At 50.2% G+C, this 57,671-nt stretch carries 40 protein-coding genes (2 of these 40 cut by a window edge); 16 read left to right on the forward strand and 24 right to left on the reverse strand.

What is annotated here, in order from left to right; all coding sequences use genetic code 11:
• Both DESTI_RS05830 and DESTI_RS05835 read left to right on the forward strand, forming a co-directional pair.
• On the forward strand, positions 1-1,694 hold the 3' portion of the coding sequence (locus tag DESTI_RS05830) for a hypothetical protein (protein WP_014809034.1). 34 nt of this gene lie to the left of the window's left edge; the window shows 1,694 of its 1,728 coding nt (coding positions 35-1,728); its start codon lies off the left edge, out of view; the stop codon is at positions 1,692-1,694.
• Between the two features lie 193 nt (positions 1,695-1,887).
• On the forward strand, positions 1,888-2,445 hold the full coding sequence (locus DESTI_RS05835) for a flavodoxin family protein (protein ID WP_014809035.1): 558 nt from the start codon (positions 1,888-1,890) through the stop codon (positions 2,443-2,445).
• A 250-nt stretch (positions 2,446-2,695) separates the two neighbouring features.
• Here DESTI_RS05835 and DESTI_RS05840 read toward each other — a convergent pair whose 3' ends face one another.
• The 7 genes from DESTI_RS05840 to recA all read right to left on the reverse strand — a co-directional run bounded on the left by DESTI_RS05840 (position 2,696) and on the right by recA (position 12,395).
• Positions 2,696-4,222, reverse strand: a complete 1,527-nt coding sequence (locus DESTI_RS05840) for a YifB family Mg chelatase-like AAA ATPase (RefSeq protein ID WP_014809036.1) — start codon at positions 4,220-4,222, stop codon at positions 2,696-2,698.
• Between the two features lie 198 nt (positions 4,223-4,420).
• Complete coding sequence (locus DESTI_RS05845) at positions 4,421-7,099, reverse strand: PEP/pyruvate-binding domain-containing protein (protein WP_237671466.1); 2,679 nt, start codon at positions 7,097-7,099, stop codon at positions 4,421-4,423.
• Between the two features lie 332 nt (positions 7,100-7,431).
• A complete protein-coding gene (locus DESTI_RS05850) occupies positions 7,432-8,136 on the reverse strand; it encodes a hypothetical protein (RefSeq protein ID WP_014809038.1) in 705 nt (234 codons plus the stop codon).
• Between the two features lie 3 nt (positions 8,137-8,139).
• Entirely contained in the window at positions 8,140-9,417 is a 1,278-nt protein-coding gene (locus tag DESTI_RS05855; RefSeq protein ID WP_014809039.1) for a sulfite exporter TauE/SafE family protein, read from the reverse strand.
• 254 nt (positions 9,418-9,671) lie between these two features.
• Positions 9,672-10,091 (reverse strand): sigma-54-dependent transcriptional regulator, encoded by a 420-nt coding sequence (locus tag DESTI_RS05860; RefSeq protein ID WP_014809040.1) that lies wholly within the window; start codon positions 10,089-10,091, stop codon positions 9,672-9,674.
• 107 nt (positions 10,092-10,198) lie between these two features.
• On the reverse strand, positions 10,199-11,302 hold the full coding sequence (locus tag DESTI_RS05865) for a type IV pilus twitching motility protein PilT (protein WP_014809041.1): 1,104 nt from the start codon (positions 11,300-11,302) through the stop codon (positions 10,199-10,201).
• Complete coding sequence (gene recA, locus DESTI_RS05870) at positions 11,292-12,395, reverse strand: recombinase RecA (RefSeq protein ID WP_014809042.1); 1,104 nt, start codon at positions 12,393-12,395, stop codon at positions 11,292-11,294. Before recA ends, DESTI_RS05865 begins: the two co-directional genes overlap by 11 nt.
• Positions 12,396-12,761: 366 nt before the next feature.
• Here recA and DESTI_RS05875 point away from each other — a divergent pair, with 366 nt between their 5' ends.
• Both DESTI_RS05875 and DESTI_RS05880 read left to right on the forward strand, forming a co-directional pair.
• Complete coding sequence (locus DESTI_RS05875; protein WP_014809043.1) at positions 12,762-13,700, forward strand: DUF1848 domain-containing protein; 939 nt, start codon at positions 12,762-12,764, stop codon at positions 13,698-13,700.
• A gap of 2 nt (positions 13,701-13,702) precedes the next feature.
• Positions 13,703-14,842 (forward strand): energy transducer TonB, encoded by a 1,140-nt coding sequence (locus tag DESTI_RS05880; RefSeq protein ID WP_041285996.1) that lies wholly within the window; start codon positions 13,703-13,705, stop codon positions 14,840-14,842.
• 390 nt (positions 14,843-15,232) lie between these two features.
• Here the strand turns inward: DESTI_RS05880 and gcvH are convergent, their stop codons facing one another.
• Complete coding sequence (gene gcvH / locus DESTI_RS05885) at positions 15,233-15,625, reverse strand: glycine cleavage system protein GcvH (protein WP_014809045.1); 393 nt, start codon at positions 15,623-15,625, stop codon at positions 15,233-15,235.
• A gap of 249 nt (positions 15,626-15,874) precedes the next feature.
• On the opposite strand from gcvH, the gene DESTI_RS05890 reads away from it, so the two are divergent.
• Entirely contained in the window at positions 15,875-16,141 is a 267-nt protein-coding gene (locus DESTI_RS05890) for a hypothetical protein (RefSeq protein ID WP_014809046.1), read from the forward strand.
• Between the two features lie 202 nt (positions 16,142-16,343).
• On the opposite strand, the gene DESTI_RS05895 is transcribed toward DESTI_RS05890, so the two are convergent.
• The gene (locus DESTI_RS05895; protein ID WP_014809048.1) at positions 16,344-17,333 is read right to left on the reverse strand and encodes a tetratricopeptide repeat protein; all 990 of its coding nucleotides are present in this window, start codon (positions 17,331-17,333) and stop codon (positions 16,344-16,346) included.
• A gap of 397 nt (positions 17,334-17,730) precedes the next feature.
• Between DESTI_RS05895 and DESTI_RS05900 the strand changes: the two genes are divergently transcribed.
• On the forward strand, positions 17,731-18,357 hold the full coding sequence (locus DESTI_RS05900) for an HAD family hydrolase (RefSeq protein ID WP_014809049.1): 627 nt from the start codon (positions 17,731-17,733) through the stop codon (positions 18,355-18,357).
• A 186-nt stretch (positions 18,358-18,543) separates the two neighbouring features.
• Positions 18,544-19,983 (forward strand): IS1182 family transposase, encoded by a 1,440-nt coding sequence (locus DESTI_RS05905; RefSeq protein WP_014808019.1) that lies wholly within the window; start codon positions 18,544-18,546, stop codon positions 19,981-19,983.
• Positions 19,984-20,623: 640 nt separating this feature from the next.
• Here the strand turns inward: DESTI_RS05905 and bioB are convergent.
• Complete coding sequence (bioB, locus tag DESTI_RS05910) at positions 20,624-21,619, reverse strand: biotin synthase BioB (RefSeq protein WP_014809050.1); 996 nt, start codon at positions 21,617-21,619, stop codon at positions 20,624-20,626.
• 378 nt (positions 21,620-21,997) lie between these two features.
• Here bioB and DESTI_RS05915 point away from each other — a divergent pair, with 378 nt between their 5' ends.
• Positions 21,998-22,390 carry an Hsp20/alpha crystallin family protein gene (locus DESTI_RS05915; RefSeq protein WP_014809051.1) on the forward strand — a complete coding sequence of 131 codons (393 nt, stop codon included), beginning with the start codon at positions 21,998-22,000 and terminating at the stop codon, positions 22,388-22,390.
• A gap of 17 nt (positions 22,391-22,407) precedes the next feature.
• Here the strand turns inward: DESTI_RS05915 and DESTI_RS05920 are convergent, their stop codons facing one another.
• Positions 22,408-22,767, reverse strand: a complete 360-nt coding sequence (locus DESTI_RS05920) for a hypothetical protein (protein WP_014809052.1) — start codon at positions 22,765-22,767, stop codon at positions 22,408-22,410.
• A 208-nt stretch (positions 22,768-22,975) separates the two neighbouring features.
• Positions 22,976-23,767: an enoyl-CoA hydratase/isomerase family protein gene (locus tag DESTI_RS05925; protein ID WP_014809053.1), complete on the reverse strand. Its 792-nt coding sequence runs from the start codon at positions 23,765-23,767 to the stop codon at positions 22,976-22,978.
• A 544-nt stretch (positions 23,768-24,311) separates the two neighbouring features.
• On the opposite strand from DESTI_RS05925, the gene dnaE reads away from it, so the two are divergent.
• Positions 24,312-27,770: a DNA polymerase III subunit alpha gene (gene dnaE / locus DESTI_RS05930; RefSeq protein ID WP_014809054.1), complete on the forward strand. Its 3,459-nt coding sequence runs from the start codon at positions 24,312-24,314 to the stop codon at positions 27,768-27,770.
• 367 nt (positions 27,771-28,137) lie between these two features.
• Here dnaE and glgP read toward each other — a convergent pair whose 3' ends face one another.
• Entirely contained in the window at positions 28,138-30,687 is a 2,550-nt protein-coding gene (glgP, locus tag DESTI_RS05935) for an alpha-glucan family phosphorylase (protein WP_157212101.1), read from the reverse strand.
• 463 nt (positions 30,688-31,150) lie between these two features.
• On the reverse strand, positions 31,151-32,665 hold the full coding sequence (locus DESTI_RS05940) for a radical SAM protein (RefSeq protein WP_014809056.1): 1,515 nt from the start codon (positions 32,663-32,665) through the stop codon (positions 31,151-31,153).
• 285 nt (positions 32,666-32,950) lie between these two features.
• On the opposite strand from DESTI_RS05940, the gene lpxB reads away from it, so the two are divergent.
• Both lpxB and DESTI_RS05950 read left to right on the forward strand, forming a co-directional pair.
• Positions 32,951-34,186, forward strand: coding sequence for a lipid-A-disaccharide synthase (lpxB, locus tag DESTI_RS05945; protein WP_014809057.1), 1,236 nt, complete (start codon positions 32,951-32,953; stop codon positions 34,184-34,186).
• Between the two features lie 232 nt (positions 34,187-34,418).
• Positions 34,419-35,573 (forward strand): Fic family protein, encoded by a 1,155-nt coding sequence (locus DESTI_RS05950; protein WP_014809058.1) that lies wholly within the window; start codon positions 34,419-34,421, stop codon positions 35,571-35,573.
• A 21-nt stretch (positions 35,574-35,594) separates the two neighbouring features.
• Here the strand turns inward: DESTI_RS05950 and DESTI_RS05955 are convergent, their stop codons facing one another.
• The 8 genes from DESTI_RS05955 to DESTI_RS06000 all read right to left on the reverse strand — a co-directional run bounded on the left by DESTI_RS05955 (position 35,595) and on the right by DESTI_RS06000 (position 47,431).
• Positions 35,595-36,152 carry a plasmid pRiA4b ORF-3 family protein gene (locus tag DESTI_RS05955; protein WP_157212102.1) on the reverse strand — a complete coding sequence of 186 codons (558 nt, stop codon included), beginning with the start codon at positions 36,150-36,152 and terminating at the stop codon, positions 35,595-35,597.
• A gap of 574 nt (positions 36,153-36,726) precedes the next feature.
• Positions 36,727-37,437, reverse strand: a complete 711-nt coding sequence (gene btsR, locus DESTI_RS05960; protein ID WP_014809060.1) for a two-component system response regulator BtsR — start codon at positions 37,435-37,437, stop codon at positions 36,727-36,729.
• Entirely contained in the window at positions 37,434-39,110 is a 1,677-nt protein-coding gene (locus tag DESTI_RS05965) for a sensor histidine kinase (RefSeq protein WP_014809061.1), read from the reverse strand. The genes btsR and DESTI_RS05965 overlap by 4 nt, the downstream gene beginning before the upstream one ends.
• Positions 39,111-39,400: 290 nt before the next feature.
• Positions 39,401-41,215, reverse strand: coding sequence for a carbon starvation CstA family protein (locus DESTI_RS05975; protein WP_014809062.1), 1,815 nt, complete (start codon positions 41,213-41,215; stop codon positions 39,401-39,403).
• 1,082 nt (positions 41,216-42,297) lie between these two features.
• Positions 42,298-43,611, reverse strand: coding sequence for an HAD-IB family phosphatase (locus DESTI_RS05985; RefSeq protein ID WP_014809063.1), 1,314 nt, complete (start codon positions 43,609-43,611; stop codon positions 42,298-42,300).
• Between the two features lie 15 nt (positions 43,612-43,626).
• Positions 43,627-44,100, reverse strand: a complete 474-nt coding sequence (gene greA, locus DESTI_RS05990) for a transcription elongation factor GreA (RefSeq protein WP_014809064.1) — start codon at positions 44,098-44,100, stop codon at positions 43,627-43,629.
• Positions 44,101-44,253: 153 nt separating this feature from the next.
• On the reverse strand, positions 44,254-46,176 hold the full coding sequence (locus DESTI_RS05995) for a molybdopterin biosynthesis protein (protein ID WP_014809065.1): 1,923 nt from the start codon (positions 46,174-46,176) through the stop codon (positions 44,254-44,256).
• Positions 46,082-47,431 carry a molybdopterin molybdotransferase MoeA gene (locus DESTI_RS06000; RefSeq protein WP_014809066.1) on the reverse strand — a complete coding sequence of 450 codons (1,350 nt, stop codon included), beginning with the start codon at positions 47,429-47,431 and terminating at the stop codon, positions 46,082-46,084. The genes DESTI_RS05995 and DESTI_RS06000 overlap by 95 nt, the downstream gene beginning before the upstream one ends.
• A 592-nt stretch (positions 47,432-48,023) precedes the next feature.
• On the opposite strand from DESTI_RS06000, the gene DESTI_RS06005 reads away from it, so the two are divergent.
• The 5 genes from DESTI_RS06005 to DESTI_RS06040 all read left to right on the forward strand — a co-directional run bounded on the left by DESTI_RS06005 (position 48,024) and on the right by DESTI_RS06040 (position 55,081).
• Positions 48,024-49,334 carry an MFS transporter gene (locus DESTI_RS06005; protein ID WP_041286000.1) on the forward strand — a complete coding sequence of 437 codons (1,311 nt, stop codon included), beginning with the start codon at positions 48,024-48,026 and terminating at the stop codon, positions 49,332-49,334.
• 134 nt (positions 49,335-49,468) lie between these two features.
• A complete protein-coding gene (locus DESTI_RS28495; RefSeq protein WP_014809068.1) occupies positions 49,469-50,410 on the forward strand; it encodes a glycosyltransferase family 9 protein in 942 nt (313 codons plus the stop codon).
• Positions 50,411-50,685: 275 nt separating this feature from the next.
• Positions 50,686-51,675: a hypothetical protein gene (locus DESTI_RS06030; RefSeq protein ID WP_014809069.1), complete on the forward strand. Its 990-nt coding sequence runs from the start codon at positions 50,686-50,688 to the stop codon at positions 51,673-51,675.
• A gap of 240 nt (positions 51,676-51,915) precedes the next feature.
• Positions 51,916-52,704, forward strand: coding sequence for a J domain-containing protein (locus DESTI_RS31195; protein WP_041286005.1), 789 nt, complete (start codon positions 51,916-51,918; stop codon positions 52,702-52,704).
• A gap of 865 nt (positions 52,705-53,569) precedes the next feature.
• Positions 53,570-55,081, forward strand: coding sequence for a 2-isopropylmalate synthase (locus DESTI_RS06040; protein WP_014809071.1), 1,512 nt, complete (start codon positions 53,570-53,572; stop codon positions 55,079-55,081).
• An 86-nt stretch (positions 55,082-55,167) separates the two neighbouring features.
• Here DESTI_RS06040 and DESTI_RS06045 read toward each other — a convergent pair whose 3' ends face one another.
• Together DESTI_RS06045 and DESTI_RS06050 are read right to left on the reverse strand one after the other, a co-directional pair.
• The gene (locus tag DESTI_RS06045) at positions 55,168-55,746 is read right to left on the reverse strand and encodes a hypothetical protein (RefSeq protein ID WP_014809072.1); all 579 of its coding nucleotides are present in this window, start codon (positions 55,744-55,746) and stop codon (positions 55,168-55,170) included.
• A 607-nt stretch (positions 55,747-56,353) separates the two neighbouring features.
• Positions 56,354-57,671 carry the 3' portion of an ABC transporter substrate-binding protein gene (locus tag DESTI_RS06050; protein WP_041286006.1) on the reverse strand. 53 nt of this gene lie beyond the right edge of the window, so 1,318 of the gene's 1,371 nt are visible here — the last part of the coding sequence; its start codon lies beyond the right edge, outside the window; the stop codon is at positions 56,354-56,356.

Here is a 57,671-nt window from a genome sequence, read left to right on the forward strand (position 1 = left end):
CCACTCTCGTTGAAATGAGTGCAGAGCGTTCGGCACGGACACGCATTTTTCCGTATATTGCAGCGGCGCTCCTGTGTTGTTGCGTCAGCCTTGCCCTTCTTATAGGAAACATCGGATTTCAGGGGGATGACTGGTGGCAGTTTGCATTCCCTTATTGGAATTCGTTTCCCTGCTCGGTGTGGGAATATGCAATAGCGTCAAGACGCCCGGTAGAAGGTCTTTACACGGTTATAGCTTTCGAACTCTTCGGCTTGAATCGTATCTTGTACACGCTTTCCGCTTTGTTTCTCCTGGCGGGAGCCTGCCTGCTCATGGGAAAATGCCTGCACAATGCTTTTCCGGGAAGGAATGCTTTTGTAGTTCTCAGCACTTTTTTTGCATTTCTGCTGCCCTCTGTTTCCAATCTGATTTATATGTTTCATACGGATAACTCTCGGATTTCTTCTCTATTCTTCTGGACTTCTGCCCTGGCGTTTCAGAAATGGGCAACCGGAAAAAAAACATGGATTGGGCTCATTGTACCGTTACTACTCTATTTTGTCGCAGCATTCACTTATGAAAACACGACTTTTCTGATTTTTGCCATTCCGCTGCTCGTGTGGCCGGTGTATCTTCTCAATCAGGGAGACCTTTCCACACGTACCTTCCTTGTTCGCATCGGTTCGGTCGTTTTCGGAGGATTTCTCTTCTTTGTGATTATACGATTTGCCGTGCTATCAGGCGGTGCGGTAGGGCACAGATCGTTATTGCCCTCTCTCGATCTGATCTGGTCGTATGCCGCAAATCTGGTGCGATACAGTGCAGCTCCACTGCAATTTCCTCCTGGAGACCCTCTATCTTGGGCATGGGGAATTATGGTGGCAATCATTGCAGGGCTTCTCCTGATTTATGCCGATCGGGCCGTGCCAACATCAAAAGAAGAGCCCGGCAATTGTGCCTACATAGCGCTGGTGGGAACTTCCGTTCTCATATTAGGTATTCTCCCTTACGCTCTTGCGGGATACCGGTCTGAGGTAGATTTCACGAGTCAAAGCAGGATCTATTCGTCGGCGTCATTCGGATTGGCCGTCCTGGGTGGTCTATTCTTCTCGGTATCGGCAAATCATCGGATAAAACTAGCGAAGAAAGCAGCCGCGATAGTTCTGATCGCGGTCATGGCGGCATTTCTTGCCGGGCTTCGGGTCAACTGGCAGTCTGCGGAAGAAAAGAGATCGGCCATATATTCCAGTCTGCGCCGGGCTGTTCCTGATGTGACTCCGGGCACAACCTTCTTATTTCTTGATCTTCAATCGTACATCTCTGAGTCCAAAGCGGGAAGTGCCGTTGTCTTTCAGGGAGTGGACGGCCTCGATGAATTCATCAAAATGTTTTATAACGACCGTGATGTTTATGCTTACTTTCTCTATTCTCCAAAATCTGCAGAAAACAACGAAGAGAACCGTGCACTTATAGCTTCTGCTGACGGGGTCGTCGCTCGGGGAAGCGCTTTGCGGCCTCCCATTCCCCTGGATTCGCTTCTCATCCTGAAAAGAGATAACGGTAAGATGATCCTGCTGGATTCGGTGGACTCAACGCAGGATGTTGCTATCGTCTGGCAGGGAATTTCGGAAATACGTTCCAACAAAGACCGAATTCTGCAAAACCCCAAAGATGGCATAATTCCGCAATTTGATGTTCGTGAAACAACAAAATAACCGCAGGACGACAAGAAAGATCAGAAAGCGTCTCGGCAAGAGATTTTTTCCATCAGGTGTGACGGAATGATACCAAGGCTTGTCACATTCAAGCTGTGCTCGTATAACGGAACAAGGAATTTTCGACTGATTCGCTATTTAGATAGATCGTCAAAACTTCACAGAAATTTTACTGAAGAAAGAGGAAAGTAACATGAAAATCATTGCTATTCTCGGAAGTCCCAGAGCCAAAAGCAACAGCACCGCTCTCGCGAAGACCATTCTTTCAGCCACAGCCGAGAAGGGTGCAGAGATTCAGGAATTTCAACTGAACAAGCTCAACTACAAAGGATGTCAGGCATGCGAGACCTGCAAGACCAAACTTGACAGGTGTGTGCTCAAAGACGATTTGACAGTGGTATTGGACGCGATACGAGAAGCTGATGCGGTGATATTCGCCTCACCCAATTATTTCGGCGAGGTTTCCGGCCAGTTCAAGACGTTTTTCGATAGAACCTATTCGTTTCTCGATCCGGATTTTTCCTCCCGGTTGCAGCCAGGGAAGACCTCCGTCTTTATTTTCTCCCAGGGGCAGCCAAGTCTGGAAATATACGCAGACGTGTATCCTCGATATGAAATGTGGCTCTCTCGTTACGGATTCTCGAAAAAACACCTGTTGCGCATGAACGGGCCACGTCCGGCGGATTCTGCTGCCTCCAGATCTGATTTGATAGATCAGGCCCGAAAGATAGCTGAGAGCCTCATGGCCTGAAAGTGAACCGATGCACTTATCTTGATTTGCATTCAAAGAGATAAAATCTGGGAAACCCTTCTTGTAAGAAGTGTTTCCCAGTCCCTTCCCAAGAACTTTTAATATTCGCCCAAGTCCATAGTTTTTCGATAGAAAAACTATGGACTTGGGCGAGTGCTAAAAGTTTTTTGGAGGGTTCGGGAACCTTTTTTACAAAAAAAGTTCCCGGATACTACTGCTTTGAATGCAAATTGGTGTAAGTCCGCTCGCGTCATAACCGACGATCCAGGGTTCGATACTGAATGGCTTCTGCAACGTGTGATGATCGTATGTTTTCGCTGGATTCCAAATCGGCGATGGTTCGCGCTATCTTCAGAATCCGGTGATAAGCGCGGGCGGAAAGTCCGAGTCTATCCACCGCTTTCTCCAGGAACTTTATCGACTCAGTTTCCAGCTTGCAGTGTTTTTTGAGCAACGCGGAAGTCATCTGCGCATTCGAGAAAACACCGCCTCGGGTGAATCGAGCAAGCTGGATTTTCCGGGCAGCATCAACCCGGTTTCTGATAACCTCAGACGGTTCGCCATCCGACACTCCCGTAAGCTCTTTCCACTCGACAGCCGGAACTTCTATGTGGATGTCGATTCTGTCCAGAAGCGGTCCGGAAATTTTGCTCCAATAGCGTTGAATGAGCTGTTTCGAGCAACCGCATTGATGTTTCGGGTCTCCGCGATATCCGCAGGGACAAGGATTCATAGCCGCGACCAACATGAATCTGGCGGGGAAGGTGACCGAAATCTGGGCCCTTGAGATGGTGACTTTTCCGTCTTCCAGCGGTTGCCTGAGCACCTCGAGCACGTTCTTCCTGAATTCCGGCAGCTCATCCAGGAACAGCACTCCATTGTGAGAAAGAGACACCTCACCAGGTCGGGGAATCATGCCTCCGCCAATGAGACCTGCATCGGATACAGTGTGGTGAGGGGATCGGAAGGGTCTTGATTGAACGATGGATTGATTGCGATCCAGCAGTCCCGCTGCCGAATAGACTTTTGTCGTCTCGAGGGCTTCTTCGAACACGGGTTCCGGCATGATGGTCGGAATTCGTTGCGAGATCATTGTCTTGCCGGAGCCTGGGGGGCCGATCATGAGCACATTGTGCCCACCCGCTGCAGCTACCTCGACGGCTCTCTTTGCGTACTGCTGGCCTTTTATGTCTCTGAAATCGATATCATAGGACCCGAAAGCGGCATTCGTTCTGTTCACGGAAGCTTTGGCCGGAGACAGCGGCACGCGATCCATGAGAAAACCGGTTGTTGTCAGCAGACTCGAAACGCCGAGGACTTCGATACCCTCCACGATCGCTGCTTCGAATGTGTTCGCTTCGGGTAATATCAACCCTTTGAAGCCCTTGTCACGGGCCGCAAGTGCTATGGACAAAGCCCCTTTCACCGGTTTTACCCGTCCATCCAGCGCCAACTCGCCCACTACCATGTAATTCTGCAATTTGTCCGGTGTCAGCAGGTCCAGGGCGGCAAGAATCCCCAGTGCTATGGGAAGATCGAAGCCCGAACCCTCTTTCTTCAAGGCCGCGGGAGCCAAATTTATCGTTATTCTTCGGGAAGGAAACGGATAGCCGCTGTTGATTATTGCAGATTTGACGCGAGCAGTGCTCTCTTTCACCGCATTGTCAGGAAGCCCAACCACAGCAATGGCAGGAAGTCCCGGATAGACATCTACCTCAACTTCTACCGGGTAGGCATCTATACCGACCAGCGATCCGGAATGCACCTGGGCAAGCACTCAAGGCTCCCAACCGACAAATTGATGATACGAAACGGCTTCGTTCGCGAACGCGTGAAACAAAACTTAAAATAATCTCCAGGAATGCGCCAAAAGCCGAAAATTCAGAGCAACTTTATCAGTATATGAGGTACTTTTCAAGTATGGGATTTCAGCCGTTTTTCGAATTGATGGAGTGATGAGGCATCGTTGTTGTCGTTAAGGGGAATTTTCCGTAGAAACATTCGGATCCTTGCAGTCGATCTCGTTTCCTCTGCCGTCAGCCAGCACGACCGATTCAATGTCTTTGATGATTTTCGTCCTGTACTTGGCTATGGAAGCGTCATTGTTCATCACCATATCAAGCTGGCGAGTATGAATGATCAGATAACCCAAAATCTTCAGGCTGTCTTCCATATAAGACTGGTCCATGCCTTCCACGCGAGCAAAAGAGCTGTCTTTTTTGACTTCCGTGCGAAAGCCGAATCGCTCGAGGATGTTCGCAACAAACATAGCGCGTCGCACCCGGCGCGGCATATCTGCTGCTCCTCCTTTGAAGCTGAAGCTTATATAATTCTCTGCGGCACGATCGCTCACGAGCGCTTCCACAGTGGAAAAATGAAAGCCGAACCGGGAGGACAAGCTCAGGAAATTCTTCGAAATCATGAAATAATTCCGAGCAGCGTATGGTGAACTCATGGCAGGATCCAGGGCTGGATTGGTGGTCGCCTGTAACATAACCGACATGAGCCCGCCAGCATCCACCGGGGGAGGTCCTTCCCATGGAACCGAGATAACCCCTTTCCACAGGGCTATCATGGGAATCGAAATAATGTTGTCGAGATGAACGAACTTGCCCTCAACATCCTCTTTGAATCCATCATCAAGATTGATGATCCACCACTGCATAGGAACATGGCATACGAGTTGTTTACTGGAGCGTTCGGAAAAATGGTGCTCTTTTCCGAAATTGAACATCTCGTGAACGGATTTTTCATGGCAGAAACGAGTAATATCGTGCAGCGTTTCGCATTTCCGCGGGTGGAAATCTGTCGAGTCCGGGTCCAGTAAATTCAGAGGGGTTATGTGAGCAGTTACAGCCTGGAGAGTCTCATAAACAGGACTCCCCTCCATGAGATTCTTCTTTGGGATTTTTCGGTCAAGCAGCGAATTGACGCATCCTGCGTAAACGGTCCTCCCATCGGAGTCCACAGTAATCACGTCGCCATTTTTCAGCAAATTTGTTACATCCGGAATACCGAACAATGCAGGAACCGAAAACTCTCGGGCAACATTTGCAAGATGCCCTGCAACTCCACCGAGTTCCGTCACGACCGCCGCTGCTTGGCTAAGGAGGGGAGCCCATCTTGGCAAAGATTGAGCTGTAACGAGCACCGATCCGGAAGGAAACTTCAGTTTATCCACATCATTTCGCACGATGAAGACGGGTCCGGTTCCCACACCGGAAGACGCGGTTATTCCCCCTCGTGCGAGCACGGTTTCGTTCTCTAGCTCAATGCCCGGAACCTGCTCTTTTCCGGGGACGTCCATCTGCTGAAGCGGTCTGCACTGTAGAATATAGATAGAATTGTTCGCTGTGACGGCCCATTCAATGTCCTGAGGCGATCCGTAATAGTCCTCAAGTATTATTGCCATGGAAGCCAGCATCTTGGCTTGTTCGTCAGTCAGGCAGGGTAGGCCGGCCTTTTCTCCGGCAATTTCCATTCTGCACACACCTTCGTCCGGCAGGCACTTGAACTCCAGTTCTTTTTGTTTGATTTCTTTCCGGATCACCTCGAGCGCATCCCGGGAAATCACGTACTCGTCCGGAGCGACATTTCCGTCTACAACAGCTTTAGGTAGACCCCACACCGCATCTATGAAGATAGAACGGTCGCGTATGTTCAATGGATTACTGGAATACATGACTCCGCCGGCTTGCGCATCCACCATTTCCATGCTGCCCACACACATGGCAACATCTTCGTCCGGTATTCCTCGTGCCAATCGATAACTTACTGCCGGTAATCCGTATTTGCTTGCGACAACCTCCTTGTATGCGTCAATCAGGTGTTCGGCCCCTACATTCAGCACTGTACGAAATTGACCGGCAAACGTTGTTCCTGCAGCATCTTCGCCCAGGGCACTGCTGCGAAGAGACACCTTGACGTCGGGGTAGGTCGCTGCTTCCACTTGACGGTAAGCTTCAAGAATCTCGTTTTCCAGGTCAGGCGGAACTGTGGAACGCATGATCAACTGCTGAATATCTGAAGTGAGCGTGTAGAGATCGTTGATTTTTTCGGTATCTGCGGCTTGTATCCGGCGATCTATTTCTGTCTGTAAATCGTTATATTGCACGAATCTGTCGTACGCCAGGGCGGAAATCACGAAACCGCTGGGAACCGGAATATGAATCTTGTTCTTTATTTCCGCAACATTGGCCATCTTGCTGCCGACCTGATCGACCATATCGGCAGTAATCGATTCCAGTGGTATCACCGGGGAATCCCCCAAAGCGTGCTTCTTGTAAGCCAATACCGCGTTGATCTGCTCCTGAATCTGCTTAAAGCTATTGTAAAGCTCGGAATATTTTCCCGGGGCGAGTTCATCCAAATTCTTTATCATGCGAAAGACGTTGACGAGAACCGCTGTGCAGTTTGACCGTATAAAGGACATGCCGAAGGTCTGGTTGCCTTCGAGCGCTTTTTCGAGGTCCGACATTATCTCAAGTGCTTTGTTGTTGGCGGTCAGAAGAAGTTTGAAATTATGATAGCGACTCGTGAATGCAACCCTAAGCTCATGTATGTTAAGAGATTCACGTTCTTTCTTTCTCCGGGAAAAAACGTTTCTGATACGCTCAACCACTCCGGCCATGTTGTTCTTACGGTCCCTTTTCAATTCATACAGTTCTTATAATAGAATATTCATGCAGGTCCGGCAATTTTGCGTAATCCCAATGCGCGTCCCAAAAAGTGACATTGGATGAAGCCGGCCCTTGCAGGTCTCCGAAGCGAAGTCAGGCTGCGCCATTCGTAGCGGAAGAGATTTGCCGGGGTCGGCAATAAACAAGCTTTTCGAAATTACTTGCATGAAGCCGCATTGGTATAAGATATTTCAAACATATCCAAGAAAGAACGGTATTCCGAGTAACTGCCGGTTGACGTCCGGATTGAAGCGAATGATAAGAGCGAAGGGAGTCTTTGACGAACTCCCTTCGGAAATCGAACGGTTTACATTTCTTTCTTGGCTCCGGCTTTCATCTCCAGGCCGAAACCGTCGAACAAATACATAACGGCAATGCCCCACCAGAGCGTGTAGACCACATAAAATATCAGAGAGAATACGAGAATTCCCATTCTGGAAGCCGCGGTTTGGGGAGCAATCTGGAAGAAATTGTACGCCACCTCGACGCCCCTCTTGATGACGGTATCAACGAAAGCAGCCTCTTTGAACTTGTTCTTCCTCTTCAGGTCTTTATCCATCTCTTTCAGGACGTTCCACCAGACCAGTAGAGCCTGTTTTCCAGGGATTCCGTATTTTTTCTCGAGGTCTGCATCTTTGTTGTGAAACATTGCCTGGGAGTCGTTCAAAATTGACCCTAATATCTTTCCAAGATCTCCGGATAAAGCCACCTGAGTGGCCTCCTGGGTCGCTTTCGCGTCTGCGGATGCAAGCAATTTTTGAGCGTTCTGAGCCATTGCAGCGTCTTTTAACTTGAGATTCAAATCGACCTGATTGCCCATAAATGCTTGGTTTTTCTTGACAAGATCTGGAATGTAGTCAGTGGAGCCTTTTGAAATCGAGTTGAAAAGATTGTCAGCCGCCTCAAGCGCATTTTTGCCGTCGAATAGAGGCATAAACATGACTGCGAGTACAATGAAGAACGTGACGGCAAGGAGAAGTCCTTTTATGAAAGCTCCTTTATGTTTAATCATAGCTTAGACCTCCCCTCTCAGGGTTTTCAAATTGCCCAGGAATTTACCGATTACCCAAATCGCGAATATGCCTATGACCACAAAGAAAATGATGAGTCCGGCAAAACTGAGCCCTTTGACCAGAGCTTCGGACACGTTGATGATTTCCATCTGGTTGAGTTTTTCGGGAAGAGCAAAGAATCGGTTTACAAATCCCGCCAGAATGGAAATTGCATAAAACCCGCGAATATATATTCCCTTCACTACTTTTGTCGCCAGTGCGCCTACCTGAATTCCTAGAAGCGAACCCAGCAACATGCCCATTGCAAGCGTGTAAAAAATGAACCCGTAGACTGCATACTGAGCAATGGACGCCAATCCGGCAGTGAAGATGATTTGCAGGATGTCCGTACCGACTGTCGTGAATGAAGAGACACCCAAAATGTACACGAACATGGGAAACGTAAGAAAACCGCCGCCGACTCCCATGATTGCTGCGGCAAAGCCCACTACCGCTCCACAAAGGGCAACAAAGAGAGCCGGGATTTTCTTTCCGCCAGGAACCAGATCTTCATCAAAGGTGATGAGAGGCGGAATATTTGAGGATTGCAGCTTTGCAGGAAGACCTACTTTGCCTGAAGAGGCCTCTTCTCCGTGCGCACTTTCTCCATGGTGTGCTCCAACATCGCCGGGAGCCTTCCGGAGTTTCAAGAAATCGAACAATGCGTAAAAGCCCAGGAAGCCGAGAAGAACGACGTACACGATGCTGATGAAGAGATCGCTCAAAATGGGGTTCTTCTCATAAAGCGCCCTATTTATGAATCCGCCGCCCGTTACGCCTATTCCGGACCCGACCAGAAACGCAATCGCAAGGGAAACAGAGACATTGCCCAGTTTCTTGTGGACCGCTGTTCCCATAATAGCTTTCGCAAAAATGTGGAACAAGTCCGTGCCGACAGCGAGAATCCCCTTGACCCCGGCGCTCATAAGAGCAGGAGTGATGATGAATCCTCCACCAGCCCCTATACAACCGGTAATCAAGCCGGCTCCCAAACCGACGAGTATGGACACGATAAAAATGACCGGATCGTAATTGGCAGGTTGATATGCTTTGTACCCGCCCAGATATCCGTCTCCCGCAGCCATTGCCACGCCGATCGCCAGAGCCGGGATCGTCATAATCACTAAAAGGAGAAGCTTCTTCCTGTCCCGTAGAATGCTCATGGATGTCTCGTAGTCCCACCTTGCATGAGCCTGAGATGCAGCCATAAACATACGGTACAGCTCTTTTGCCACCTTCATGCTACGCCCTCCGTTGCTGTAATGCGCAGAACCGCCCACTTCGAACTCACGATTTTTTCAGAGAATCCGAGAGGGAATTCGCAACAATGTAAAATGGGGAACGCTAGATGAGGAACCCGCGCGTTCCGTGCAAGATCATGAATTCAAGAGTAACAGAAAAGTACACTAACTGAAAAGAAATAAATTGTCCCAGTTCTCAATTTCCGTAAAACGGCTGCAAAAACAGGCCCAAAATGCTCTTATAACATGCGGGTTCAGACGATCTTGAGAGAGTTAGGTACCTCGCACACATCATCACCGCGGCACCATTTTCTTTTATAGGCGTCCTGGAGCTTGAAGAGCAACTCGTCAATATCCATTGGTTTCATCAGATAGTCGAACGCTCCCAATTCCATTCCTTGAATTGCTACTTCCACGCTCGCGTGTCCGGTAAGCATGATGACTTCGATTGAAGGTTTTAATCTTTTGATTTCTTTTAAGGTTTCAAGACCGTCCATATCCGGCATTCTGACATCCAGCACGACCACATCTATGGGATCGCTCTGAATTATCTCCAAGGCCTTTCTCCCGCTGTCCGCAGATGTTACGTCCAGTTTTCTTTTCTTGAGTCGTTTAACGAGTGTTTCAAGGAATTCCGTCTCGTCATCTACCAGCAGGACACGAAAATCCGTCACTTGATGCCTCCTGTTATTCCATTCCCGGAGTATATGATAGCTCTCTGTGAGCACGCCAAGTCAACATACGATCCGAATCCTCCGGGACAACCGATATGAGAGCAATCTTAAGCGCTCATATCCCATTTGCCTTCTGACGTGCCGCTGATACCTCTTACGAATAGGGCAAAATCGTCCGGGTTACTGGCTGCGCCGAGAGCCGTCTCGTACGTGACCAGATTCTTCTTGTACAATTGCATGAGCGATTGATCGAAGGTTTGCATTCCGTAACTGATGTGACCTTCGGCAATTGCATCTCGAATTTCTCTGATTCTGCGCTCGTCTCCGATGCACTCCCGAATGCGGGCTGTAGATACCAGGACTTCAACGGCAGGTACACGGCCTTTTCCATCCGCCTTTGAGAGAAGGCGCTGGGATATAACCCCTTTGAGAATGCCTGCTAACTGAAGCCGGATCGAACCCTGGTGCTCGATAGGGAATGCAGAGATGATTCGGTTGATGGTTTCGGTCGCATCCAGAGTATGCAGGGTGCTGAAGACAAGATGCCCGGTCTCTGCCGCCAACATGGCTATTTCGATTGTCTCGAGATCCCGCATTTCGCCCACGAGGATGACGTCGGGATCTTCACGCAATGCAGCCCTCAATGCGCTCTGGAACGAAAGCGTATCCTGACCGACCTCGCGTTGATTGATAATGCTTTTGCGGTCTCTGTGAAGGAATTCTATCGGATCTTCGATCGTTATAAGATGACAGTTCCTGAATGAGTTGATGTGGTTGATCATTGCAGCGAGGGTTGTCGATTTTCCTGAACCGGTTGTTCCGGTGACGAGGACTAAGCCCCTGTGTTCCATTGCAATTTTCTCGATGACCGGCGGAAGACTGAGATCTTTCAGCATGGGAGGTTCAGAGGGAATCGTCCTGAACACCATGGCAATGGAATCCCGCTGGGAGAACACGTTTACCCTGAACCTGGCCAGTTTTGAAACACTGTAAGCCATGTCCAACTCTTTCGTCTTGGTGAAGATTTCGCGTTGGCGCTCGTTCATAATGGACAGAGCGATTCGACGAACTTCATCAGGACTGAGCCTGTCCTCACCTCTCATGGGTGCGAGTACGCCGTTGATCCGGGTTACCGGCGGAAGAGGAACTTTCAAGTGGATATCGGAAGCTCCGCTTTCAATTGCTTTTCTCAGACATTCATCAAGATCCATCGTAGTCACCGGCCTCATGCAGGAGATTTTCGTTTGAGTCGTCGGACTTGCCTTGCATTGCAATCCCTTTATGTTCCAGAATCCTGGACTTAATCGTCTCCATTGTTTCCGGATTATCTCGCATGAATTGCTTTGCGTTTTCTCTGCCTTGCCCTATACGCTCATCACCGTACGAATACCATGCACCGGACTTGTCGACAATTCCCAGGTCCACTCCCATATCGATTACTTCACCGGCTATGGAAATGCCCTCATTGTACATGATATCGAATTCCACCTGATTGAAGGGAGGGCTCAACTTGTTCTTTACCACCTTCACTCTGGTCCGGGACCCAATGACGTTTTCGCCCTCTTTGATTCCCGCCACTCTGCGGATATCCAGTCGCAAGGATGCGAAAAATTTGAGTGCATTACCGCCGGTGGTGGTCTCCGGATTACCGAACATGATTCCAATCTTCTGCCTGATCTGGTTGGTGAATATCACGGCTGTGTGAGATCGGGCTATCGCAGCGGTCAATTTTCTCAGGGCCTGAGACATGAGTCTCGCCTGCAGCCCCATATGGGAATCACCCATATCGCCTTCGATCTCAGCTCGGGGTACGAGAGCAGCTACGGAATCTATGACCACAACGTCCATTGCACCCGATCTTACCAGGATTTCTGTGATATCGAGAGCTTGTTCGCCCGTATCAGGCTGCGAGACCAGTAATTCATCGGTATTGACGCCGAGTTTTTTCGCGTACCCGATATCGAGTGCATGTTCGGCGTCCACGAATGCGGCGAAACCGCCCAACCTCTGGGCTTCAGCAATCACATGAAGGCATAAGGTAGTTTTTCCGGAAGATTCCGGCCCGAAAATTTCCGTGACCCTCCCTTTTGGGATGCCACCAATCCCGATGGCCACGTCCAGTCCGAGAGAGCCTGTAGAAATCGCCTGGACATTGGGGATGACACCACCGCTCCCCAGTTTCATAATAGCGCCTCTGCCGAATTGCCTTTCAATCTGCGAGACCGCAACTTCGACAGCCCGCGCTTTTTCGTTCTCGGGCAGATTACCTTCGATTAAGTCTTTGCCTTTCTTAGGCTTCGCCATCGGGCTTCCTTTCAATATTCAACGACAGTTTTGGTTCAATTTCTGCAAGAACACCGCCCCACAGCGGATCGGATGCTCAACGGGAAATACTCTGTTCGGCCATTATAGCACGGATCGGCTCATTCAAGACCAGGAACTCACGAAAAAACTGAGCCACATCTCAGCCGCTGCCGGCAGTCATCAACTTGACAATGAACAGCGCTCGTATGAGAGTAACGAAGATGCGTTGCGCGTTACTACCCGAGGACGATACCCATTTCGGCATCGACCGTGATTTCGTTCGAGGATAGATTCTGCTCCAGTTATTGAAACAGTTCAACTATTTTCGCGTAATAGCCGACCGCCGGTCAAAAGGACACATTTTTCATGCATGTGGTTTCCGCATCCAGACGCACCGACATTCCTGCATTTCATTCTCGATGGTTTATGGAACGTGTTCGAGAAGGGAACGCAGTGGTCCGTGCCCCTTTCGGTGGAAAGCTGTTCAACGTCTCACTTGTTCCTGCAGATGTAATTGCTATTGTTTTCTGGACCAAGAATGCCGATCCGTTGTTGCAATGTTTAGACGAACTGATAGAGCGGGGATACTGCTTTACTTTTTTGTATACTATAAACAATTATCCGGCTTTCCTGGAACCAAACGTACCCTCTCTGACTCATACAATGAGAGTAGTTGAAAATCTCGCTAAAATACGAACTACTTCAATCGTGAGATGGCGATACGATACTATAGTCATGAGTGATCAACTAAGTCGTGCATGGCATCTTGACAATTTTCGAGAACTCTGTCGACTTCTTGCGCCTCATTCCAGGGAGTGTATTTTCAGTTTCTGTGATTATTACAAGAAGACCATCAGAAATATGGATCGATCTGTTCCCGGATATCGCAATCCGCATACCGAGGAATGTATCGAACTGAGTACGGACTTAGCTGAAATTGCACGAGAATGGGGCATAGAGATGAAATCGTGCGCTCACGATTTCCTGGTCAGCGGCAATATTACGAAAGCGAAATGTATCGATCCCGCACATCTCGCGAGCATCATCGAATCGGATACGAAACTGTCGGCGCTGCAGAACCTGAAGAAGACGCCCACGAGAGAGGATTGCGGGTGCATCGCTTCCAAAGATATCGGTGCATACGATACGTGCGGTCATGGATGTGCATACTGTTACGCGAATGCAAATCCGGAGCGTGCTTTGTATAACCTTAATCGCATCAGGCATGATTATCCCTGCCTCGATCCGAATATCTCCGAACGATTGGGACCTGCAGCAATCACCTCGGCTTCGATTCGTGCTTGATAATGAAGAAAAGCAGACCGGGATGTGCTATAAGAAAAATCGATTCGCCTGAAGATTGGTGCGATGAGACTTTGAACAGTCGCAATAGTTCGGAAAGCAGCGGAATTTCTGGTGCAGGTGGTGACAAGTTGATGGAACCCGTTCGCAGCGAATCGATCGATCCTTTCGCTTCGGATTCGGAGGACGTCGACGATACGTACGATATCCCCCAAATCTCAAGAGATAATCTTGAGCGAGTGGACTCCTTCGGTGCAGACCGGATCCTGAAATACTGCGTTATTGTGTCACTGCTGCTCCACGTAGGAGTGTTTGCGGGAGTCCCCAGATTAATGGAGATGAACCGCTCCAAACCGCTTCTCAATCCCGGGGAAAAGGTTACCCGGGTGCGTCTCGTGGAACCGCAAGAAGAGAAGAAGCCCGAACCGCCCCCGGAGAATGCTTCTGCAATTTCCGATCGGGATCACACTGCCGTCAAAGAACGCTTGCCCAAAGCGCCGCCTTCCCAGGAACAGCCCATCGGCAGAATCGAGCAGCAGCAAAAAAAAATGGCGTCTTTAATGCCGCCCCAGGCACCTGAGGACTTTAATCGCCAACCCGAAGAAAAGCGCCAGCCTGAAGAAAAGAAAGAACCCAAGCAAAAAACGGGAGCTCGAAAACCACCCGAGCAACATGATATTCGGCCCAGAAAGAAAGAAAACTCTCAGAAATCTCCAATAGATCTAAGGCCCACTCCTCAGGATATAGCCAAAGGATTTTCCGCAGCCGGTTCCCGCGAATTTTTTCCCGACGGAGACGTTGAGGAAGCCATTGTAGATATTAATACGAGAGAAGACCGATTCTTCTCGTACCTGATGCACTTAAAAAGAAAGATCCAGGGAGTCTGGACTTATCCACCTGCTGCAGCCAAGTCGGGAATCGGCGGAACGCTGACTGTGGAGTTTTCCATCGCCAAGACCGGTGAATTGCTGGAAGTAAATTTGCTCGATTCGTCCGGGCACACGATTCTCGACGAAAATGCCATGAGAGCCATCAAAGCCGCAGCACCGTACTTTCCTTTTCCCGAACGGATGAAAGCCCAACGTCTCCGTGTTCGTGCCAATTTCGTGTACGTAACCAGTAATTTTTTCAAGAATATCATGTAGCAGGGAGTGTGTGGCGGGATTTGAGGAGATACCGATTTCGCAATCAAAGAAGGAATGCGGAAACGCTTTACGGGTGGTTGAGAGCGATTGCCGAAAATTTTGACGTTTATAGCTGTTATCGAAAGTCTTGACGGAATCCAATGCCTGCAATGGGAAGAATCAGTAGCGCCGGCGTCCCTGCCGGCGATAACTTATTGCTTTGTTTGGTGAATTGTTCGCCGGCACGGAGGCCGGCGCTACCAATTGCTGGGAACTGCTCTTCACAATCCGTGATTACTTTCGAGAATCGGTATATTCCTATGCTCGAATACAAGATATTAGTGGGGACCGGCGTCCCTGCCGGTCCATTCTACCGATATCATTGATCGTTTTGAAGATGTGCCGACACGATTATTCGTCTGCTTCACCTGCCACCAATTTGGCATAATCGGCGGCTTTCATCAGCTCATCCAGTTCCTCGGGATTGGATGGTTCCAGAATAATAAGCCATCCGTCCCCATAGGGATCGTCCGATAATATTTCCGGTGACTCCAGAAGCGCAACATTCTTCTCCACCACGATTCCCGATAGAGGCGCAATAATATCCGTGACAGCCTTGCTTGTCTCGAATATGCCTATAGGTTTGTCCTTGAGCACAGTTTCATCGGGCTCGGGGAGTTCGATGTAATCGACGTCTCCCAACTCTTCTTTGGCGTAGTCCGTGATGCCTATGAAAGCTTGGTCTTTCTCCATCTTCACCCACAGGTGATATTCCGAATACAAACGATCCGAGGGAAAATTCATATCAATACCTCCTTAACCGGAACAAAGGCACTATTGCCTCAAACCGTTGTGCATGTCAATGAGCGGAATGATCAATTCAGGAGCTTCCCGCAAAGGTCTATCACATCAAAATCCTTTGCAGAAGCTCTCTTTTGAAAACTCACCTCTTGAACGTCCGGGCTCTCTCGGGTAAAATGAAGTCGGTAGGTATCCGCAAGGATATTTTTTACCGGTTCTTTTTCATACATTTTCAATGAGTTGGAGGGTCATATGTGGGATCGCGCTTTAGGGATCCTGATGGTACTAATCCTTGTCGCACTCGCGCAGACGTCCAAAGCGGAAGAGTTTTTGGGCAAGCTGGAACGGGTGGACTGGGAGACAGTGACCGTTGTGGATTGCGAAAATAAGAAGTTCATCTTGCGGGTCGATGGAAATCACCGTAAGGAAGCGGCCGTTTTTCTGGGTAAACGAGTACTGGTGGATTTCAAACCGGATGACGGACATCTCAGGGCGGTTCGTTTCAGAGCGTCTCAGTAATCGATCCGGTGAATCACTTCAGGTTCCGCATGTAACGGATGCGCTTAGGTGAGATTCCGAAAACGGCAGGCACGAAGAATTGAGATAAAAAATGCCGGGAGTTATTGCAATTCCCGGCTTTTTTTTTCTCGTGGTTCTTGCGGCAGACGAAGATGGAAACAGCGGTATGAAAATGTATTCTGCCGCTGTATGCTGAAAGTATCTAGAGACTGCTGTTCAACGGCAATATTTCGTACCCGGTTCTGATTTCCTGTCTTCCTGCGAGTTCATACTTCTGCAATCTCTGTTGCATATCCTTCACACATGAGCCGTCAGGACAATTCTGCGATCCAAGCTCTATAGCTTTTTTCTGGTGCTCGACTGCTTTCAAAGCATCGCCTTGACGGAAATACGCCTCGGCCAATGTCTCCTGGGCGGCGCTGTTCATCCCGCCGCTCATGTCAACGGCTTTCTTTGCAAGTTCCATTGCTTTGGCGGAGTCCTGGAGTTTCTCGTCGGGACAGGTGAGCAGGAACCAAGCGGTATCCTGAATAGCTGCAGGATCATCCGGTTTCATCTTCTGAACGGCGATAAAATCAGCAGAAGCTTCCTTGCACTTACCCATACGGGTCAGAATCGATCCTCTCAGTCTATATGCTTCTACGAAGTCCTTTTTGGCCGACACGGCTCTATTCGCATCATCGAGAGCTTTTTCATAATTCTTCTGCTTATTGAAGAGGTCTGCTCTCTGCGCCAAGGCCCAAGCGTATCTACTGTCTTTTTTGATGGCTTCGTTGAAATCCTTGAGAGCTTGATCCGTCTTATCCTGGATCTTGTAAATGACACCCCGCTGCCCGTACGCCTCGGCGCCGGCATTCTTCTCTATGGCGGCAGTTGCGTCCTGAAGTGCTTTATCGATATTGCCGAGTGCCATGTCTGCCTTTGCCTTACCCAGGAAAGCCGCTCCGTTGGGATTCGCCTGGATTGATTTATCAAAGTAAGCGATTGCTTCATTGTACTGCTTTTGCTTCAGGGCATCCATTCCGGAAAGATAGTTTGCATCTTTAGGGCTTTCACCACCTATCTGGTTCCAGGGGAAGACAAAGATTACTGCAATAATGCAGACAGCGACAATCGCAAATCCGAGAAAGGAGTACGCTGCGGAACCTCTCTCGTTTCTGAGGCCATGCAAAACAGAATTGTCCGACTTCATTGATTCACCCCTTCAATGTCCTTCAAAATAGTTACAATTCCGGGAATGTCTCTCAGGACTTCCCTTTCGAAATTGAGACGCTCCCTCGGGGGGCCGACAATCGGCGATCGGGGAAGCGTTATTTTTCCATCCTCCTGTTATGCCACATGAAAAAATCCAGTTTGAAAACCCTCTCACCCCCGTCATATCGACAGGTAGGCATTCGCGCGTAGAACTTCTAATTTTACCTTTTCTTCTGTAGAAATCAACGAATATTCTCAAATGCATCGTTTCAGCTTTGGGACGACCTCATGAAACAATCTGCAAAGAATGATATAAGGCATGTCCATTGTTGGTTGACTGCTGTTCCGCGGTCCTTGGATGACGCGCAATACCGATTTGAGATGAGGAAAGATTCATGAAGAAACAGAATTTATATGAGATAGCATATGTTGTGTTGGATTTCGGAGGAGTTATCGCCGAAGAAGGCTTCAAAGATGGATTGTATGCAATTGCGAAACAGGCCGGGCTTCCGCCCGAAGACTTTTTCGGGCTGGCTGCCCGCCTCATCTATGATTGCGGTTACGTGAAAGGAAAATTCGCCGAGCACGACTACTGGGCGTTGCTCCGAGAGAAAACAGGTATACAGGGAACAGACGAAGCGCTGCGTCGTGAAATACTCGAGAGGTTCATCTTGAGGTCCTGGGTGTTGGACGCAGTCAGGAAATTAAGGAAATCGGGATTGACAGTTGCCGTGCTAAGCGATCAAACACAATGGCTGGACGAATTGGATGCGCAGCATCGTTTTTTCCGGGAATTCGACGTAGTCTTCAACTCTTACCATCTGGGCATGACGAAAAAAGATCCTGCGATTTTCGACTTTGTCGCGTCACATTTCTCGGCAGAGCCTTCCAAGTTTCTGTTTGTGGACGACAACCCGGGTAACGTGCAGATGGCTATTTCCCGAGGATTCAACGCATTCGTTTTCACGGATAAGAAAGGGTTCATCAATAGTCTCGGCGAGTTCGGTTTGACGCTGGATTGATCGGTCTCAGTGCTTCAAAGTGATTTTTCGGATTCAGCTACGCATGGGGGAGGTTTCTTCAGCCCCGAAGGGGCTACCCAACAGTAACCGTGGGTGCAAGAAACTGTCTCAAAACTCCATTTTGGGCTCGCGATTTGCCAAGAGATGTACTAGAAAGGAGAGGAATTCAACAACCACGAGGCTGTCATGGGCAAACAGATCCGGGCCGATTACGAACAGATCTTGATGTTTCCGCCGTCAGTGGAAGACTGGGTGGCTAAGGATCACCCGGCGCGCTTTATCCGAGATTTCGTGGATTCCTTGGATCTGTCCGAGTTGGGAATCGAGGTTCCCGACAGCGATACAGGACGTCCTCCGTATGCGCCAGATCTTCTGTTGAAGGTGTGGCTTTTCGGATACTTCAATCGGATCAGGAGTACCCGTAAGCTTGAGAAGGGTTGCCTTGAGAATATGGGGCTGATTTGGCTGACGGGGATGAATGCTCCGGATCATAATTCCTTATGGCGATTCTTCAAGGCGAACAAGAAATCATTGAGGCATCTGTTCAGACAGTCGATTCGTGTTGCTCTGAAGGCCGATCTGATCGGTCTAGCTCTTCATGCCGTGGACGGGACCAAGATCCAAGCCGTCTCATCCAACGACAAGGCTCGGGGTCGTGAGCACCTGGAGAGGTTTCTGGAAAGTGTTTCGGAGAGATTGGACCGCACGATTGCCGATGCGATGACTGAGATAGAGAGAGCCGAGCGGGAAGAGACCGGTGAGTATCGCCTTCCGCAGTCCATGCAAGACGGATTGAAACGGAAACAGCGGATACAAGAGGCTCTGAAGGAGTTGGATGAATCGGACAAGAAGTCAGTTCACCCTTCGGAACCGGAAGCTCGCTTTATGAAGAATCGCCGGACCAAAGACTTGTCGTACAACGCTCAGGCGGTTGCCGACCAAAAGAGCGGCCTTATCGTGGCCGCAGATGTGGTCACGGATGGGGCCGACAACGGGCAATTGGTCCCCATGCTCGACAAGGTGAAAGAGAATCTGGGCGCTGTGGCAGAGGAAAATGTGGCGGACGGGGGATATTTTTCCTCAGGGCAGATAGGTCTGGCCCATGAGCGAGAATACGGCATTCTTATCGGGAAATCGTCAGGGGAAATTGTTTCCGAGAGAGGTGCGGATGAGGATCTCTATCACCGATCCCGGTTCGTCTTTGATCAGGAGCGTGATTGCTTCATATGCCCTGAAGGGCGCTTGTTGCCTTTTCATCAGCGGAAAATTAACGGCAAGAACCACAATGAGGTTCGCAGGTATCACTGCAAGGATTTTCTAACGTGTCCCAATCGCTGGAAATGCTCCAAGAGCAAGAACGGACGCCTCATAGACCTCAGCGTTTACGAGGCGGCCCTAGAACGACACCGCAGCAAGAGGGAAAAACCAGAGAACAAAGAGCGCCTGAAGACTCGAAAGAAGATTATCGAGCCACCGTTTGCCTGGATCAAGAGCGCATTAAGCTTTCGGCGATGGACCGTGGCCGGAATCGACAACGTAAAGGCCCAGTGGGACCTTATTTGCACGACCATAAATCTCAGGAAGCTCTACCACCATTGGGTATCCGGCGAGGTGGCATTCACGTAAGCAGCCGGAGGGAGACCATGACCTTATAACGGACAGTACACTCGGATCGAACCTCGCCTGATCTTCACTTGACGGGACTGCTTTTTTCCCAGAAGCAGGTCCTCCCGTCCGGCTTGCGTGATTCGCCGCAGTGCGCAGGTTTTGAGACGCTTTCGCAAACCCACGGTTACGATACGGCAAATCCTTTGTCTTCAGGACCCTGAAAGGGTCCACCAATGACATTCGGGAATCATTGCCTGTTGGTCGACCCTTTCAGGGTCGTTGAACCATGTTTATGGACATGGCGCTGTCCACGGGTTACACCCGTGGCTAGTATTGGGCCGCCCTTCCAGGGCGCAGAATCCCTAGTGCCCGCTCGTAACTGAACGGTTACTTTATAAATCTACAGCAAATCGTGCCACGAATCGACATCTTTGTAGGGGCAGACCTATGTGTCTGCCCTTGTTTTGGGCGGACGCTCTGGTCCGCCCCTACAATCAGGTTAGGCGGATGATGAGATATTCGTGCCACGATCTGGGATAAATTTCGATTTTTGAGACGGTTCTTCGTGCCGGCACATCTTCCGTATGATCGACAATATCCATAGAATGGACCGACAGGGACGTCAGTCATTACCGGGTACCGTAAGGATGCCGGATTCTCAATCCATGGTATAGCCCGCTTTGCGGATCATAGCGACATCGTCCTCCAGACTTCTGCCTCCGGTGGTCAAATACCCCCCGACGATCATCCCGTTTGCCCCGGACCTGAGCGCCATTGCCTGAAAATCGGTCAAGTTGCGCTCTCTGCCACCGGCCACTTTTATGGTGGCTTTGGGGAGAATCAGCCGGAAAATGGCGATGGTCTTCAGGATCTCCAGCGGTTCGGGCTGTGCCACCTCGTACAGAGGAGTACCTTTTCTGGGATTGAGTATATTGATAGGCACACAGTCGACTCCGAGATCTGCGAGCGTAAAAGCAAGATCCAGTCTTTGGTCGGGAGTTTCCCCCATACCAATGATTCCTCCACTGCACGCAGAAAAACCATGGTGCATCACGGTACGAACCGTGTCCACCCGCTGGTCGAAATGGTGGGTTGTAACGATTTGCCCATAATAATCGCGGGAGGTCTCCAGATTATGGTTGTACCGTGTCACTCCTGCTGCTGCCAATCTTTCCGCTCTGACATTATCCAGGAAGCCCAATGATGCGTCCAAATGGATGTCGACTTCTGCGCGTACGCGTTCCAAGGATTGGATAAGAGTATCGAATTCCTTAGCTGACAAAGCCCCGCCGCTGGTAACCGTGCAGAAACGAGATGCACCGGCTTCTCGAGCTTTTTGTGCGGCCAGGAGAATTTCCTCTCCGCTCTTGAGACCGTATACATCGCATTCACCATGATGATGCCCGGATTGTGCGCAGAATGCGCAGTCTTCGCTACATCGACCCGATTTCGCATTGATAAGCGAACAGGAATCGAACTTGGAGCCTTTGAACGCGATCCTGATGCGATCCGCGGCTGCCAAGAGATGCATGAGAAACTCGTCGGGAATCTGAAGGAGCTTTCGTGCTTCCGTCTGCTCTATGCTTTTTGCGTCAAGGATCTTCTCTTCAATGGAATTTATAAGCCTATAAAAAGATATCTCTTGAGTAATCATGTAAAGAACCTCCACAATAAATTCTATATACTCCCATCACATCCAGAAATCCAGACTGGCAACCAAATCGAACCATCTGCATCTAAATTGACGGAACCTGAAACTCGGCCACTTAAGCGCACATGCTTGTGTCGGCCATATCAGAGGTGAAGATCTTTTCACAGGAATTGCCAAAATTAACGTGCGATTGAGGATAGAAGTATTGGTGGGTGCCGGCCTCCGTGCCGGCGCATCTCCAACACGATCAATGATATCGATAGAATGGACAGGAAGAGACGCCGGTCCCCACTAATATCATGTATTCGAGCGCATGATAAACGTCAGTATTTCTGCAATCGCTCTAAAACGTACGGTCCTCCGTACCGTGAGGGGACTATCATGGTAGGAATACAGAAAAGAGCGGCGCGGGAACCCGCAACTCACTTCGGATTCTTTGCGGATGCGGCGTTCGCGACTCCAGCCGCGGATATATTCGAGACAGCGGATCATCTGACGATCTTCATCGATATTCCCGGGGTGAGTCCTGAAAATGTCGATTTGGATTTCCAGGATGACATTCTCTCCATTTGGGCACGCAAAGACAAAATTGAGGATTCCGGGGAATTCTTGCTGCACGAGTATGATTCGGGCGACTACTTCAGGAATTTCTGCATTGGCTTTGAAATCGATACCGAGAGGGCCAGGGCATCGTTAGGTGACGGAGTGCTCATGATCGTGCTGCCGAAATTTACGGAAGGTTCGAGAAAAGTCATACCTGTGGGAGACGAATAATCGGCCCGACGACTCCGCTAAATGTCCAGATGAGGGAGGAGGAAGAAAGATCCGAAAAATCCCAGACCGAAACAAAAGAGTGACACCAGAAGGGCGAGAATCAAGAAAGAACTCTTCTGAAGGAACGCGTCCAGCGCAGAAAAGACCCACACTCCGACGGCTATGAGCAAGGCAGGTGTTTTAACGTCATATTCCATAGTCTGAGGCATGAAGAGCGGTACTACATACAGAATCACGTTCAGCAGAAACATGAGACCGGCAAAAATCCTGCCGCGCACCACCTGACCGAGTCCCGGAACGACCAGAGACAGCACTGCCGAGAAGATTCTTGATTTGCTTTTGCTTTGAGTAGAATCTCGCTCTTTTCCGCCGTCCATACGTCCTCCTTCAGAGTAGGATAAGCCTATAAATCAATGAGCCTGGTAAGTCAACGTAAAGGATGTACACGAGTGCACATTCTGTAGCAAGGAGCAAAGTGAGAGGAGGACGAGGTGTCCACGGGTAACCATCTTTTTCGGCTTTTCACGAGTAATCTTTCTCACCACATCCTCTGCTGCTTCGCTCCTCACTTCTTCCAGCTGATAACTACTGGGCTTCTCGATTGAACATCGGTTTTCTCTTCTCGATGAATGCAGATATCCCTTCTTTGCCGTCGGGATGAGCTGCGCAGGATCGAAGTCCGGTTCGCTCCTGTTCAAGGTGCTCCTCAAGAGAGTTACGGAATGAATCCGTCAGCAGCTTTTTTGACCATGCAAATGAGTGCAATGGTTTTCGGCTGAGCTCTTCTGCAAACGTGATTGCTTCTTCCAGTGCTTTACCGTCGTCAACCACGCGGGTGACAAGGCCCCAGTTCAGTGCCTGTTCCGCAGAAATAGGTTCATCCATCGCTGCAATTTCGAGAGCCCTGGCCAAACCGACGAGTCTGGGCAACACAAATGTCCCTCCACCGTCTATGGAGAGACCGTTACTCGTATATGACTGTTTCAGTACGGCCGATCTGGCCATGATTCTGAAATCGCACGCTAATGCTAATGAAAAACCGCCGCCTGCCGCTATCCCGTTAATTGCGGCGATTACCGGTTTTGACATGCGCCGAATCTCGAGTATGCACTGGTGGTACCTGGCTGCAAGATTATGAAAAGCTGAGGCATAATCCTGAGGCCAACTTGCCACCCATTTGAGATCGCCGCCGCAACTGAAAGAGTTTCCTTCTCCGGATATAACGATTCCGCGGACTGTATCGTCCGCAGCGAGATTGATAAGGTGATCCATCATAATTGTTATGGTGTCCAGATCGAACGCGTTGAACGCCTTGGGTCTGTTGAACACCACGGTGGCTATATCGCCGCAAATTGTTGCTCTGACAGTATCGAACATGATACCTCCGTATCAATGAACCGATTTGGCACATTCTACAACAAATCCTGACAGATTCCGATTCGTGAATAGGCTGGAACGAAAAATTCTCCTGATACCATTTCGCAGTATGCACATAAGATAGCGAAGGCTGGAGTGTCCTGAGCGGAGTGATTATACGAATGTGCGTTCAAAGAAGTAAACATCTGACAATCCGGTCCCGGCATGTCTCCGAAGCGAAGTCAGCCACGCCAAGACGTGGCGTTCGTAGCGAAGGAGATTTGCCGGGACCGGCAAATAACAGGTTTCTCAATATTCCCTTTGTGAAAGCACATTGGTAATAGACGGCTTTGCGTCGTCCGGAGCGAAAGATAGCTCCAGCCACCCAGATTACGAAAAGAAAAGCGAATTAGTGTGAGTTCCCACGAAGAAACCATAGGAAAATTTCCTTGCACCGGGTGTAGATCCCGAATCCACATGCCATCTCTTGCGCCTCATGTTTAACAATGATATGTTTGAGAACCTAAAGAAAAAGATAAATAATAACAATAATTAAGGAGTTCTGATGCCCACCTCGGATTTCGTCCATCTGCACCTTCACACCCAATACTCTTTGCTGGACGGGGCAATTCGCATTCCGGATCTGATAGCGGCGGCAAAGGAATACAAAATGCCCGCGCTTGCGGTGACGGATCATGGAAACCTCTTCGGTGCAATGGAGTTTTACTCTCAGGTGAAATCCAATGGTATCAAGCCGATCATTGGTTGCGAGCTGTACATTGCTCCGGAGTCCCGCTTCGATCACAACGCGAAAGCGGGGCAGGTAGCCTACTATCATCTGATTCTGCTTTGCGAAAACGAGAAGGGGTACAGGAATCTCTGCAAGCTCGTGACGAAAGCCTATCAGGAAGGCTTCTATTACAAGCCCAGAATTGACAAAGAATTGCTGCAACAGCATAGCGAAGGGCTTATCTGCCTGAGTTCCTGTTTGTCCGGTGAAGTGCCGTCCCTGTTGCTTGCGGGAGACGAAAACGACGCCCTGAAATCAGCGGAGTGGTTCCGTGAACTCTTCGGAAAGGAACGCTACTATCTGGAACTTCAGGAAAACGGGATGGATGAGCAACGCAAAGTCAACAAGGGGCTCATAGAACTTGCTGCAAAATTGGACGTTGACCTCGTTGCAACCAATGACTGCCATTATCTCCATAGAGAGGATCACAGAGCACACGAGATTCTTCTCTGCATTCAGACCGGCAAGAAGATGGAAGATACGGACCGAATGAGCTTTAGTTCGGACCAGTTCTTCTTCAAATCTCCGGAACAGATGTATCACCATTTTCGCCATATTCCTGAGGCAATCAAGAATACTCGAGTCATTGCAGATAAATGCAACCTTGTCCTGGAATTCGGCAAAATACACATGCCGCGATTCGACCCGGGAGAAGGTAAATCACTCAGAGACCTCTTCGCGGAACAAGCCCAGGCGGGATTCAAAGAAAAAACGGCTCGTTTGATCGAACAGGGTGCAATGGATGATGCGCTTTACAAACGGTATCACGACCAGATCGAGTATGAAATCCGCATGATCCAGGATATGGGTTTCTCAGGCTATTTTCTCATCGTGGCAGATTTTATCGGTTTCGCAAAGAAGAACAGAATTCCCGTAGGACCCGGTCGCGGCTCGGCTGCGGGATCTCTTGCCGCGTACTGTCTCGGCATTACCGATATTGACCCCATTCGCTACAATCTCCTGTTCGAGCGCTTTCTCAATCCGGAACGCAAGAGCATGCCTGATATCGACGTGGATTTCTGCATGGAAGGTCGCGACCGTGTCATCGAGTATGTTTCCACACGATACGGCAAGGACAATGTTGCTCAGATCATCACTTTCGGGAGAATGCAGGCGAAAGCCGTGGTGAGAGATGTGGCCAGGGTTCTAGGATTTCCGTACGCTGTGGCGGATCAGATTTCCAAATTGATACCTGAAGCCCTGAAGATGACACTGGACAAGGCTTTGAAAGAAGAGCCTCGTCTCAAAGAAATGATGAAGCGTCCTGAAGTGGCAGATCTCATCAACACGGCCCGATCCCTGGAAGGATTGACTCGCCATGCGTCAACACATGCCGCAGGGATCGTGATCTCGGACAAGCCGCTGGTGGAGCACCTGCCGCTGTACATTGGAAACAACGGTGAGACGATCACTCAGTTCGACATGACGTGGGTGGAAAAGATAGGATTGGTGAAATTTGATTTTCTCGGGCTCAAAACGCTTACCGTAATCGATCAGGCACTGAAACTCATTGAATCCGGCCGGGAAACGATTCTCGATCTTACAGCCATTCAGCTTGACGACCCGGAGACGTTTAGCATGCTCGCAAAGGGCGATACCCTGGGAATTTTCCAGCTTGAATCGTCCGGAATGCGGGACGTGCTGACAAAATTCAAACCATCGGTGTTCGAGGATCTCATCGCCATTCTCGCGCTCTACAGACCGGGACCGCTGGAATCGGGAATGGTGGACGACTTCATCAATCGTAAGCACGGTCGAACCTCCATTGAATACCCGCTGCCCGAGCTGGAACCGATTCTCAAAGAGACGTACGGCGTTATCGTGTACCAGGAACAGGTCATGAACATATCGAAAGTTCTGGCTGATTATTCCCTCGGTGAGGCCGACCTGCTCAGACGTGCCATGGGAAAAAAGAAACCCGAGGAAATGGCCGAGCAGAAGATCCGATTTGAGAAGGGCGCCGCGAAAAACAAAATCGATCCGGAACGTGCGGCATTCATATTCGAGCTTATGGAGAAGTTCGCAGGCTATGGATTCAATAAATCGCATTCCGCTGCATATGCGATGGTCACCTATCAGACGGCTTACCTGAAGGCCCATTTTCCGGCTGAATTCATGGCTGCTCAACTGAGTTGCGAGACCGGCAATACCGACAAGATCACGATGTACATCTCCGAGTGTGCAAACATGGGGATTGAAGTATTGCCTCCTCATGTGAACGAATCGCTTCAGACGTTTAGCGTGTCAGGCGGAAAAATACGATTTGGGCTCAGTGCGGTAAAGAATGTAGGGGAATCGGCGGTGGTGTCCATTCTGGAATCTCGGTCCGAAGACGGGCCCTTCTGCTCGTTGTACGACTTCTGCCGCAGAGTGGATCTCCGACGCACAAACAAGAAGGTGATCGAGAGCCTGATCAAATGCGGCGCAATGGACGGTCTGGGGCATTCACGAAGGTCCATGGCCGAACAACTTGATACTGTGATCGAGGAAGCCTCCAGTTTTCAGAAAGAGAAGACCAACGGACAATTCAATCTATTTGCGGGTGAATGCGAGGTTGCTGCACCTGCCGCGAGTTCGTCCGTGCAAGATATGGAAGAATGGGACGATTTGTATAAACTCCAGTTGGAAAAAGAGTTGATGGGGTTTTATGTCACAGGCCATCCATTAATGAATTTCATGGATATTATCGAAAAGTACTGTAACGCCTCGTCCCAGACGCTCGCTGCCACTGAACCGCAATCTCTCGTCCGAATGGCTGGCATGGTTAAAAAGATCAAAGAAATCCAGACGAAAAAAGGCGACCGCATGGCGTTCGTATCTCTGGAAGATCTCACGGGTATTACCGAGGTAACCGTCTTTGCGGATTTGTACAAGCTAACCAGAGATTTGCTGCAATCGAGCGAGCCGCTCATGGTGTCGGGTGTAAGAGAAGGCGACAAGGAATCACCCAAAATGCTGGCTCACGAAATCTACCCCCTGGATGAGGCTCCTCGTCGCATGAGCAAAGGTATACGGATACGGATAACTGCATTAGGAGCCGATCCGCGTCACGTTCCCCAATTAAAGAAGATTTTCTCGAAGCACAGAGGACGGGTTCCCGTAAAAGTCTCCGTATCCATACCCAACAGATCTGAAATACTTATTTCACTCCCAGCCGTGGAATGCGATCCATCGGAAGAATTCATAACGGAAATCAAAGATGTCCTGGGCTATCCGGCGGTTACTTTGGAGTAAGGTTCATACGCACAGGGCTGAGATGGATTTCCGGAAATGGTCGTGACGTCCCTGTCCCTGAATCGAGCCCGAAACAGATTGGTAGGGACACTCCTCGTGGGCATATGCGCTAACTTTAGGGTCGAAGTTGCTTAAATGGACACCTTCTGGTGTCAAGAAGGCCGTCAATGTCCCCCTTTTGTAAAGGGGGATTCAGGGGGATTTCAGGGGTTTAGTTCAGAATCCCCCCTGGCCCCCCTTTATAAAAGGGGGGGAACATTCTGATAAGTTAACGTCTGTGTCCCTCGTTGGTGCCCGAAATAACTGAGTAAACGATTCCAAATGCCATTTGTGAAGTCAGTCGCTTTGAAAAAGCATTCGCAACAGATCAACTCCAGACAACCAGGTTCATGGAAAGCGGATTAAACAGGTACGGATGGAAGGGAAGGATTCTCACGGTGTACCCGTAAATTCCGGTTTCACGACAAGGGACCGTACCTTTGAACACCCATGTTCCGTCCGATGCTTTTTCAGAGCTCATCATGGTGGTAATGTTGCGATTGAGCATGAGATCCGAACCGTCTTCTACTTGTCCATGGCAAAGGTCCACCACAACCTCTTGTGTTCCGACGTCTCCCAGCCGAATGGTCGCGGACACTTCCAGGTCGTCTCCAAGAGCCACTCTGTCGCCGCTTGGAAGATTGATGTCCAGCACCTGGATGCTTTGCCATAAGCCCCGAATCCTCTGTTTCCAATCGCGCAATTCGCGCGCCCGCGCCATCCTGTTTTCCCCGAGTATTTGATGGGCCCAACCAGCGGGAACATAATAATCGCGCAGGTATTCTTCCACCATACGATGGGAATTGAACTTGCCGCACACTGTAGCCATGCTGTTCTTCATCATTTCGATCCAACCGTGCGGATGTCCGTCAGGACCGCGATCGAAAAAGAGCGGGACTACTTCGCGTTCCAGCAGCTCGTAAATTTCGTTTGCCTCCACGTCATCGCGATATTCGGCATCTTCATATTCTTTTCCCGCGCCAATTGCCCAACCGTTTGTGCCGTCATATGCCTCAGGCCACCAGCCGTCGAGAATACTCATATTCAAAGCACCGTTTGCCGCAGCTTTCATACCTGATGTACCGCATGCTTCCATGGGACGTATGGGCGTATTGAGCCAGACATCAACCCCCTGTACAAGATAGCGGGCTATATTGATGTCGTAGTCTTCGAGGAAAACGAGTTTCTTCCTGAAACCTTCCAATCTCGATTGATGCACCACTTTCTTGATTATTTCCTTGCCCAACAGGTCCTGGGGATGGGCTTTTCCTGCAAAAATGAACTGCACCGGCCTGCGCTTGTCCGATATTATCTTGAGGAGTCTATCAGGATCTGAAAACAACAGACCGGCTCGCTTATACGGGGCGAATCGTCGAGCGAAACCGATGGTAAGAGCCTCCGGACTGAGAACTTCCCGGGCTCGCCGCACTGCCAAAGAAGTGCCGCCCAGGTTCAGCATCTGTCGGTAAACCTTTCTTCTGCAGAAAGCGACCAGCCGGTCCCTTCGCGTCTCATGGATGTTCCACAGCTCTTCATGCGGAATTCCGTAGACTCCGGACCAGATCTTCTCATTATCCGGTTCTTCTATCCAGCCTTCTCCGAGATACCTCTCAAAGAGATCTGCCATTTCTTTGGAAAGATATGACGGAATATGCACGCCATTCGTTACGTACCCTATGGGAACGTCTTGTTCGTCAACCTCTTTCCACAGGCCTCGCCACATTTTCCTCGAGACGCGGCTATGCAACCTGCTGACTGCGTTCACGCCGCGGGACATGCGCAAAGCCAATACAGCCATAGAGAGAGGTGAATGCTTATCCTCGGGATTCTGCTGTCCCAATTCCAGGAGATCCTTTACGGACATTCCGAGAGATTCCATGTACCTCCTGAAATATCGCTCCACAAGCTCTGGAGGAAAGAGATCGATACCTGCCGGAACGGGCGTGTGCGTTGTAAAAACGGTCGATCCCGCAACGGCTTCCAGTGCAACATCAAAGGGTATCTTGTACGTGGTCATGGACTGGCGAATGCGTTCTAATGCAGCGAATGCTGCGTGCCCTTCATTCAAATGGTACACGAACGGCCATAAACCGAGCATATGGAAAGCTCTGGCGCCGCCTATTCCGAGGACAATTTCCTGCTGGATACGCATTTCAATGTCACCACCGTACAATTCCGCTGTGATCCTCCGGCTGGCAGCGGAATTGGCAGGATGATTCGTATCCAACAGATACAGAGGAATGCGTCCTACCTGCATCTTCCATATGAGCACCCGAACTTGCCTGGAATCCAGGTCCAATTCGAAGCTCGCCTGATTTCCTGTCTCGTCAAGCACCGGTGAAACCGGCATATTGTAGAAATCGTTATCGGGATACAGCTCCTGCTGCCAACCGTCTACATTGAGGTATTGTTGAAAATACCCTTTCTGATAGAGCAACCCCATACCCATGAGCGGTAAGCGCAAGTTCGAAGTGCTCTTCAAGTGATCCCCGGAAAGCACACCGAGGCCGCCCGAATATATGGGAATGCATTCGCTCAGGCCATATTCCATACTGAAGTATGCAATGCGGAAATCAATGGGTTTGTCGATGTTAAATGAGTAAATTCCTACGTTGCTTATGTAATCTTCGAACGCCTGCTCCGTCTGGAGTACCCGTTCCATAAGCAGTGCGTCCTGCGTTATTTCCGCCTTGCGCTCGGGTGAGAGATTGGCCAACAGCAGTATAGGATTGTGCTTGCATCGTTCCCAGAGTTCCGGGTCCAGTTCCTGGAACAAGCGGTTTGCTGCAGGATTCCAGGTGAACCAAAGATTTCTCCCGATATTCATCAAAGCCTGCAATTCGTCAGGCAGATCAGGTTTGACGATGATATGTCTCATGTGACGCCCCATGCCGAACGTAGTGAGGATCGCAAGAATTTCTAACAGTGTAACAAGCGGACGTCAAGTTTGACGAATGTGAGCAGGAAAAGACGTTCCGAGGAATCTGTTTTGGCACCAGGGGTTGCCTGGGCTGCTCCCAAAAAACTCTCATCATTACGGGTGAATGTTAGTTATCGCAACTCCCAAAATTAACGTCTGACTGAATGTAATACCGATTCGCTTTTGTTTTTATAATCTGGCAGGCTTGAGGTATCCTTCGCTCCGGACGACGCAAGGCCGTCTAATCACTCCGCTCAGGACACCTCAGCCTTCGCCATCTCATATGCATAATTACGATAAGGTATAAGAACATCGGTGGGTGCCGGCCTCCGTGCCGGCACAATCTTCCATATGATCAATGATATCGATAGAATGGACCGGCAGGGACGCTCATTTCCTGGAGAAGTGACGCGCGGCGATATCAGCCCGCTTTTTCGCTTGCCGACTTTCGCTTTTCGGGAACACTATCGGCGTACTTGGCCTGAATCTTTCTGCACACGTCATCCTTCACAGTCTGCCAGGAGCAGAATGCTGTTGTTCTGATGCGGCCCGAATCCACATCTTCGTATGCGAACACGGCAGGACAATCTTTGAGGCGAGCATCCTCGAGACCTCCCTTGTCCTCGTATGGGATGGTGAGAAGGGTCAGTACATGCTTGAAGCTTGTTCGGTTTTTGAGTATCTCGTCGATCTTTCGGCCTCGAGCCAGGTCTGTGAGTGCTCCAATTATGTTTGTAAACGCCGAGCCACCGAATATACGTCTTATGTTGAGGTTTTTTCCCAGTGTTTTCGTCAGCGCCCAAAATGATGCAATGTCGACGAACGTCTTTCTCAAGCCGTTCGTTTTCTTACGTGCAGGTTTGGCCGCCAACTTCGAATCGATCTTGCGCAACGCAACGAGCAGTTCCGAAAGAGATACTTTCAGGTAATCGGAAAGAGGAGAATATTTCTCGCCGTCTGAAACCAGCACAGTGGCACTCTCGCAATTGGGATGCGAACCGCCGAGAGTCTGTTTCCCGAAAAACCGGGAGAGAACCTCGAACTTCATCATTCCCGTGGAGACAAACTCCACTCCATGGATCATTTCCTCAAAAACCTGTTCCACGCATTCGGTTGTCGTAGGTTCCAGGTTCACGTTATCCCCTTCCCAGCAGGGAGTGAGCGGAACAAAAGCCCAAACCGAAACGTGCTCGCGGTGCTGGTGGATGAACTCCAGCATGTCACGCATGTTTCCGTCGTTGACGCCTACCGCTAACGTGGTGGTAATCACCAGTTTGTTCACTCCGCACTCGATGACGTTCTCCAAGCCCTTCTTCTTGGCTGCCAGAGAATTGTCCCCGCGAAGAGTCTTGTAGATTGTCGGACGAGTGCCGTCGAATCCGAAGTTCACCTGGATTCCCAGGGAACATAATTCCTTGCAATAAGCCTTATCGGCAAGCTTAATGCCATTCGTAAATAGCTGTACCTGAAAGCCGTACGATTTCGCCAGCTTGACTATGGTGAGGAAATCTTCGTGAACAGTGGGTTCCCCACCGAAAAAGCAGATATTCGGCCGAGGATCGTTATCCCGGAAGTGCTTAAAAACTTTATCAAAGTATTCAACCGGCGGATGATACGCGTACCCCATGGCATCGACGTACGCAAGGCAAATCGGGCAATGCTGATTGCACAGGTTTGTAACGTCCACGGAAACGGTAGTCGGAGGAGTGTGCGCCTGATGATCGCATTCTTTGCAGTTCAGGGAACACGCTGGATGAGCCGGTTCCTTGTACCCGACCACTTCTCTTTTCCAGCGCCATTTCCGCGCATTCTTGGTAACGAGCGTGGAAGAGCGGCCGCATTCTCGGCAGAATTTGACCAGGTACACTTTGTTGTTTCTGATTTCGTAGCATGCATCAGCAGGATTACCGCATTTTTCGCACAAACCGATTTTCATAATCGCTCCCTGACATATAAAAGAATGGCTCCAAGAAATCGGAATGAGTATTTCTTTGGAAGCCGTACATTGATGTGGAAAAGATCGCTTATTAAGGCGCAATGCTTATCACATGCTTTTTTCTTGTCAAGCTAAAAAGATTTGTGAGATACTGAAAGGTTGGAAAAGAAATCAACCAAAATGCCCGTGCAGGAACCACATTCTTTTGCCAATGGAGCGCTCTCGGAATGCTCATGAAAATGTGGTATGCACGGATATTCAATCCAACCGGGCAAGAGGTGCTGTATGCATCGAGGACCGTCCATACTTCTACTTGCTGGAGAAGCATCCGGTGATTACCACGCGGCCGCTCTCGTGAGGGAAGTACGAAAGCTCAGGCCTGAAACACGATTTGTGGGTATAGGTGGAGACAAGCTCGCAGCAGAAGGAATGGAGCTGCTGTTTCACTACAAGGATGTGAATACCATCGGCCTGAGTGAAGGCTTTGCAAAAATACGAAGTATCTACCGCGCGTATCAATCCATGAAGGATCAGTTGCGTGACGGCGGGCACCAGCTTTTTATCCCGGTAGACTATCCCGATGTGAATATCCGGCTCTGTCTGTTTGCAAAAAGAGCAGGGATTCCTGTGTGTTATTACATCAGCCCCCAGGTGTGGGCATGGCGTAAAGGCAGGACACGCAAACTGGCGAACCGCGTGAACCGCATGATGACGCTGTTTCCTTTTGAAGAGAAGCTCTACCGCAGGGCAGGTTTACAGGCCTACTTTGTCGGGCATACCATGGTGAACGATATTCCCGAAAATCTGGGCAGAGCTGTCGTCCGTTCCGGGTTGAACCTCGATCCTGATAAGTACACGGTTGCACTGGTCCCGGGAAGCCGTCCGGCAGAGATTATCCGTATGCTTCCCAAGATGTGTGAGGCAGCCGATTCATTTACCAGGGAGTTCCATGATACCGCCTTCGTGCTTCCTCTGGCCGGTCCTCATCTTTCGGAGTTGGTAGATCGAATCCTGACGAAGTATTCCTCCCAGATTCACGTGCACCGAACCGAAGCTTCAACGCTCATGGCTGCTGCCGACTGCGGTCTCGTGACTTCAGGAACAGCGACGCTTCAGGCAGCACTGGCCGGAATGCCGCATATCGTCGCGTACGAGTTGGATTCCCTGAGCTGGTGGTTTGCCACAAGGATTCTCAAACCCTTACTCATGGATAAGGATCTGCATGTAGCCATTGCCAATGTTCTGGCAATTCAGCAGGAAAAGGAAGGAAAAGGGCCGATCAAGTTCATGCTCGATGCAGGATTTCACGTGCCCTGTCAGGAATGCCGAAGACCGCTCTTCGTACCTGAATTGCTCCAGGATCATGCTACTGCGCCAAATATGGCCGCATGGCTCAGGCGATTCAGAACCGAACCGTCCCTTTGCGCAGCAATGGCCCGCGGTTTCTCGGATTTGAGACGATCTCTCGAACCGACCCGGACAGGACCGACCGCAGCAGAAATCGTCTCCGAGTTTCTGTGAACCAATTTATGGAATCAGGCCTGTGTCACGGATACAGGTTGAACACTGATGAACTGAGAGAGAGTTTCATTTTTGGGATACTACGCGATGCTCTCCAGAGCACACGGTTGTCGACTGAATATGGCTTGCAGATAAGATTCAGAGGCAGTCGATTTTGCTATTAAAAAATGAGGGGCCATGTTTTAATAGCACGAGACTTTATTAAAGACCTCTTTAATAACGGAATTGAGCCATGAATCGTGGCCCGCAAGGAAAACTCGTTCGTCAAACCACAGCCTCTGAAGATTTCGAAGCATTTATCCCGTTTGCTCTCCCGCCGGAGCCGCCAGTAGAGATTGATCTGGATCTCTTGGAGAAAGCCAACCGAGCAGTGGGACGTTTGGATGCTCTCACGCTTCTTCTCCCGGATTCTTCCCTTTTTCTTTATTTCTATATCCGAAAAGAAGCAGTCTTGTCCTCTCAAATCGAAGGGACTCAATCTTCATTATCCGACCTCCTCCTGCACGAATATGATAAAGCACCCGGAGTTCCTATACATGACGTGCAAGAAGTATCGCAGTACGTAGCGGCTCTCAATCACGGGTTGGAACGACTGAGAGGCGGATTTCCTCTTTCGTTGAGATTAATACGTGAAATTCATGAGATACTCCTCTCTAAAGGACGAGGTAGCACCCGAACACCCGGTGAATTCAGAAGATCACAAAATTGGATCGGGGGCACTCGTCCGAGTAATGCATTGTTTGTTCCGCCTCCGCCGGAAGAAGTGATGCGTTGTATGGGAGACCTGGAGAAATTTCTTCACGATCAGCCTGTTCGGACCCCTCTGCTTCTTAAGGCAGCACTGACCCACGTCCAATTTGAAACGATTCATCCTTTTCTCGATGGTAACGGACGTCTGGGGAGACTTTTGATAACGTTTCTCCTCTGTGTCGAGGGCGCTTTGTCCGAACCTCTTCTTTACGTGAGCCTCTATTTCAAAGAGAATCGAGACACCTACTACCATTTGTTGCAGAGGGTTCGCGTCGAGGGGGATTGGGAAGCCTGGGTAACCTTCTTTCTGGAAGGAGTGATAGAAACCTCGGAGCAAGCAGTAAGAACCGCGCAGCGGATTACACATCTGTTTGTTAATGACCGGATACGTATTGAGAAGATGGGACAGGCAGCCGGAAACGTCGCGCGAATCCACACCTATCTTCAGAGAAACCCTGTGTTGGAGATTCCCAGAGCCGCGGCGGAGATCGGAATCTCTCAACCGACCGTCACATCAGCCCTGAAGAGGCTGGGAGAAATCGGAGTCGTGAAAGAAATTACAGGTAAAGCCAGGGAAAGAATATACGTATACAAGGACTATCTCGACATTCTTGGCGAGGGGACTCAGCCTTTATAATTTTTGGTGAAGGCTTTCATCTCAAGTCCTTGCGAGTATCTTATTTATTAGTTCCAGGTTAAACTCCTCCGGATCAAAATCGCTCGACACCCAATCCAGCACATCCTCATATTCAGGGTCGGATGGATCTTTGAGAACTTCCAAAAGGTTCTCGTATCCCGGTGCACCGCCGCAATCCTCCGGGGGGCAAGCACGTTTACCCTTAATGCAGACGGGATACCGGATTTCGCTTTCCATCGGCAGAATTTTCTCCACAACAATTTCGTGCTCCCAAGAGTCGCCAAAATCGTACAGGTAGCGGAATCTTTCTTTTTCGCCGGTAATCAACTGACCCAAAGTCACGTTTTTTTCCTCTAGCACTTCTCCTTCCATGAATTTCGAATCCCCATAGGAATCTCCAAAGACGAAAAATTCATGGAGATGTGCTCTATCCCATCCCATAACCGTTTGAAGGATGTGATGGAGTAGATAGAGACTTGTGTCGCTACGGACCTGAATCCGTCTCCATATAGGGGGTCTGATGCCTCGAAGCGTAATCTTGAGCTGATAAATGCGTTTTTCGACGGATTTCTTTTTCATGGGCATTTCTCACTCCATGGTTGAGGTTTTGCCGTTCAACTGCATCAGAGAGAGGTTCGGTTTTCTATATCTATACCGAAAACAATGGTCAAGAAGTAGCTCTAGATTTTAGAGCAGTTGACATAATTTATCACCTTTTGAACACCCTACCCTTATAAGAACGGGGGGCCCGGCGTCTCTGCCAGCCGAACTGGTGATTTGTTTGAAAAATGTGCCGGCACGGAGGCACGGCACCTACCGGTTTTCGATAAAGCGCTTTTCGCAATCAGACAAGAATTCTGACATTTGCTATTATGACACCACGAAAGATACGGTTCACTTCGTTCACCACATCCTCTCCAAGTCCAGAATACTCATGTTGATTTGACGATCACCGGCGGTCATTTGGCAGCCTGTCATCAGACCAACAGGCAATACTAATGAAGTCGATAGATCCAGGGGAACGCCGGACCCCTGCCATGAGCCGGTAGCGGTCGGCCTCCGTGCCGGCCAAATGGGTTCATAAGCGCCAAATGGTATGAGTTAGCGCCCATGCGCAACATTACTCTGCTGACTGAAAACCGTGGGAAACCGCTCAGAATCCGAATGTATCTTTCAGTTTCTTGAAGAAGCGTCGACTCACCGGAACCATTCGCCCCGATTGCATGCGGATTTGCGCTGACTGGTTTTCCTGTAGCAAAATTTCGTCCGCACGATCCATATTCACGAGAAATTGTTTGTGGCAGCGGATCATGCCGGTACGCTCCTCCAGGATTTTTAAGGTGAGTTCCGTGAAGAATTCACCTGCACCGGTGATCACGTAGACTCCGGCAATATCGGAACGTATGCACTCCACATCCTGCAGTGCGATGAGCTTGATACGCTGTGACAGCACACAGGGGATTCTGGTGATAGGTACAACAGGGTAGGGCGGCCGCGCGGGTTCCCGCACCATTTTGCGCAGCTTCTGAACCGTCTTTTGCAGGCGCTCGGCTTCCACCGGTTTGAGCAGGTAATCCACTGCATTTTCATCGAAAGCCTTAAGCGCATATTCATCGTAAGCAGTAACGAATACCACGATGGGCATGATCTCTTCATCGATCATGCTCAGCATCTCGAATCCTGATAGGCCGGGCATTCGAATATCCAGGAACATAACATCAGGACGGTCTCGCTTGATTGCCTGGAGCGCTTCCACCGCGTGAGCGCACATGCCGACCACTTCGAATGCGTGCGTCTGGGTGAGCAAGGCATTGAGTTCCTCTCGCGCATGGAGTTCATCATCCACGACAATGGCTCGGATCATACCTGATTATCCTGGAGCGGAATACGTATCGACACGCGGGTGAACTCGTGGGGAGTGCAGCTCACAATAGCTCCGCAGTGCGGTCCCATAAAGGACTTCAACCGCCGGTCCACGATTCTTATCCCTAGACCGTCGTGATTCCCGTTTTCGCAGAACATTCCGGCGTTGTCCTCGATCTCTATGAGAGCCACGTTATTGTCATGTTGAGCCCGAATGCGTGCGACTCCAGGTTCCAACATGTGTGAGATGCCGTGTTTGATGGCGTTTTCTATGAGAGGTTGCAGCGTGAATGTCGGTATTTTTAGAGCAAGCAGCGTCGGATCCACATCAGTCTCCACTCGGAACCGACCTTCGAACCGGGCTTTTTCTATTTCCAGGTAGGAATTGACATGAGCCAGCTCTTCTTCGAGAGTCGAGAGCCCGGTGTTGCGCTTGAGATTCTGTCTGAAGAAATTCGCAAGCTGAATAAGCAATTCCCTTGCACGGTCCGCATCGGTGCGAACGATCGCGACTATGGTATTAATGGCATTGAACAGAAAATGCGGATTGACCTGTGCATGGAGGAGCTTGAGTTCAGCCATCATCAACAGATTTTTCTGCTCTTCATAACGCGAAAGCAGAAGCTGGTTCGATAACAGACGAGCAATACCTTCTCCCAAAGAACGGTTCATGAAAAGGAATCGTTTATCCCCCGACTCGTACAGCTTGATCGTCCCGATTACTTCATCGTCTATAGTAAGTGGCAGAACGAGCGCTGAATTGAGCGGACAGGTAGGCGAAACCGAACATCGAAACTGATCTCTGATCCCATCGGCATAAATAACGGTATTCCCCGCAATGACCCGTTTGGTCAAGTCCGACGAAATCGGGTCTCCCACCCGGTGATGATCCGCTCCCATACCGGTAAAAGCAAGAACACTGTCCCGATCCGTAATTGCCACTGCGCTGACATTGGTCTCTTCCTGGATAATTCGAGCCAGGTCGCGGGCTGTATTCCGGTTAAAACCGCTTCGAAGAATATTGAGCGTACGCTCGGCGATTTTGAGCGCGTGTGCTGAAAATATGGCAGCAGTTTTGTCGTGCATATTTCTCTGGTCGCGGATAATGCTCATGAAAAGCGCACATCCCAGGGAGCTGGTGAAGATCATCGGAAAAGCGATTACTTTCACAAGCGCCAGAGCATCGGCGAATGGGCGGGACACCAAAAGGATAATGATCATCTGCACCACTTCCGCCCCTGCTGTGGTGACTAACGCAATTGCGGGGCTGAACATTCCTTCAGACCGTTGCCGCCGAAATAACCAGAGATGAATCAGACCCCCAATGCACCCTTCGACCGTGGTGGACAAGCCGCACGACAAGGCCGTGAAGCCGCCCAATGTGAATCGGTGCAGTCCTCCGGTAAACCCCACTGCAGTGCCGAGCACCGGACCGCCTATCAAACCGGCTAAAACAGGACCGATGGCTCGAGTATTGGCTAGAGCATCCTGAATGGGATGCCCGAGGTACGATCCCAGGATGGAAAGCGAAGAAAAGAAGAAGTACAGATGAATCTTATCCCGGAGCGTCAACTGTTCGCCTGTTAGAGGCCTGAACCACGGTGATTTGCAGTACACGTACCCCACTACCAGGAACACGGACATTGTCTTCAGCAATGAGAAAAAGAGAATCATGAACCTGTCTCCGGGGTCACGAAACCTGATGGCTCGTTACGATTGTGCTGTCGCCCCTTAACGATATGCCCGTAATCGCGTGCTCTTTCGGAAAGGAATATTTTTATGAATTGTCCACTCTCAACACACCTGAAATATTCGCCTTTCAAGGATATCAGGAGCCCCTTGTTCTGGCAAGTGTCGTTCTCGATATGAGAAAAGCCATTCTTGGTGGAAGCAGAGGATCCCGGGAGACGGCTCTTGACTAAAAGTCTCCCGGGAATTCCCCCCCTTCAGTGTAAGTATCAAGACTATTTGGGACCGATTTCTTCCGCCAAACCAGCCTCTTCAGCTCCTATTGACGGAGTTTCAATACTCAGCAGATCGTACCACTTCTTGAATGCCTCTATGAACACCAGCCCCATGAGCACCATGAGAATAACGGACAAGGTAACGAGCAGCCACAAACCCTTGGGCAGGAAGTTGTCCACAATGTTGAGATACCCTGCGGTCATGGTTACCGGTACCATAAATAGTCCCGGCGCAGCCGTTATCCATGCATACTTTTTGCGGCCCATGGTAATAATCATGGTGGTGCCCACGATCAAGCCGCAGGTGGCGAGAAGTTGGTTGCTCATACCGAATAGCGGCCAAATTGTTGAAATGTCCCCAGTGTACACGAGGTATCCCCATGCAAAGGTGAACAGAAAACTCGTGGCGATGATCCCGGGAATCCATTTCTTTTCCTGGAACTTAGGAATTACTTTTCCAATCATCTCCTGGAGCAGGTACCTGCCTACACGTGTCCCCGTGTCCACCGCAGTAAGGATGAACACTGCCTCAAACATGATTGCGAAGTGATACCAATATCCCATCAATCCCTGCATGTACGGAATAGAGGAAAAGATGTATGCCATGCCAACCGCAAGCGAAACCGCTCCACCGGGTCGTCCCTGAAGCTGCTCGCCAACGGCCGCACCCAGATCGGGCAAATGCACCGGCGTCATACCAAGTTTTGCATAGACAGCCGGAGCAGCGTTGATGGCAAAGTAGTCGGCGGGAACAAGCACGCATGCCGCGACCAGCGCCATGATCGCCACAAATCCTTCGGCCAGCATGGCTCCGTAGCCGACGAAGGGGATATCATTTTCAGAAGAAACCATCTTGGGCGTGGTGCCCGTTCCGATTATGGCATGGAATCCTGAAAGGGCTCCGCAGGCAATGGTAATGAACAGGAAGGGGAACACCGAGCCCGGAACGATGGGGCCGCCGCCATGGACGTACTTTGTCACTGCCACCATATTCAAATCGGGTCGGACGAGGAAGATACCAACTGCCAGCATGGCGATGGTGCCAAGTTTCAAATAGGTGGAGAGATAATCCCTGGGACACAGGAGAAGCCACACGGGCAATACCGATGCCACGAAACCGTATATAGGGATGAAGATCGCAAGCTGATTCTTGGAAAGCGTTAACCACGAAGACAGCGTGGGATGTTCAGCTACATACGGACCGGTGATGACCGCGAGAAATAAGAGGATCGCTCCCATGATACTACCGCCGGTCACGTCACCGGGACGAATCACATGCATGTACACGCCCATGAGTAAGGCGATCGGAATCGTGCAGAACACGGTCCAGGCTCCCCATGGGCTGGAGAACATGGCGTTCACCACGGCAATGGATAGTCCCGCCAGCGTCAACGTGAGGATGAACAGGATTGCGAACGATGCGACAGTTCCGGCACGCTTACCTATGAGCTTCTCCGCGATGTAGGAAAGGCTCTGACCGTCGTAACGCATCGACGCAAAGAGCACCACCATGTCGTGCACGGCTCCAGCAACCACCGCGCCGATGATTATCCAGAGTGCTCCTGGAAGGAACCCGAACTGTGCGGCAAGTACCGGTCCCAATAGTGGGCCCGCTGCCGCAATAGCAGCAAAGTGGTGGCCGAAGATCACGTACTTGTTCGTTGCATGATAGTCGTGCCCATCTTCAAAGGCAACGGCAGGCGTCGCCCGTTTCGGGTCGATCACGAGCACCTTACGAGCGATGAACAACCCATAGTACCGATAAGCAAGAGCAAACACGCACAATGCTACGAAAACAAGCGTTAAGGCATTCATGTTTTCCCTCCTTTGGATGCGGCACTGCGCGTGCCGAGCCACAACCGATAATGCCGACAAGAGAGCAATCCGAAAACATATTGCTCCTTGTCCTTCGTGGCAATCAGGATCGAGAAAGTATTTCCTGTTGCTTGCATTCAGGGTGAGTCAACTCCCAATCCGGTGCAAGCATTCAACGAGCAACCGGCCACATGACGCGGCAACCGGCTGACTGGAGGGATAAGCGGTTGGAGGTTTCGGGGCGCAAGCAGAAAGGTTGCTCGGATTCGCTGTGTATCGTTGGTTATTATCTCAAAATAATAATAAGTATAATGAGTAATCGTCAATTGTGAGAAATCGGTGTCGGATTACTTTATACCAACTCCCATGGCGAGGAGCGCTCTATTCGCATCTGTTCAAGGAATCAATATAGTGAGCGCCAAAAATTCTGTCGTTTATCCCGCGTGTGAATTTCAGGATATCGGTAGGGACCGGCGTCTCTGCCGGTCCATTCTATACCGATTCTCGAAAGTAATCACGGATTGTGAAGAGCAGTTCCCAGCAATTGGTAGCGCCGGCCTCCGTGCCGGCGAACAATTCACCAAACAAAGCAATAAGTTATCGCCGGCAGGGACGCCGGCGCTACTGATTCTTCCCATTGCAGGCATTGGATTCCGTCAAGACTTTCGATAACAGCTATAGACGGCTTTGCGTCGTCCGGAGCGAAGGATACTCTAGACTCGCAGATCATGAAAAGAAAAGCGAATCAGTATTATGACTTTTGAGAAACACAGGAACCGTAAATTGAACGTGCTGTTCCCTTTTTCTCTGTGTATCCCTGCAATGTTTGCTTCTGTTGAAGGAGTCAATGAGACACCAAATAACTACAGTTGATGGGTGTATCATTGAGATTGGAACGCACACAAAATGAAAGGTCCGCGTGCATGGTAGGAAACAACCGGACCTTTCCACAAATATATTAAGTAGGTAGGTATTGCTGATGTAGACACTTGCTTGTGATCGGGTGTTCCTGAAAAAGACAATAGCATGCAAAAAATTTTCTTCTCGATTGAGAAAAAAAACAAAAGGGACATTTCAGGTAATCAGACCACAGGGGATAAATATTTAGGCAACTCTGAGATATTATTGAGAATTCGTCTCGGCTTCAAAACGGCCAATTCTTCGGGGCTGAAGAAATCACCAGCAATCGCGAACGCGTCGATCCCCGCGTTGCGAGCAGATTCGATATCGATGGGCGCGTCCCCTACATAAATCGTGGTCTCTCTCTCGCCGGAGACTGAGTCCATGAATTCTACAAACATTTCAGGAGAAGGTTTTGCCTTAAACCCGTCCTCCGCGCCTATGATTCGTTTCATCCGGGTTGCGAGTCCCAAATGCTCGGCCAATATGCGCGCATATCTTCCCTTCTTGTTGGTAATAATCCCAATAGTCGCCGTCCCGTTCAGCACGTCCAACATTTCCCGAACACCGGGGATGACGGTGGTTCTTTGAAGAAATATGGTGCCATAGTACTCGCGAAATATTTTTATGCCGATTTCGGATTCTTCCGGCTTGAGGAAGCTCCTCACGAAATCCATGAGAGATATGGACGTCACGCGAATTATCTGGTCCCTTGTCATACGTGGATAGCCCAATTGTGCAAACATGTAATTGAAGGCATCCGTAATCGAATCGATAGAATCCACCAGGGTTCCATCCATATCAAACGTGACTGCTTCGATTCTTCGAGTAAGCAGAAGCGGGACTTCGGCAAAGCTTTCCGCACGAATTGCAGGAATGCCTTTAATAGCGCAATAGTGCCACAGATCTTTTAGCGCAATCACCACGTCTGCATTTTGAGCAGCATGACGGTCTGATTCACCGTCACCGATGAGAATGATCTTGTCATAATCGGATCTGAACGACTCGAGAATCTTCAATTTGCAGGTGCCGCAGATTCCGCAATCGGGATTCGCGTAAGGATGCTCGATCTTGACTTTTGAGTCTTCGCCGATGATTAGACGGTTTGCAAATATTTCCAAACCTTCTATGCCGTGATTCCTGAACAGGGTACGAATAGTCGCCTCGAATCCGTCAGAAACAATTTTTACGTCTATTCCTCGCGAACGAGCCCACCTGAGAAAATCGGGAAAATGAGGGTCCAACTCCGCATGCTCAAGCACGAATTCTTCGAGTTGCTGCCGACACATGCGCATGAGCGGCGCGACCCCTAGATACGCCTCCCGAGATCCTATGTCACCCCGCAAATACCGCTTCACATGAAATCGCCACTCAGGGGAGATACAATGCGATCTCACGAGACGGTTCACCGTATCTTTCACCGATACGGTGCCGTCAAAATCGCAGAGAATCAGAATTTTCTGCGGTAGGGTTTCATGATATGAAGAGTGCGGCATATTTTCGGTCTACAATCAGGAGACTTCCAGGACTTCGTATTCCTTCAGACCTCCAGGAGTTTTGACTTCCACGACGTCATTCACTTCTTTGCCAATCAAGGCTTTTCCGATGGGAGAGTCTATGGAAATAATCCCTTTACTTATGTCCGCTTCGTCCTGGCCGAGAAGTGTGAAGATTTTTTGATCGCCATTGTCGACATCTTCAATTTTTACGGAACAGCCGAAAACGATTCGATCGCTTTTGGGTCTGTTGTTGAGGTCGATTACCTCACAGGCAGCCAGTCTTTCCTGCAAGTCGCGAATACGTGTTTCGATCAGCGCCTGTTTTTCTTTTGCATAAGTATATTCGGCATTCTCCGAGAGATCCCCGTGGCCGAGGGCGATTTCGATTTCTTTGATTACTGCCGGCCGTTCTGTTCGGATCAGCCGGTCCATTTCTTCCTGCAATTTTCTAAGCCCTTCAGGCGATATGGGTCTCCTGGGCGTCATCACTGCCATCCTTTTCAGTCATATCGAAGTAAGGTACGTAAAAACAGGCAACAGCTCACACCCGGAATCGGGTCGTGAGCTGTTGCATCTCTGAAATTTTTATCAGATTTCGGATTCTAGGTCAACAATCTGTAGCCGCCCGGGACGAAACTTTCACGGAGCAGGTATTTCTTCTCCAGTCTTTTCTACTCCATAGCCGCCAAGATCGTTCACCCGTTTCTTGAATCGATCGCTCCTAACCACATCTATAAGTTTCAAGACTTTTTCATCTTCCATATGTTCCATTGGGATCACGAAGTCGTACTGCTCCACTGCAACGGGAACAAAGTCCAGATCGAGCGCTCTTGCTGCTGCGAGCACGCCCATTCCCACGTCTGCCACGCCGGAAAGAACCGCAACGGCTACGGATGTGTGCGTGTATTCTTCGGTATCATAGCCTTTGATTTCCGCAGCGTCCAAACCGAGCCTCTGAAGATGATAGTCCAGAAGAACACGTGTTCCGGCGCCGGCCTGGCGATTGATAAAAGTGACGTCTCCCCGCAGCAGATCGTGGAAATCTTTGACGGACTTGGGGTTTCCTTTGGGAACTATGAAGCCCTGCTCCCTTCTGACTCCATGTATCACTTTCACCGGTATGTCCGGAATGTACCGACGAATGTACGACCAGTTGTAAACGCCGGTTTCCGTATCGAGGAGGTGAGATGTGGCCATGTGGGATGTTCTGTTTTTCAAAGCCAGCAATCCACCGAGACTGCCCACATTGCTTGACGAAAGGAACACGTTTCGTTCGATAAGCTCGTCAGCCAGAATATCCAACGTCAAATCGTGGCTGCCGATGATAACAAGCGTGTGTTCTATTTCTGCGATATTTCTCAGCAGTTCCACTTGAACTAACGAGGACTGATCCACTCCCTCCTGTGACGAAGGTATACGCAATATTCCGTCTGCTCTGGTAAGCGTGGTTATGGATCCTGCTCCCCTGGGGAGTGGAGCGGCAATCACGCGGTCGCCCACTTTTCCGAGCTTCATTCGTAAAAACTCTTCCTGTCCGAGTTTCGACGGAATCTTTCGTGCAACCATTGCGTTAATAGTCGGTCGACGCTGTCTGGGGCGTCCCAACATCTCTCCCAGGAGTGGAAGTCCGAATACCTCGAAAGAGAGCACTGCGGAAACCGGATAGCCAGGATTTCCTATGACCGGCTTATCGCCTACGATGCCCAAAATCGTGGGCTTTCCGGGCATCATGGCGACCCCATGGACCAGTACTTCCCCCAATTCTCCGATGGCCGCAGCGGTATAATCTTCGGAACCCGCGGAAGAGCCTGCATTCACCACTACTACGTGAGCATCCGATTCAACTCCTTTGCGGATTGCATCTTTGATGTCTTCGAATTCATCCGGAATTATGGTGTGGTGCACCGGCTCACCCCCGGCTTGAGCAACGATGCCGGACAGGATCACCGTGTTGAACTCGAGAGTTTCCCCTGGTTCCAGAGGGCGTTCACGAAGCACCTCCGGTGAGACGAGTTCAGAACCCGTGGGTATAAAGAGAAACTTGGGCTTGCGCACCACTTCGATGGAAAGAACCCCTGCTGCAATGAGGGCTCCCGCTTCATACGGTGTAACCACATGCCTGCTCGGAATGATCATCTCCGAAGCGACAAAATCTTCCCCGACTCTGCGAACGTGGCGCCAGGGAACCAGACCCTGCTCGATCTCGAACGTTTCGTCATCGACGAAATTGACGTTTTCGATCATGATCACGGCATCAGTTCCGGTGGGAAGTGGCCTTCCAGTGTTCACCGGCCAGGCATCACGCCCGATTCTGAGCGTTATCGGACGATCCGGACCCGCTCCAAACGTGGATTCCGCCATGACGGCAAAACCGTCCATAGCGGCTGTATGAAAATGTGGGGATGACAAGATAGCATGGACGGGAAGAGCAGTTGTTCTGCCCACAGCGTCCAGAACCGAAATGTTTTCAGATCCGGGAAAGCCTTTCCTGCTGAGATGCTGTAAGAACAGGGCAAGCGCTTCTTCCGGCGGTTTCATGTCCAGATAAATATTCCTTCTCAAGGCTCCCCTCCATCCAATCGGAAAATAAATAGACCTTTACGAGATCGCCTTTGTACAGCCCCTCGCAATCGGTTTGAATAATGAAATAACCGTGGGCTCTCACCATGGAAGAAACCATTCCGGATTTGCCCATGACAGGTGTGGCGAAGAGTTGACCGTTTCCTTGTTCGAGCCGCACCCTTACGAAATCGGTGCGTCCCTCCTTTGACGGCACATTCCGTCTTAAGTGAGCATGAATGCAAGGATGCAGGAATGGACCTAAAGAGGTTTCACCTTCGAGGCGTCGCATAAGCGGAACCACAAATTGCTGAAGACACACCATCGCAGAAACCGGATGGCCGGGCAATCCTATGATCGCCTTTCCGTTCACTTGTCCCAGAATCAGCGGTTTACCCGGAGAAATCGACACTCCATGCAACAGCACTTCGGAGTCCTCATAGGCAGTGATAGCTTCTATAACATGATCGCGACTCCCCATAGAACTGCCGCCGGAAATGACAATTGCATCTGCCTCGCTCAAACCGCGGTCAATGTTGGACGCAAGATCTGGAAGGTTGTCCCTGGCAATGCCGATCCACACCGGAGTCGCATGCGCTTCGGTTATCATTGCCGAGATCGTATGTCTGTTCACGTCTCGCATGCATCCGGGCCGCGGAGTCTCATGAACAGGGACAATTTCGTCACCTGAGCTGAGCACTGCTATCTTCGGCTTCCGGTAAACAGTAACTTCGCTTTTTCCCATGGCTGCGAGCATACCGAGGTCCTGGGGCCGCAAACGATGGCCGGCAGGAAGCAGGACATCCCCGGCTTTGAAGTCCTCTCCTTTGCGCACCACATTTTCGTACGGAGCAACCGATTTTAATATTTCAACCGTGGTTCGATCTATCTGCTCCACGTGTTCGATCATGACAACCGCATCCGCATTGGGAGGAAGGGCTCCCCCTGTCCAGATGCGAACAGCTTCGCCTTTCTTGAGCTTCATATCCGGAAGTTCGCCCATGGCAATCTCCCCTGTCAACGTGAACAGGGCAGGGGAACTCTCGGAAGCTCCGAATGTGTCTGCTGCTCGAACTGCAATTCCGTCCATTGTTGACCGATTAAACCCGGGAACGTCTTCCTCTGCAATCAAGGGCTCGGCAAGTACGCGAAAGAGCGCATCACACATAGATATCGATTCTTGATGCAGCGGTTCGAACGCCTTGAAAAGTTCCAGTGCTTCCCCGGGCGAAAGCACCTTGAAAAATGGTTTGAGCATTGCTTGTTCTCGTGTACGTAACTGTAAGAATAGTCTAACTATACCAATCCACCATAGTTATGTCAAAAATGTCAAAACCGAGTTTGCAGCCCTAAATGAGGTAATCATTCAGTTACGAGCGGGCACTGGGGATTCTGCGCCCTGGAAGGGCGGCTCAATAGCAGCCACGGGTGTCAACCCGTGGACAGCTTAGAGTATTTTCGGTCGGTTGTTCCTCCGGAACAACTGGAAATAGGCCGGCGATTCATCGCCGGTTATGGGGAAAATGTGATGATTTTCGAGTCCCCGAGGGACGACTGATTTACTAATCCCCGGCAATGAATTACCGGGCTATTTTCTTTGGTCCCTTTGGGACAACAATTGGACTAAGTTAGCGCCTATGCCCTTTCAGGTCTCTGAAGACAAAGGATTTGCCGTATCGCTTCCGTGGGTTTGCACCCACGGCTACAGTTGGGTAGCCCCTTGGGGGCTGAAGAAAGGTCTCCCATGCGTAACCGAATGGTTGCAAAATGAATGCTTTTTTGCTTCTGAGGACTGCACCGTATCTGTTACTGTACGTGAACATCACCTGAAAAAAAGAAAGGGGAGGTCCATGCACGAAAGTCTGGCGGGAAGAGTCCTAAAATATCGATGGCTTATTTTTTGGATTATGGCGCTTGCATACGTGTTCGTTTATTTCCATCGATTGTGCCCCGCCGTTGTTGCAATGGACTTGCAGCAGGCGTTTGCGGCATCCGGCGGTTTCATGGGATTGCTTGCATCCGCCTACTTCTACCCTTATGCGTTGATGCAGTTTCCTGCAGGCCTCTTGTCAGATTCTCTCGGACCTCGGAAAACCGTAACCGTATTTCTCTCCATAGCAGCAGCAGGCAGTCTGCTCTTCGGATTGGCCCAAACCATGGAGGTGGCCGTCATCGCACGAGTTATCGTAGGACTCGGAGTCTCCATGGTTTTTATTCCCACCATGAAACTGCTATCCCAATGGTTCAGAATACGCGAATTCGCGTTCATGACTGCACTTCTGAACACTATGGGAGGCATCGGAGCGCTAACCGCGGCAACACCGCTGGCACTCATGACAGGATGGATAGGATGGCGCTCGTCATTCCAGATAATCGGGCTCGGAACGCTCACCATCGCGGTACTCGTGTGGCTTTTCGTAAGAAACAAACCGCAGGACAAAGGATGGCCTTCACTTTCGGAGATCGATCATTCAGGGCCAGGCACTGCGGCTCCTCCTATTACTATTCCGCTCTGGCAGGGTGCGCGTAAGGTGGTCACGGAAAGATACTTCTGGCCGGTGGCTGCATGGTTCTTTTTCGGGTGCGGCGTATTTTTCGGTTTCGCAGGATTATGGGCAGGACCATACCTCATGCACGTGTACAACATGTCCCGCGCGGAAGCAGGAAACATTCTGAACATGATCTCGGTAGGGATGATCTTCGGTAGCCCGCTGGTGAGTTATTTGTCAGATCGAGTCTTTCACAGCCGTAAAAGAGTGCTCACACTGTGTTCCTCTCTTCTGCTTGCAGAAATGATATTCCTCAACATCTTTCACTCCGGCCTGCCAACCTGGAGCCTTTACATTATCTTTATCGTCCTTTCCGTTTCATCGTCCGCGATTGTAGTAATAGGATTCACGTCCACGAAAGAGCTGTTTCCCGTAGAAATAGCCGGTACCTCGGTCGGGACGGTGAACCTGTTCCCCTTCCTGGGAGGAGCCATATTCCAGCCGACCCTGGGCTGGATTCTGGATGCATACCCAAAGACGGCTGCAGGCACCTATTCCCTGGAGGGTTACAAAATGCTGCTCCTGGTTCTGCTTTGTGCGTCCGTGCTGACCGTTGCCAGCACGTTCTTCATGAAAGAGACGTTTCCCAAGGCTTTCATGGGCGTGAAGTGACACCATTTCGCAGTTAAGCACATAATGCAGAGAAGGCTGGGGTGTCCTGAGCGGAGTGATCGGACGGCTTTGCGTCGTCCGGAGCAAAGGATACCTCCAGCCTTCCGGATTTATGAATAGAAAAGCGAATCGGTATGACACAGAGCAGTCTCTTTCCCGGCAATTCCGTCCATGGCGAGATTCTGGTGATCAGATCGGGAGCATTGGGTGACACCATTCTCACCCTCCCGCTGCTTTTCTCCATTGAGAAAGCGCATCCAGGGTCACAGGTGCTTTTTCTGGGAAACCGCTCGTACAAGGACCTGATTCCGCAGAGAATAAGATTCGGAGCTATTGATGGGAGGGAATGGGAATGGCTCTTCTCGCCTGAACCAAAGGTTTCCGCTCAAAGTCGCGGTTTTGAAAAGGCGTATGTCATCCTGAATCGCCCCGAGGATGTGGTACGCAATCTCAAGATTGCGGGAACGGATGCAATTGCGCATACCGGATCGCATCCTCCCCCCGGACGGCACATCGTGGTGCATCTGCACGAATCATTGGGTTTCGAGATTCCTGCCAAACAACCCCTGTTCCAGCATTCCGGGAAATCCGATCGTCCTTTCATCTGGATTCATCCGGGAAGCGGGGGGCCGCGAAAATGTGTCCCCCTGGCCGCGGTCGTCGACCTCGTGCAAAGGCTCAAATCGGCAACAGGACTGGATGTCGTCGTCACATCAAGTGAAGACGACGCTTTTCTCAAAGAATCGGCGGACTGGCACACGCTGGTTTCTCTGCCGGGAGTGACCCTTGTGGAAGGCCGAGGACTTTCGGAATTGATGACGTCTCTAGGGGGGGCTTTGCTATTCATGGGAAATGATTCGGGAATAAGCCATTTTGCAGCAAATCTGGGCATACGATCCGTGGTTTTTTTCGTGGCATCGGACCCGAACCAATGGGCGCCGTGGGTGCCTTCCAGTATGTTGAACATAATTAACCTTAGAAATCAGCAAGTTGATAAGATTTCCTGGAGAGAAAGAGCGACGAAAACCGCATGCGCGCTCCTGCTCGACCGCGTATTTTTGCCAAGCCATGAATAAAAATAATCAACAATAATAAACAGTTTTTAATTTAACATGAAGTAGTATCGAGCTGTGTCTTTTTGGTGCAGAATTGATGGGTGCGCGCTGTGTAATATAATAGATGTAATAACAACAACTTAAACGTAAAAAATCATCCCGAAATAGGGCTTTTCATAATCTAATTTCTAGTATTTCAAGATAAATTATCTGTTTTAGAAAACATTTATCTTGACAATAAAAAAGATACGGGTAATTGTCGCTTTCAAGAGATCGTTGTTCCTGGGAGGGAGGGTATGAACTCAAGAAAACCCCGTACGCTATTAGTATGTCTAGTCTTTTTGGTTTCCGTCTTTGCAGTCGATGCACAAGCATGGAATTTTAAAGTGGCCGCTGCGCCAGATCGCCAAGAAGACCTTTTTTCACCGTCAACTGCACAAAACAAACCGATCGAGAAGATCAAAACCAAGCAGATCGTGAAATGCAAACCTGCGTTTCCGATCCCGACCTTAGGGCAGGCATATATGCCCTCATGTTTTCTTCCGCAGCAAAAGCAGAGAGGCTGGAAATTTGAAGCGGAAGCATTGTTCGCCCGTGTCAAAGGTCACGTGAAGTACTCGACAGGATCCGCGTCCTATTATCTGTGGCAGGATGAGATTGACCTGAACTCGGATTTGGGACTGCCCGATCACGCGGTACTCGGCACTTTCTCTGCAACCTACAAATTTCGCCCTCAATGGAGTCTACGGTATTCTATAATGCCTTTCGCTCTGGATGGCTCTGGAACTATCGGAAGAAATTTTACCTTCGGCAATTCCAGCTTCACGTCCGGCCAGCCGTCGAGGGTCAAGTGGGAGCGATTGTACCAGAGAATTGGACTCGTATACGACCCGGTACAAACCCCGCAAGCAAGAATCGGCATCTTTGCAGATTACGTCAGAATAGATGACAAGCTGAGTGCTTATCAGAGCGGCTGCTGTGCGGATGTCATGAATAGCGACCTGAACATGGGCATGGCAGGAGTTGAATACGAGCGGTGCCTGAAGACGACTGCGAACTGCAACACTCTGTCGTTTGAATGCCGCGCAGGCGTCGCCTTCCTGGACGAGGCTTACGGCACGGATATAAGCTCGGCATTGAAATACAGCATTCCCATGAATAACGGACGCTGGGGATTTGTCAAAGGCGGATACAGATACATGACCTATAAGAAGAAATACAGTGATGTCCGCTCGTTTGACACCGCAATGGATGGCGGGTTCGTGCAGATGGGATTCCTCTTCTAAGAAACACAGGGGTGCCGGGACGTCGAGGAGGGAATCCGGCACATCCCACGATTTTTCAGGCCCGGAAAGTTGACCTTGAGCCCGACCGGTTCCGTGGCCCCCTCCCAGCACTTATAGCCCGGTCGGGCTTTTTTCATTTGTGGGGTACGATTTTCCGCATTCGTTCCGAACGGGCTTTCATGCTCTGGAGCAAAGGACTAAACTACAGAAGAGAAAAGGTACGCGTGGGTTGGTACATTTATGAATCTCGAACAGGATGTTCTTTCGGTTATTCTCCGGAGTCCAGGCATATCCAAACACCAGCTTTCCCGCATGTTCGATCTTTCGAGCTATCGTTTGCATCGCGTTTTCCGGCTTCTCCAAAGGGATCTGGAGAACCGCATGCTCATCCATCACGAAAACAACGGTGTGTGGATTGTGGATATCGATTCTGATTTTTGTCAGGGCGTTGACTGGCATGGTCCGGATAATGGTGGATATCGGCAATGTGGGAGCAGGCCCAAGTTTCCTGATTACCGCTGTTATATGCATTCCCAGTGGCAATCTTCTGAAATGGCTGCATTCAGAAGAGAGCTGGAATCCCTGGTGAGCCCTTGCGATCCCTCCGCGTATCATCTTGGCCAACTGACCTTGACCGTCGTTGAAGATATGTTGCGCAAAATTACCGGTATTCGTCCGGTAACACTACAAGAGGAGCTTGCACGACGCCGTTTTCAGACAATGCTGAAAAACGCTTTCGCGTTCCTCAGATGGAAAGACATGATGCGTCGAAGGAGACGTGAGCAAGAGATTCCGCCGGAATTCTTCGAACGTCATAGATCTTCTTCTGTTCGCCCAATGGAATTCGCGGTGAAGAAGTTCTTTCTTATCCTGGAAGTTCCGCCCACCTCAACGCGCGAAGAAGTTCTCAAAGCGTGGCGAAAGCTCGCCCGGAAATTCCATCCTGATACGGAAAACGGAGATGAAGAAAAGATGAAGGAGTTGAATCACGCAAAAGACCGCATCTTCCGCATCAGACGATGGGATTGATGTGTTTTATTCAAGGCTTCCGTTATTCCGGTTTCCAGACAAATTGAGTGACTTATTTTCGAAAAGTTATCCGCGAGTAATCGTTCAGTTGGACTAAACCGCTTCGCGGTGGTTGCATGCCGAGCGGATAGGCGAAGAGGCTTAGTCTAACTGAGGTTTGTGAGAATGCGCTTCGCGACTCTCACAAACCTAATAGTTGTGGGTGGGCACTGGGGACTCTGCGCCCTGGAAGGGCGAACCAACAGTAGCCACGGGTATAACCCGTGGACAGCGCCATGTCCATAAGCATGGTTCAACGACCCTGAAAGGGTCGACCAACAGGCAATGATTTCCAAATGTCATTGGCAGACCCTTTCAGGGTCCTGAAGACAAAGGATTTGCCGTATCGTTTCCGTGGGTTTGCACCCACGGCTACTGTTGGGAAGCCCCTTCGGGGCTGAAGAAACCTCTCTGATGCGTACGTGAATGGTTGCATCCACGCGATTTTGCAATTGACAGCGAATAAACCTGAAGGTAGTCTAAGGAGCACTAAAGCTCAAGGACTGGTCATGTTGTTGTCCCTTCTTCTTCTTCTGCTGCTGCTGCTGCTTAGCCTACGGGCTGACGTCTGGGGACTCCATGCCTTTCCTGTGCGGGTGACGTAAAGAACAAGAACACAAACGTGAAAGAGCAAAGGCCATGGGTCCCAACCCCATGGCCTTTTTGTTTTTTCGGACTGAAGAGACTGTGCGGACCTGGATCGAAGGGAGGTGATGAGGCATGGGGCTCGATGGCACACCGGATTTACGTAAAGCTCTTGGAGACTTGTACCCATGGGAATTGAAAGGTCTTGGAATTCTAAAGGAACAGAAGAAAGGAAAAGAAAGTGAGCCGAAAGATATACGTTTTCGATACTACATTGCGAGATGGGGAACAGGTGCCGGGAGCCAAACTCAACAAGAGGCAAAAGCTGGAAATCGCCCAGCAACTGGCAAAGCTGGGAGTAGACATTATCGAAGCCGGATTCCCCTGTTCGTCTCCGGGAGATCTTGAGGCCGTTAAGGCCGTATCCGAGCAGGTAAAAGGACCCATAATTACCGGGCTTGCGCGGGCCGTAAACCAGGACATCGATATGGTGTGGGAAGCAGTGCAACATGCGGAACGTCCGCGCATACACATCTTCCTGGGGTCGTCTGATGTTCATCTTTCAAAGAAGTTGCGTCAGGACCGTGAGAGCGCGTTGTCCATGGCTGTGGACGCAGTGCGTTACGCGAAGCGCTTCTGCGAAGATGTGGAGTACTCTACCGAAGATGCTTCCAGAACGGATTTCGAATACCTCTGCCGGATTGTAGATGCTGTTATTCGTGCCGGTGCCACTGTAGTCAACATACCGGACACTGTCGGCTACGCTGTGCCCGAGGAATTCGGAGATCTTATTCGCAGGTTAAAAGAAAATGTCCAGGCTTTGGACAAAATTGTACTCAGTGTGCACTGTCATAACGATCTGGGTCTTGCTGTTTCCAATAGTATGGCAGCCATAAGAAACGGCGCGAACCAGGTCGAATGTACCATCAACGGGATGGGCGAACGGGCCGGAAATGCTTCTCTGGAAGAGATCGTCATGCTCCTCAGGACCCGTCATGCCAGTTACGGCGCTCACACCGACATCCGCACGGAAGAGATCTATCGTACCAGCAGACTGGTGAGCAGGCTCATGAACATTCCGGTTCAACCAAACAAAGCAATTGTTGGAAGCAATGCATTTGCCCATTCTTCGGGCATTCACCAGGATGGCATACTCAAGGATAGAACTACCTACGAAATCATGAAGCCCGAAGACGTCGGCGTTCGCCAGAATAAGATTGTTCTCACAGCGCGTTCCGGGAGGGCGGCGCTCAGACATCGCTTAAACGATCTGGGCTACACCCTGGAATCGGACCAGTTCGAGCGTGTCTACAACCGTTTCCTGAATGTAGCGGATCGAAAGAAGGAAATCGCGGGGCAGGACCTGAGAAGCATTGTAGAGATCGAATTGACCAAGGTGACGGAAACCTACAGTTTCCACAGTCTCCAAATTATGAGCGGGAATACCATGGTTCCGATGGCTTCAGTGACACTGACCAGGGAAGGCAAACAACATACCGATGCGGCCGCAGGCAACGGTCCGGTGAACGCTGTCTTCGCGTGTATAGATCGCATTGTAGGTCAGCAGGGAATCCTCACGGACTATGATCTTAAGGCGGTAACCATGGGGAAAGACGCTCTGGGAGAAGCCATGGTGAGGGTGGAAATCGGGGATGTGGTCTATTCAGGTATCGGAACGAGTCCCGATGTTATCGAGGCGAGTGCTCGCGCGTATCTGAATGCATATAATCGCTTCTTCGCAAACTCGCATTAATGGAGAGATTCAGGACTGAGTAGAACAGACTGAATGGCGAGGCTCAGAAACGGGGATCGGATGTCCCCGTTTCTCATGCAGATCGATTACCAGTAGGCTCCGAAAATGCTACCTGCCGGAGCTGCGAGGTGCTGCTCGGGAGCGGTTCTTTCTTTGGCAAAGGGAGCGAATCTTTTTGATCTCGGGGGGCCGTACCCCATTCCCACCGGTCTCCCCGGAGGATACATCCCTGGAGCACACGGTGCCGGTCCGCACATGGGGGGCGCAGGCGGCATGCAGGCCGCAGGTGCCGGGCCCTGGTAAGCCGGACCGCATTTGGGAGGACCGCTCAGGCCTTCTATTACGCAATCAACCAATTTGAATGGCAGGGCAACTACGCCGCAGGCCACCATAATGGTTCCGTTCACGATTTTGGCGAGAGGTGTTTCTCTGCAGTTGCGAGGCGGAGGCGGTCCGCACATGGGACCCGGAGGTGGGCACGCGGCCAGCGGCGGGCATGGAGTGGGCCCGCAAATGGGCAGCGGTCCGCACATTGGCGGTGGTGGGGCGCACACAGGTCCGCACATCTTCGGGGGGCATACCGGACCACCCGCGAATGCCGATACACCGGTAAATAGTACAAACAGACCGACCAAGGCAAGTCGAAGAACGACAACTCTTCCCATGCGAATCCTCCTCTAAACGGGGCCGCAATGACAGCTCACCATTTACTAATCAGCGTCTCCCTCCGTTAAGGAACGCCAGCACCATTGCATGTAAATACCACAATGAGTCGACCATATCAGCACGGGCCGGTGGATGTCAATGAATAAGACACCTTCCAGAACGCGACCGGTGTAGTGATACAATTTCATCCAATTTGTGGAACAGTTAATACAGTGATTCTGAAATGTATCGCGGATTATCAAGAGCCATTCTTCGGAATTGGTAGCCACCGGCCTCCGTGCCGGTGGACAATATGTAGAGCGACTGCCAGAAATTCTGACGCTTACTTCGCACTTGAATACAAGCTATTGGTGGGGACCAACGTCTCTGCCGTTCAATTCTGGTGATATCATTGATCATATTGAACATGTGCCGGCACGGAGGCCGACACCCACCAATATTCTTGATCTTCAATCGGACATTAATTTCTGCAATTTTTAAGAGAGCGTATGAAAATTGAGCCGAGAGGAAGGATGGTTCCACTCGTAAAGGATTGCGCATTAATCCGATGAACAAAATGGGTGCTTATACGTCTGAAGCGGTCAAGCGAGACTACTCCTAGAAATTTTACTCTTTCTCTTCCCACACGGGGTCTTCATCTTTGATTTCCGCGTCAGGTTTTCTGGGGAATCCGATCCTCCCACAGCCCAGATCGGGAGTTTTGACAGCTCCGAGGTTTTCCAGGGTCTGCCGAGCATAGGATTGTCCGGAGACAGTCCATTTGTGAACAGACATTTCCAGGACAGGTTCATGATTCTTGTCAAAAGAGAGCTTGCCTCTGGGGCCTCCTTCCAGGGCGACGTCGGAAACGGCCTTCACCAGTGCTTCGTGCTTGGTTATTTCTCCTTGCACTTTTTGGGCAGCCTCGAGGACTACTCGGGCAATATCATATCCTTCTGCAGCACGCGCCGCGTCCGGGACATCGATCGACAAGGCTCGTTTTATACGGGCTGCGAACTCCTGCGGATCTACAAGAGGCGAGGCCGTTATCAGCGAACAGTTGGTACCCTTTATTAATTCCAGCGTCCCCGGATAGGAAGAAAGGCAATCGGGACCGAGTATTACCTGTTTGGGTGAGGGAACAGCCTTAAAAAAAGCCTTCAGAAATCCCGAAGCCTTTTTTCCCGAAAAGCCCGCAAAGATGGCATCTGCCTTCGAGGTCTTCACCGCGTCGATAATCTGGGTGAAGTCCGTTGCGTCTTCATCCACCATGATGCGATCGACGAATGTCCCACCGGATCGTTCAAACCCATTTGCGAAAAAATCTATGCTTCCGTTCATCTCGGGACTGTCTTCTCCACACAGGAAGACCGTTTGCCCGACGTTCTTAATCGCCCAGGGGCCCAGCGGATATCCGGTCTGATACGTGTTTGTGCAAACACGAAATCCCGTTGGAATGCACATTTCACCGGATACCAGGCGCACCGAAGGGTTGGTTACGAATAGCACGCGATTGGCACTACCTAACCCATGGATAATCTGTTCCGATCCTTTGGTCGAGGGCGTGGCTACGATAAAACGTAAATCTTCGATCGCGAGAAGCTGTGCCAGTCCGGGAAGAGTGGCCCCATCATCCGGGCCTGAATTTTTTTCGATAATCTGAACTTGGAACGGACCGGATTTCTTCTCTTCGAGATAGAGCCTGAAACCCGCGAGCAGTGACCTAGACTCATCTGCTAGAGGCCCTTCTACCGGGAGCACGAATCCGACTTTCACTGATTGCTGTGATTGAGCTACCGAGAAGGTGCCGCACATGAGGGCTGCAAGAGAAGCACCGGAAGCAACCAGAAATTGTCGCCGTCCGAGCAGTGACCGGTTCGATTCTTGGGAAGAACTAAGTCCGTGCATGAGATAACCTTGGCTAATGGTGCATTTCGGAACGGCA

Origin of the sequence: Desulfomonile tiedjei DSM 6799, assembly GCF_000266945.1 — a bacterium.
Classification (GTDB): Bacteria; Desulfobacterota; Desulfomonilia; order Desulfomonilales; family Desulfomonilaceae; genus Desulfomonile; species Desulfomonile tiedjei.

Excerpts from the sequence above, each read along its gene's own strand:
- DESTI_RS05895 (WP_014809048.1), bottom strand. The coding sequence starts at position 17,333 with ATGAAGTCGGACAATTCTGTTTTGCATGGCCTCAGAAACGAGAGAGGT.
- DESTI_RS06005 (WP_041286000.1), top strand. The coding sequence starts at position 48,024 with ATGCACGAAAGTCTGGCGGGAAGAGTCCTAAAATATCGATGGCTTATT.
- DESTI_RS05950 (WP_014809058.1), top strand. The coding sequence starts at position 34,419 with ATGAATCGTGGCCCGCAAGGAAAACTCGTTCGTCAAACCACAGCCTCT.
- gcvH (WP_014809045.1), bottom strand. The coding sequence starts at position 15,625 with ATGAATTTTCCCTCGGATCGTTTGTATTCGGAATATCACCTGTGGGTG.
- dnaE (WP_014809054.1), top strand. The coding sequence starts at position 24,312 with ATGCCCACCTCGGATTTCGTCCATCTGCACCTTCACACCCAATACTCT.
- DESTI_RS05965 (WP_014809061.1), bottom strand. The coding sequence starts at position 39,110 with ATGATTCTCTTTTTCTCATTGCTGAAGACAATGTCCGTGTTCCTGGTA.
- DESTI_RS31195 (WP_041286005.1), top strand. The coding sequence starts at position 51,916 with ATGAATCTCGAACAGGATGTTCTTTCGGTTATTCTCCGGAGTCCAGGC.
- DESTI_RS05875 (WP_014809043.1), top strand. The coding sequence starts at position 12,762 with ATGCATGTGGTTTCCGCATCCAGACGCACCGACATTCCTGCATTTCAT.
- DESTI_RS05900 (WP_014809049.1), top strand. The coding sequence starts at position 17,731 with ATGAAGAAACAGAATTTATATGAGATAGCATATGTTGTGTTGGATTTC.
- recA (WP_014809042.1), bottom strand. The coding sequence starts at position 12,395 with ATGGCGAAGCCTAAGAAAGGCAAAGACTTAATCGAAGGTAATCTGCCC.
- DESTI_RS06030 (WP_014809069.1), top strand. The coding sequence starts at position 50,686 with ATGAACTCAAGAAAACCCCGTACGCTATTAGTATGTCTAGTCTTTTTG.
- DESTI_RS05975 (WP_014809062.1), bottom strand. The coding sequence starts at position 41,215 with ATGAATGCCTTAACGCTTGTTTTCGTAGCATTGTGCGTGTTTGCTCTT.
- DESTI_RS05905 (WP_014808019.1), top strand. The coding sequence starts at position 18,544 with ATGGGCAAACAGATCCGGGCCGATTACGAACAGATCTTGATGTTTCCG.
- DESTI_RS05915 (WP_014809051.1), top strand. The coding sequence starts at position 21,998 with ATGGTAGGAATACAGAAAAGAGCGGCGCGGGAACCCGCAACTCACTTC.
- DESTI_RS05985 (WP_014809063.1), bottom strand. The coding sequence starts at position 43,611 with ATGCCGCACTCTTCATATCATGAAACCCTACCGCAGAAAATTCTGATT.
- DESTI_RS05880 (WP_041285996.1), top strand. The coding sequence starts at position 13,703 with ATGAAGAAAAGCAGACCGGGATGTGCTATAAGAAAAATCGATTCGCCT.
- greA (WP_014809064.1), bottom strand. The coding sequence starts at position 44,100 with ATGACGCCCAGGAGACCCATATCGCCTGAAGGGCTTAGAAAATTGCAG.
- DESTI_RS05835 (WP_014809035.1), top strand. The coding sequence starts at position 1,888 with ATGAAAATCATTGCTATTCTCGGAAGTCCCAGAGCCAAAAGCAACAGC.
- DESTI_RS05955 (WP_157212102.1), bottom strand. The coding sequence starts at position 36,152 with ATGAAAAAGAAATCCGTCGAAAAACGCATTTATCAGCTCAAGATTACG.
- DESTI_RS05890 (WP_014809046.1), top strand. The coding sequence starts at position 15,875 with ATGTGGGATCGCGCTTTAGGGATCCTGATGGTACTAATCCTTGTCGCA.
- DESTI_RS05865 (WP_014809041.1), bottom strand. The coding sequence starts at position 11,302 with ATGGATCTTGATGAATGTCTGAGAAAAGCAATTGAAAGCGGAGCTTCC.
- DESTI_RS05925 (WP_014809053.1), bottom strand. The coding sequence starts at position 23,767 with ATGTTCGATACTGTCAGAGCAACAATTTGCGGCGATATAGCCACCGTG.
- DESTI_RS05940 (WP_014809056.1), bottom strand. The coding sequence starts at position 32,665 with ATGAAAATCGGTTTGTGCGAAAAATGCGGTAATCCTGCTGATGCATGC.
- bioB (WP_014809050.1), bottom strand. The coding sequence starts at position 21,619 with ATGATTACTCAAGAGATATCTTTTTATAGGCTTATAAATTCCATTGAA.
- btsR (WP_014809060.1), bottom strand. The coding sequence starts at position 37,437 with ATGATCCGAGCCATTGTCGTGGATGATGAACTCCATGCGCGAGAGGAA.
- DESTI_RS06000 (WP_014809066.1), bottom strand. The coding sequence starts at position 47,431 with ATGCTCAAACCATTTTTCAAGGTGCTTTCGCCCGGGGAAGCACTGGAA.
- DESTI_RS05850 (WP_014809038.1), bottom strand. The coding sequence starts at position 8,136 with ATGATTAAACATAAAGGAGCTTTCATAAAAGGACTTCTCCTTGCCGTC.
- lpxB (WP_014809057.1), top strand. The coding sequence starts at position 32,951 with ATGCATCGAGGACCGTCCATACTTCTACTTGCTGGAGAAGCATCCGGT.
- glgP (WP_157212101.1), bottom strand. The coding sequence starts at position 30,687 with ATGAGACATATCATCGTCAAACCTGATCTGCCTGACGAATTGCAGGCT.
- DESTI_RS05920 (WP_014809052.1), bottom strand. The coding sequence starts at position 22,767 with ATGGACGGCGGAAAAGAGCGAGATTCTACTCAAAGCAAAAGCAAATCA.
- DESTI_RS28495 (WP_014809068.1), top strand. The coding sequence starts at position 49,469 with ATGACACAGAGCAGTCTCTTTCCCGGCAATTCCGTCCATGGCGAGATT.
- DESTI_RS05855 (WP_014809039.1), bottom strand. The coding sequence starts at position 9,417 with ATGAAGGTGGCAAAAGAGCTGTACCGTATGTTTATGGCTGCATCTCAG.
- DESTI_RS06045 (WP_014809072.1), bottom strand. The coding sequence starts at position 55,746 with ATGGGAAGAGTTGTCGTTCTTCGACTTGCCTTGGTCGGTCTGTTTGTA.